This window comes from Bradyrhizobium sp. MI1.3, from assembly GCF_055811695.1.
Genome location: NZ_JBVVPQ010000052.1, coordinates 1 through 52,990, shown reverse-complemented (window position 1 = coordinate 52,990; position 52,990 = coordinate 1). Strand labels below are relative to the sequence as shown.

The 52,990-nt window shown below is 58.9% G+C and carries 54 protein-coding genes and 8 pseudogenes; 30 read left to right on the top strand and 32 right to left on the bottom strand.

The features are described from left to right. Window positions 1–340 precede the first annotated feature (340 nt). The 3 genes from AC0L3A_RS29370 to AC0L3A_RS29360 form a co-directional block, all read right to left on the bottom strand. Window positions 341–625 carry a hypothetical protein gene (locus AC0L3A_RS29370; RefSeq protein WP_473255633.1) on the bottom strand — a complete coding sequence of 95 codons (285 nt, stop codon included), beginning with the start codon at window positions 623–625 and terminating at the stop codon, window positions 341–343. 587 nt (window positions 626–1,212) lie between these two features. Then, window positions 1,213–2,286 (bottom strand): ComEC/Rec2 family competence protein, encoded by a 1,074-nt coding sequence (locus AC0L3A_RS29365; RefSeq protein WP_473255632.1) that lies wholly within the window; start codon window positions 2,284–2,286, stop codon window positions 1,213–1,215. Between the two features lie 336 nt (window positions 2,287–2,622). Continuing rightward, a complete protein-coding gene (locus AC0L3A_RS29360) occupies window positions 2,623–4,170 on the bottom strand; it encodes a Fic family protein (RefSeq protein ID WP_473255631.1) in 1,548 nt (515 codons plus the stop codon). A 356-nt stretch (window positions 4,171–4,526) separates the two neighbouring features. Here AC0L3A_RS29360 and AC0L3A_RS29355 point away from each other — a divergent pair, with 356 nt between their 5' ends. Further along, window positions 4,527–5,576, top strand: a complete 1,050-nt coding sequence (locus tag AC0L3A_RS29355; RefSeq protein WP_317245309.1) for a nucleoid-associated protein — start codon at window positions 4,527–4,529, stop codon at window positions 5,574–5,576. Window positions 5,577–5,637: 61 nt separating this feature from the next. On the opposite strand, the gene AC0L3A_RS29350 is transcribed toward AC0L3A_RS29355, so the two are convergent. Further along, on the bottom strand, window positions 5,638–5,904 hold the full coding sequence (locus tag AC0L3A_RS29350; RefSeq protein ID WP_473255630.1) for a hypothetical protein: 267 nt from the start codon (window positions 5,902–5,904) through the stop codon (window positions 5,638–5,640). Window positions 5,905–5,926: 22 nt separating this feature from the next. Between AC0L3A_RS29350 and AC0L3A_RS29345 the strand changes: the two genes are divergently transcribed. Next, a complete protein-coding gene (locus AC0L3A_RS29345; protein WP_473255629.1) occupies window positions 5,927–6,493 on the top strand; it encodes a hypothetical protein in 567 nt (188 codons plus the stop codon). Window positions 6,494–6,612: 119 nt separating this feature from the next. Here the strand turns inward: AC0L3A_RS29345 and AC0L3A_RS29340 are convergent, their stop codons facing one another. After that, entirely contained in the window at window positions 6,613–6,873 is a 261-nt protein-coding gene (locus tag AC0L3A_RS29340) for a hypothetical protein (protein WP_473255628.1), read from the bottom strand. A 248-nt stretch (window positions 6,874–7,121) separates the two neighbouring features. Between AC0L3A_RS29340 and AC0L3A_RS29335 the strand changes: the two genes are divergently transcribed. After that, window positions 7,122–7,820: an SGNH/GDSL hydrolase family protein gene (locus tag AC0L3A_RS29335; protein ID WP_473255627.1), complete on the top strand. Its 699-nt coding sequence runs from the start codon at window positions 7,122–7,124 to the stop codon at window positions 7,818–7,820. Between the two features lie 42 nt (window positions 7,821–7,862). Further along, entirely contained in the window at window positions 7,863–8,894 is a 1,032-nt protein-coding gene (locus tag AC0L3A_RS29330) for a S1/P1 nuclease (RefSeq protein ID WP_473255626.1), read from the top strand. On the opposite strand, the gene AC0L3A_RS29325 is transcribed toward AC0L3A_RS29330, so the two are convergent. The 8 genes from AC0L3A_RS29325 to AC0L3A_RS29290 form a co-directional block, all read right to left on the bottom strand. Then, window positions 8,891–9,352 carry a hypothetical protein gene (locus AC0L3A_RS29325; RefSeq protein WP_473255625.1) on the bottom strand — a complete coding sequence of 154 codons (462 nt, stop codon included), beginning with the start codon at window positions 9,350–9,352 and terminating at the stop codon, window positions 8,891–8,893. The genes AC0L3A_RS29330 and AC0L3A_RS29325 overlap by 4 nt on opposite strands. Before the next feature lie 10 nt (window positions 9,353–9,362). Continuing rightward, window positions 9,363–9,641 carry a hypothetical protein gene (locus AC0L3A_RS29320; protein ID WP_317245314.1) on the bottom strand — a complete coding sequence of 93 codons (279 nt, stop codon included), beginning with the start codon at window positions 9,639–9,641 and terminating at the stop codon, window positions 9,363–9,365. Window positions 9,642–9,705: 64 nt separating this feature from the next. After that, window positions 9,706–11,484: a phospholipase D-like domain-containing protein gene (locus tag AC0L3A_RS29315; RefSeq protein ID WP_473255624.1), complete on the bottom strand. Its 1,779-nt coding sequence runs from the start codon at window positions 11,482–11,484 to the stop codon at window positions 9,706–9,708. Between the two features lie 39 nt (window positions 11,485–11,523). After that, window positions 11,524–12,624 (bottom strand): SLOG cluster 4 domain-containing protein, encoded by a 1,101-nt coding sequence (locus tag AC0L3A_RS29310; RefSeq protein WP_473255623.1) that lies wholly within the window; start codon window positions 12,622–12,624, stop codon window positions 11,524–11,526. Between the two features lie 641 nt (window positions 12,625–13,265). Then, entirely contained in the window at window positions 13,266–13,466 is a 201-nt protein-coding gene (locus tag AC0L3A_RS29305) for a hypothetical protein (RefSeq protein ID WP_456766196.1), read from the bottom strand. A 476-nt stretch (window positions 13,467–13,942) separates the two neighbouring features. After that, the gene (locus tag AC0L3A_RS29300) at window positions 13,943–14,383 is read right to left on the bottom strand and encodes a hypothetical protein (RefSeq protein ID WP_317245318.1); all 441 of its coding nucleotides are present in this window, start codon (window positions 14,381–14,383) and stop codon (window positions 13,943–13,945) included. Further along, window positions 14,373–15,437: a helix-turn-helix transcriptional regulator gene (locus AC0L3A_RS29295; RefSeq protein WP_473255622.1), complete on the bottom strand. Its 1,065-nt coding sequence runs from the start codon at window positions 15,435–15,437 to the stop codon at window positions 14,373–14,375. The genes AC0L3A_RS29300 and AC0L3A_RS29295 overlap by 11 nt, the downstream gene beginning before the upstream one ends. 69 nt (window positions 15,438–15,506) lie before the next feature. Continuing rightward, window positions 15,507–16,646, bottom strand: a complete 1,140-nt coding sequence (locus AC0L3A_RS29290) for a hypothetical protein (protein WP_473255621.1) — start codon at window positions 16,644–16,646, stop codon at window positions 15,507–15,509. A gap of 828 nt (window positions 16,647–17,474) precedes the next feature. Between AC0L3A_RS29290 and AC0L3A_RS29285 the strand changes: the two genes are divergently transcribed. The 10 genes and pseudogenes from AC0L3A_RS29285 (at window position 17,475) to AC0L3A_RS29240 (ending at window position 24,438) form a co-directional block, all read left to right on the top strand. After that, entirely contained in the window at window positions 17,475–17,972 is a 498-nt protein-coding gene (locus AC0L3A_RS29285) for an esterase/lipase family protein (protein ID WP_473255620.1), read from the top strand. Next, window positions 17,969–19,153 carry a hypothetical protein gene (locus tag AC0L3A_RS29280; protein ID WP_473255619.1) on the top strand — a complete coding sequence of 395 codons (1,185 nt, stop codon included), beginning with the start codon at window positions 17,969–17,971 and terminating at the stop codon, window positions 19,151–19,153. Before AC0L3A_RS29285 ends, AC0L3A_RS29280 begins: the two co-directional genes overlap by 4 nt. Next, on the top strand, window positions 19,150–19,380 hold the full coding sequence (locus AC0L3A_RS29275; RefSeq protein ID WP_456766202.1) for a hypothetical protein: 231 nt from the start codon (window positions 19,150–19,152) through the stop codon (window positions 19,378–19,380). The genes AC0L3A_RS29280 and AC0L3A_RS29275 overlap by 4 nt, the downstream gene beginning before the upstream one ends. 33 nt (window positions 19,381–19,413) lie before the next feature. Next, entirely contained in the window at window positions 19,414–20,715 is a 1,302-nt protein-coding gene (locus AC0L3A_RS29270) for a DUF2235 domain-containing protein (RefSeq protein WP_473255618.1), read from the top strand. Between the two features lie 428 nt (window positions 20,716–21,143). Then, window positions 21,144–21,272, top strand: a pseudogene (locus tag AC0L3A_RS29265) (alanine racemase); the annotation flags it as partial. A 97-nt stretch (window positions 21,273–21,369) separates the two neighbouring features. Then, window positions 21,370–22,618, top strand: a pseudogene (locus tag AC0L3A_RS29260) (D-amino acid dehydrogenase). A gap of 239 nt (window positions 22,619–22,857) precedes the next feature. Continuing rightward, a pseudogene (locus AC0L3A_RS29255) lies at window positions 22,858–22,989 on the top strand (helix-turn-helix domain-containing protein); the annotation flags it as partial. Then, entirely contained in the window at window positions 22,990–23,469 is a 480-nt protein-coding gene (locus AC0L3A_RS29250) for a LysR family transcriptional regulator (protein ID WP_473255637.1), read from the top strand. A 61-nt stretch (window positions 23,470–23,530) separates the two neighbouring features. Next, window positions 23,531–23,866, top strand: coding sequence for a hypothetical protein (locus AC0L3A_RS29245; RefSeq protein WP_473255617.1), 336 nt, complete (start codon window positions 23,531–23,533; stop codon window positions 23,864–23,866). A gap of 326 nt (window positions 23,867–24,192) precedes the next feature. Beyond that, the gene (locus AC0L3A_RS29240) at window positions 24,193–24,438 is read left to right on the top strand and encodes an SMEK domain-containing protein (RefSeq protein ID WP_473255636.1); all 246 of its coding nucleotides are present in this window, start codon (window positions 24,193–24,195) and stop codon (window positions 24,436–24,438) included. On the opposite strand, the gene AC0L3A_RS29235 is transcribed toward AC0L3A_RS29240, so the two are convergent. Beyond that, complete coding sequence (locus AC0L3A_RS29235) at window positions 24,433–24,951, bottom strand: hypothetical protein (protein WP_473255616.1); 519 nt, start codon at window positions 24,949–24,951, stop codon at window positions 24,433–24,435. The genes AC0L3A_RS29240 and AC0L3A_RS29235 overlap by 6 nt on opposite strands. A gap of 1,301 nt (window positions 24,952–26,252) precedes the next feature. Here AC0L3A_RS29235 and AC0L3A_RS29230 point away from each other — a divergent pair. Next, entirely contained in the window at window positions 26,253–27,464 is a 1,212-nt protein-coding gene (locus AC0L3A_RS29230) for a TlpA disulfide reductase family protein (protein WP_473255615.1), read from the top strand. 539 nt (window positions 27,465–28,003) lie between these two features. Continuing rightward, window positions 28,004–29,299 carry a C4-dicarboxylate transporter DctA gene (gene dctA, locus AC0L3A_RS29225; protein ID WP_317246483.1) on the top strand — a complete coding sequence of 432 codons (1,296 nt, stop codon included), beginning with the start codon at window positions 28,004–28,006 and terminating at the stop codon, window positions 29,297–29,299. A 498-nt stretch (window positions 29,300–29,797) separates the two neighbouring features. Here the strand turns inward: dctA and AC0L3A_RS29220 are convergent. Further along, window positions 29,798–30,075, bottom strand: a pseudogene (locus tag AC0L3A_RS29220) (IS256 family transposase); the annotation flags it as partial. 233 nt (window positions 30,076–30,308) lie between these two features. On the opposite strand from AC0L3A_RS29220, the gene AC0L3A_RS29215 reads away from it, so the two are divergent. Together AC0L3A_RS29215 and AC0L3A_RS29210 are read left to right on the top strand one after the other, a co-directional pair. Further along, window positions 30,309–31,523: an IS110 family RNA-guided transposase gene (locus tag AC0L3A_RS29215; protein WP_473255635.1), complete on the top strand. Its 1,215-nt coding sequence runs from the start codon at window positions 30,309–30,311 to the stop codon at window positions 31,521–31,523. 976 nt (window positions 31,524–32,499) lie between these two features. Then, window positions 32,500–33,717 (top strand): annotated as a pseudogene (locus AC0L3A_RS29210) (tyrosine-type recombinase/integrase); the annotation flags it as partial. A 21-nt stretch (window positions 33,718–33,738) separates the two neighbouring features. Here the strand turns inward: AC0L3A_RS29210 and AC0L3A_RS29205 are convergent. After that, window positions 33,739–33,846: pseudogene (locus AC0L3A_RS29205) on the bottom strand (hypothetical protein); the annotation flags it as partial. Between the two features lie 602 nt (window positions 33,847–34,448). On the opposite strand from AC0L3A_RS29205, the gene AC0L3A_RS29200 reads away from it, so the two are divergent. From AC0L3A_RS29200 to AC0L3A_RS29190, 3 genes are read left to right on the top strand one after another with little or no spacing between them, the layout of a single operon-like run. Continuing rightward, window positions 34,449–34,751, top strand: a complete 303-nt coding sequence (locus AC0L3A_RS29200; protein ID WP_317245359.1) for a hypothetical protein — start codon at window positions 34,449–34,451, stop codon at window positions 34,749–34,751. Continuing rightward, a complete protein-coding gene (locus tag AC0L3A_RS29195; RefSeq protein ID WP_317245360.1) occupies window positions 34,748–35,197 on the top strand; it encodes a type II toxin-antitoxin system VapC family toxin in 450 nt (149 codons plus the stop codon). The genes AC0L3A_RS29200 and AC0L3A_RS29195 overlap by 4 nt, the downstream gene beginning before the upstream one ends. Then, window positions 35,194–35,613, top strand: a complete 420-nt coding sequence (locus AC0L3A_RS29190) for a hypothetical protein (protein ID WP_473255614.1) — start codon at window positions 35,194–35,196, stop codon at window positions 35,611–35,613. The genes AC0L3A_RS29195 and AC0L3A_RS29190 overlap by 4 nt, the downstream gene beginning before the upstream one ends. Before the next feature lie 237 nt (window positions 35,614–35,850). Here the strand turns inward: AC0L3A_RS29190 and AC0L3A_RS29185 are convergent, their stop codons facing one another. Continuing rightward, on the bottom strand, window positions 35,851–36,051 hold the full coding sequence (locus tag AC0L3A_RS29185; RefSeq protein WP_473255613.1) for a hypothetical protein: 201 nt from the start codon (window positions 36,049–36,051) through the stop codon (window positions 35,851–35,853). A gap of 1,086 nt (window positions 36,052–37,137) precedes the next feature. Here AC0L3A_RS29185 and AC0L3A_RS29180 point away from each other — a divergent pair. The 3 genes from AC0L3A_RS29180 to AC0L3A_RS29170 all read left to right on the top strand — a co-directional run bounded on the left by AC0L3A_RS29180 (window position 37,138) and on the right by AC0L3A_RS29170 (window position 38,153). Further along, complete coding sequence (locus tag AC0L3A_RS29180) at window positions 37,138–37,608, top strand: DUF3037 domain-containing protein (RefSeq protein ID WP_473255612.1); 471 nt, start codon at window positions 37,138–37,140, stop codon at window positions 37,606–37,608. A gap of 18 nt (window positions 37,609–37,626) precedes the next feature. Further along, complete coding sequence (locus AC0L3A_RS29175) at window positions 37,627–37,950, top strand: hypothetical protein (RefSeq protein WP_473255611.1); 324 nt, start codon at window positions 37,627–37,629, stop codon at window positions 37,948–37,950. 80 nt (window positions 37,951–38,030) lie between these two features. Further along, the gene (locus AC0L3A_RS29170) at window positions 38,031–38,153 is read left to right on the top strand and encodes a hypothetical protein (protein WP_473255610.1); all 123 of its coding nucleotides are present in this window, start codon (window positions 38,031–38,033) and stop codon (window positions 38,151–38,153) included. Here the strand turns inward: AC0L3A_RS29170 and AC0L3A_RS29165 are convergent. From AC0L3A_RS29165 to AC0L3A_RS29155, 3 genes are all read right to left on the bottom strand, one after another. Further along, window positions 38,150–38,404, bottom strand: coding sequence for a hypothetical protein (locus AC0L3A_RS29165; protein WP_473255609.1), 255 nt, complete (start codon window positions 38,402–38,404; stop codon window positions 38,150–38,152). The genes AC0L3A_RS29170 and AC0L3A_RS29165 overlap by 4 nt on opposite strands. A gap of 162 nt (window positions 38,405–38,566) precedes the next feature. Continuing rightward, window positions 38,567–38,785, bottom strand: coding sequence for a hypothetical protein (locus AC0L3A_RS29160; protein WP_473255608.1), 219 nt, complete (start codon window positions 38,783–38,785; stop codon window positions 38,567–38,569). A 105-nt stretch (window positions 38,786–38,890) separates the two neighbouring features. Next, window positions 38,891–39,127 carry a hypothetical protein gene (locus AC0L3A_RS29155; RefSeq protein ID WP_473255607.1) on the bottom strand — a complete coding sequence of 79 codons (237 nt, stop codon included), beginning with the start codon at window positions 39,125–39,127 and terminating at the stop codon, window positions 38,891–38,893. 135 nt (window positions 39,128–39,262) lie between these two features. On the opposite strand from AC0L3A_RS29155, the gene AC0L3A_RS29150 reads away from it, so the two are divergent. After that, window positions 39,263–39,568: a hypothetical protein gene (locus AC0L3A_RS29150; protein ID WP_473255606.1), complete on the top strand. Its 306-nt coding sequence runs from the start codon at window positions 39,263–39,265 to the stop codon at window positions 39,566–39,568. On the opposite strand, the gene AC0L3A_RS29145 is transcribed toward AC0L3A_RS29150, so the two are convergent. Further along, the gene (locus AC0L3A_RS29145) at window positions 39,550–40,155 is read right to left on the bottom strand and encodes a methyltransferase domain-containing protein (protein WP_473255605.1); all 606 of its coding nucleotides are present in this window, start codon (window positions 40,153–40,155) and stop codon (window positions 39,550–39,552) included. The genes AC0L3A_RS29150 and AC0L3A_RS29145 overlap by 19 nt on opposite strands. A gap of 155 nt (window positions 40,156–40,310) precedes the next feature. Between AC0L3A_RS29145 and AC0L3A_RS29140 the strand changes: the two genes are divergently transcribed. The 3 genes from AC0L3A_RS29140 to AC0L3A_RS29130 are packed head-to-tail and all read left to right on the top strand — an operon-like array spanning window position 40,311 to window position 41,563. Then, a complete protein-coding gene (locus AC0L3A_RS29140) occupies window positions 40,311–40,955 on the top strand; it encodes a hypothetical protein (protein ID WP_473255604.1) in 645 nt (214 codons plus the stop codon). Between the two features lie 28 nt (window positions 40,956–40,983). Continuing rightward, a complete protein-coding gene (locus AC0L3A_RS29135; RefSeq protein ID WP_473255603.1) occupies window positions 40,984–41,310 on the top strand; it encodes a hypothetical protein in 327 nt (108 codons plus the stop codon). Between the two features lie 43 nt (window positions 41,311–41,353). After that, window positions 41,354–41,563: a hypothetical protein gene (locus AC0L3A_RS29130; protein WP_473255602.1), complete on the top strand. Its 210-nt coding sequence runs from the start codon at window positions 41,354–41,356 to the stop codon at window positions 41,561–41,563. A 62-nt stretch (window positions 41,564–41,625) separates the two neighbouring features. On the opposite strand, the gene AC0L3A_RS29125 is transcribed toward AC0L3A_RS29130, so the two are convergent. The 11 genes and pseudogenes from AC0L3A_RS29125 to AC0L3A_RS29075 form a co-directional block, all read right to left on the bottom strand. Continuing rightward, window positions 41,626–41,829, bottom strand: a complete 204-nt coding sequence (locus AC0L3A_RS29125) for a cold-shock protein (RefSeq protein WP_317245370.1) — start codon at window positions 41,827–41,829, stop codon at window positions 41,626–41,628. A 109-nt stretch (window positions 41,830–41,938) separates the two neighbouring features. Further along, complete coding sequence (locus AC0L3A_RS29120) at window positions 41,939–42,613, bottom strand: hypothetical protein (RefSeq protein ID WP_473255601.1); 675 nt, start codon at window positions 42,611–42,613, stop codon at window positions 41,939–41,941. A gap of 312 nt (window positions 42,614–42,925) precedes the next feature. After that, the gene (gene istB, locus AC0L3A_RS29115) at window positions 42,926–43,687 is read right to left on the bottom strand and encodes an IS21-like element helper ATPase IstB (protein WP_027515747.1); all 762 of its coding nucleotides are present in this window, start codon (window positions 43,685–43,687) and stop codon (window positions 42,926–42,928) included. A 19-nt stretch (window positions 43,688–43,706) separates the two neighbouring features. Next, on the bottom strand, window positions 43,707–45,248 hold the full coding sequence (istA, locus tag AC0L3A_RS29110) for an IS21 family transposase (RefSeq protein WP_473255634.1): 1,542 nt from the start codon (window positions 45,246–45,248) through the stop codon (window positions 43,707–43,709). Between the two features lie 1,180 nt (window positions 45,249–46,428). Beyond that, window positions 46,429–46,674, bottom strand: coding sequence for a hypothetical protein (locus AC0L3A_RS29105; protein ID WP_473255638.1), 246 nt, complete (start codon window positions 46,672–46,674; stop codon window positions 46,429–46,431). A gap of 67 nt (window positions 46,675–46,741) precedes the next feature. Further along, a pseudogene (locus AC0L3A_RS29100) lies at window positions 46,742–46,789 on the bottom strand (hypothetical protein); the annotation flags it as partial. Window positions 46,790–47,154: 365 nt separating this feature from the next. Further along, on the bottom strand, window positions 47,155–47,688 hold the full coding sequence (locus tag AC0L3A_RS29095; RefSeq protein ID WP_473255600.1) for an alpha/beta hydrolase: 534 nt from the start codon (window positions 47,686–47,688) through the stop codon (window positions 47,155–47,157). Window positions 47,689–47,725: 37 nt separating this feature from the next. Further along, a complete protein-coding gene (locus tag AC0L3A_RS29090; RefSeq protein WP_473255599.1) occupies window positions 47,726–48,229 on the bottom strand; it encodes a hypothetical protein in 504 nt (167 codons plus the stop codon). Window positions 48,230–48,240: 11 nt separating this feature from the next. After that, the gene (locus AC0L3A_RS29085; protein WP_473255598.1) at window positions 48,241–49,362 is read right to left on the bottom strand and encodes a S1 family peptidase; all 1,122 of its coding nucleotides are present in this window, start codon (window positions 49,360–49,362) and stop codon (window positions 48,241–48,243) included. Between the two features lie 53 nt (window positions 49,363–49,415). Continuing rightward, window positions 49,416–50,090: a M12 family metallopeptidase gene (locus AC0L3A_RS29080; RefSeq protein ID WP_473255597.1), complete on the bottom strand. Its 675-nt coding sequence runs from the start codon at window positions 50,088–50,090 to the stop codon at window positions 49,416–49,418. A gap of 4 nt (window positions 50,091–50,094) precedes the next feature. Further along, window positions 50,095–51,177, bottom strand: coding sequence for a hypothetical protein (locus AC0L3A_RS29075; protein WP_473255596.1), 1,083 nt, complete (start codon window positions 51,175–51,177; stop codon window positions 50,095–50,097). Between the two features lie 474 nt (window positions 51,178–51,651). On the opposite strand from AC0L3A_RS29075, the gene AC0L3A_RS29070 reads away from it, so the two are divergent. Together AC0L3A_RS29070 and AC0L3A_RS29065 are read left to right on the top strand one after the other, a co-directional pair. Beyond that, window positions 51,652–52,503 (top strand): hypothetical protein, encoded by an 852-nt coding sequence (locus tag AC0L3A_RS29070; RefSeq protein ID WP_473255595.1) that lies wholly within the window; start codon window positions 51,652–51,654, stop codon window positions 52,501–52,503. A gap of 127 nt (window positions 52,504–52,630) precedes the next feature. Next, a pseudogene (locus AC0L3A_RS29065) lies at window positions 52,631–52,990 on the top strand (transposase); the annotation flags it as partial.

The following is a 52,990-nucleotide window of genomic DNA, read 5'->3' as shown; positions in this document are numbered from 1 at the left end:
AAAGGTGGGCGACATCGTCTCGGAATCCACGGGCGACTTCATATCGGTACGCCTGGGCGACTTCGTCGGAATCCGCAGCACCGCAATCAGCGTTCTAAAGAAACTATGTGAATTGTGACCAAAGTGATTTTCTTGTGCCCTAAATGCGCAGGTGCCTTCGTAGCTGACCAAATCCGCCGGGAAGTCCGAGAGCCTGGTCACTTCAGGTGCGCATTCTGCAAAACCAACGTGCACCGGTGGCGGGACGAATATGATTTTGCGAACTGGCGCTCCGTACCGAGAAGCGATGGCTAAGAACTTCTTGGGAACTACACATATCGCCGCTTCGGTCCTAAGCGGATCATCTCCTTCCCATCTTGGTGTGCAGATCCTCTACGCGGCTAGGCTGGAGATGAATGTCTAAAGCCTTCTCCCCGGAGTGTGGGAAGAAAACGCGGTTCGGCTTCGCGTGCAGACTGCGGACGTAGTAGCCTTGTGCCCGAACGGCTGATTTGATTTCGTCGCTGACCTTGAGAACTCTTGCTCTTCTCTTGCGCCACTTGTGTGCAGAGTAAAGCAGGGGTACGGCAGAGCCTGTACTCAGAACGAGCAAGTCGCGCTTGCTGCTGCGATAGGCATCATACATTTCGCCCCCGCGATCATATTGAAGTACGCATGAAATATATTTTGGTTGGCTCGATGAAGGAGCTTAGTATCTCGAATGGCAGCGCGGGTTGTAAATATGCAACGCGCGCGAGTTTTGGCTCGCTGCCTCCCAAATGATGGCAAACTGAGGTAAGATTGTCGATAAAGACAAGGAGTTCGTCGAAGCCGACCATGCCGTACGCCCGCTTGATCTCGAATTGATTGTCGAGAGAATCAAGACAACCACGTTGGAGCCCGAATTGGAGCAACAGGCCTCGGCTTTGTGGCTCGTCTTGTGATGCAGTCGCAATCAAGCCCCCCAGTTGAGCCGAACAGTCGCCCCACACCTAAAGGGGCTCTCCAGATATGACGTTCGCGCTCTAACGCCGATCGGCGGTGATACTTCTTTTGACCGTTGGTCGGGCCGACACAGGTGAAGCAATGCTGTCTGACCTGGCGTCCATGTTGCTTGCAGAGCGTCCGTCGCAGTGCGGCAAATTACGCGAAATGAACTTCGCCATCGATCACGAGTCATCGAAGTGCCGGCCGCACGGAAAGCTGCAGCGCCAGAACCTTGGCTGTCCAACGTCAATTCACGATGCGATCGCCTCGGTTGGCGACACCTCTTCGCCCTGCGGTGGTCAGACACGTCGTCCAACCCGAGTTTGCGTGCTTAGATAGCGCTTCCGCGTGTGGATGCCGGTAGACGTTGCGATAACCGTAGGAAATCACCAGTTGTCCATGCCTGTTATTCGGCATCGGCACCGACGCCGCGTCCGCATTGAAGCGCGCACCATGATGAGTTGCGACGAGGTGATCTACCTTCGTGGCATTGGCATGCATGAGGTACGCATAGTCCGCGTCTCCGGTCAGCAAGGCCGACCGTCCGCTAGTGAGGGTGGCAAGGATGGTCAATCCGCTATCATTGAGATCGCGGGCCGGGCCTCGACTCCTTACCAATTCACCAAACGGAAAGCGGATTCTTGCGTTGGCGGGGCGTACGAGCAGATTGCCCTTTTGGGCGAGTATTCGCGCCAGTCGCGCCGCGCCAGGCCCCAGCCGCTGATTGGGAACAATCCAGCGACATTCTAGCAGATGGGGGAGGTGGAAGGCACCGTGAAGATGATCCCAATCCCAATGCGACAGAACGATCGGGGGCGCCTCGCTTCGATTGATGTCGAAATTGGAGGGGAATGTATGGCGATTGAAGGAGATCGGAAATCCGACATCGAAGTGCAGAATGGCGCGGCCGCGATCATCGCATAGGGAGACAAAGTTTGCCTGACCGACATCCCTGACCAGGACAGATGCCGCTTGTGGGACCCTTTTGAGAACAGTCGATATTGCGGCGCGCGTTGCCGGCTTCGGCAATGGCGCACAGGCAGTGACGAGCGAACGCGGCAGCCCTAGCCGTGGGGCGGCAGCGGCACCGAGAGTTTGGGGTCTCGATCGCGGCCCTCGGGTCTCGTCCGGTGTATCAAGCTGCCGCGCGTAGGTGAGGACTCCGCGTGCGTGCGCCGAGTAGCCGTTGCCTTCAAGTTGAGCGTGCCATGCCGGCAGGCCGGAGCCATCCCGCTCGATCTCGAGATAAAACCAATCGGCTGGCGCCGGTGTCGCGCCCGCAAAGTGGCCAAATCGGGCTGGTGTCGTCACTACGCGCATGAGCGCGAATGTTCAGCACGAAACCCGTCCAAGAGCCGCGGTCCGGCGCCATCAACATAGTCGGCATCGATGCAATCAAATTCGAAGGATGCACGGCGATGAGGGCTTGTGCTCAATGAATCCACTCGCGAGACGCGCGCGTACAGTCCTCTGCGGGGAAACTCTGGCGGGATGCGGATAAAGAAGAAAAAGAAGATAACCTCCCACGGTCAAAACTCACCGATGCGGCGCGTCTTAGCTGCGACCACGCCGATTGAGGGCGCTATTTTTTATCAAGAGGTCGACCAGCATCTGATCCGACAGGCCCAATTCAATGAAGGTGGCACTCCGACACAGTCAACTCGCCGTTCCAGAGTCTTTCGAGAAAGCCGCTTGATAAAGCTCCTCAATCCTCGTGACTTCATCCGGCGTTAGTTCGGAGAATTCGTTGTCGCGGGCACGCTTTGAGAGTTGTCCTCCATTCTGTTGCAGGAATCCGAAGAGGTTATTGAGCGTCCGCTCCGGCATTTCGATCATGTTCTCGATGCCCGCGCGGAAGGTATCGAAGCTCCGTAAAAATTGCGTTTCCTTTGGAAGATCTTGTTCGATGGTCCTCTGCACGCATTCGTACAGAAACTCGGCGTGGGGCGTCGCGTCGAAGAAACGATAAAAATCACCGGTATCGTTCAAGACCTTGACGTTGCCCTGTGGGGTCGATTCCCATTCAACACATGGAAGCAATCTAGTCGAATAGCTTTCCAACACGGTCTTGTATTCGCTGATCTTGTCGAGAATCGCGGCAGAAACCGGAAAGTGGATCCCGGCGGGATTGAATCCGCGCCGTGCCAGAACATGGTGCATCAGGTATCGGTGAATGCGTCCGTTGCCGTCCTCGAACGGGTGGATATAAACGAACCCGAAGGCGAGCACGGCGGCAGCGACGACAGGATCAAGCTCGTTTTCCGCCGCATGATCGAACGCGATCAGTCCGCGCACGAGGGAGGGGATATCTTCGTGACGCGCGCTGATATGATCCGGGACAGGTCGCTGCGTCTCACGGTCATGCTCGCCGACGAAACCACCTTCGTTACGGAAGCCAAGTTTCACGAAGCGCTCATCGCCGATCACGATGCGCTGCAGGCGTAGAAACTCCGCCTCGTCGAGCGGGGCCCGTCCCGCTTCACCGATGACCCGGCCCCACCGCTGGATACGGTCTTGTGGCGGTCTCTCTCCTTCAATGACGTAGCTTGACCTTGAATCCTTGAGAAGAAGGAAGGCGGCGGTTCGCGCCAGCAGATCCTTTGGAACCTGGCTCACCACGAAACGGGCGCGCTCCTTGAGATCCTGCGCAATAAATTCGCTCAGCGCTGCAGTCTTGAAAACAAGCGGACAAAATTCCGGCGTTCCTGGCAAATTGTTCCGGACGCGGTGTCGTGCCGAATTCTGCCCGGAGGTCGCATGTTGAAGTTCGGTATCGACGGCGTCGACGTAAGAGACTTTATCTGCCGCAGGCAGGTTGAGTTGGCGGCCCAATAGCCATTCATGCAGAAACCAGATACGACGCGTATACAGACCGGTCGGCTTCTGTCTCGCAAGATCCGCAATCTCATCCTCGTTTACAGTGAGGAAAAGCCGTTTCAGGATTGCAAGGTCTAGTCCTTCATTCTTGAGAGCGAAGGTGAGATGCCCCTCAAGCGTCGCGTCCGGCGCATGGCGCGGCGTGTAGATGCGCCACCCCTCCTGCTCAATGATCCGGTGCTTTGTTCCGATTGCGGAAAGCACGCGCGGGACCGGGACGGATAGGCTGTAGGCGTCAACCAGCGCAGCATAGCCAACAGGAGTTGCTATCTCCGGCAGCCGCCGGTCATGAATAACAGACACTGGTCCTGAAAACTTTGTCTGCATTGTCCCAGATCCGTGAAAAACGCTCTCGAATCGTGAATTTCACTCTCAACTTGGCCTTTGAGCCGCAAAACCCTTTTACACCGTGAAAAACACTCACACAACCCGGGAAATGTGAAATGTCTTCGCGAAAACCGTTGGGTTCTCCCTCGCCCCACCCAAGGGAACACTTTTGAGAGGACCAGCAATCCATTTAGCGGCGTGGCGGCTCGTTCACCGTTCAACAGACCGGCGCCCCGCCACACGTTGGGGATGGAATTCTTAACAAGATGCAAGACTCTTAACGGAACACGACGCAAATTTTGGAATAAAACAGCGCCGCGATTGCAATCAGTTCTCTTTTTGTTCTATGGTGATAAATGTCCTTCCTTACTGAGCAGGAACTCGAAAGCCTGCGCATCGATCAGAGCGTTTTTCATATTGTCGGCCCGGGAGAGGAACATTTTCAGCTACTGACTGCGTTCGATGCCGGTCGACACGCAGCTTTTTTCCTGGGCCGCGTCCGATCGGTCAACAGCGGAAACCGATACGAGTTTCTCGCGGACGCGCCGGTGCGGGCGCAACTGGCGCGGATCAGCCGGGATAGGGCAACTTTCCAGGAGCAAAGCGAGAAACTCGCGACAGCGTTCAATGAGGCTCACGGAGGCAGCACGGCTGTCGGTGCCTTCTTGATCTTCTCGCTGTCTTGTTCAGGTGGCCGGTTATATGCACTTCTGAAATTCGAGGACGAAAAGGTTCTCAGCTACGACTACGACGTCAGCCGCGGCCGTTCGGGCAAGCCGAAGCCGACCTTCGGCGAGATTGAGCGGACTTTTGTCCAGAACCGCAATGCCCTGCAGAAGGCCGCGCTGATCAAGCTCGGCAAAGAGCGCGACGAAATCTGCGTTGTCGATCGTCAAAATCCGCAGCGGCCTGCGGCCTATTTCGAACAGTTCTTGCTCGTGCGACGCCAGCGAACGGAAGAGGAGCTGACAAGGACAATCGTCGAGGTCACGCGCAACATTGCGCACAAGCACAAAGACATACTTCCGCAGGACACGATGAAAAATCTGGCGCAACGCCTCTACGACGCCAGCCAATCAGGCGGTTCCGTCGACGGCGAAAGTGCTGAAAATTGGCTGAAGAGCATTTTCGGGCCGCTGCCTGATGATAGCCCCGTGCTGACCGACTTCAAGGCAAAGCTGAAGCGCGAAGGAATGGCGGGCGAATCGTTCGTGCTCCAAAAGAACGCAATTCAGGCTCCCAAGAACCGTCGCGTTGAGACGGCAAGCGGGGTCAAATTGACCTTCCCTGTCGGTTTGATGTCTTCAGTCATTTCGGTGAACCGCGACAGGGGCGAGATTATCATCAGGGACAAGATCACACTCGATGACTTCGAGATCAACACATCTGGTCGAACGCGTACGTGAGCTTGTCGCGAACGGCGCCGTGGCGGACGAACGTATTGACGCCCTCGTGTTGCGAGGCCGGCTACCGTCCGTCGATGCGCAGGTCGCCTGGCTCGGCTTCGTCGACGATGTCCCACCGCCGTTCTCGTCCTTGCAAGTCTATAATCCGGGTCTCGGTGGTGATCTCGTTGGGAGTGATATCTTTGATTCGACCCGCGAGATCGTGATCACGCTCGGAAAGCCAACTGCCGACGGCTGCGCCTTCTTTATCTTCCAGTCCGACATCCCACAATACTTGGCGCAGCGAACTGTCCTTCCGCGCCTCGCGATCGCCGACTTCAAATTCCACTCAGGCATTTCGCGCACGAGGATTGGAGTTCGCTTCATGGGATTTCGCGCAAACGCCACCGCGAGCCGAGCCTTTGCTTGGGTCTATCGACCCCACTCGCTATGTTCGTGACTTTGTCCCCGACCGTGAAATCGTTACCGATCTCAATCCCTGGCTATTATTGGCCGCGCCAGCGGTTTCATCGCCGGCGTATCAAGCTTGGGAAACGGTTTCTGCCCGCAGACTGTTGGGCGGTCTCGTCTCCCGCGCCTGGCTCGAGGATGGCCAGGTCTGGCTGCAAGCGGCGGCGACGCCTCCGATCTATCGCATTAGAGCCGATGATCCTGCCCTGCCCGGCGCTCGTTCTCGATTGACTGAAACCGCCAACTGGGTTTTTCTTTCGGGGACAGATGTCGAGGCACGCCACCTGCTCTTTTCCGGTGAGTTGGCTCGGGCGAGCCGTCCTCAGCAAGATCTCGCCACGACATTGGAGCAGGCGCTTGAGGCGGCCAAAGCTGCCTATGAAGCTCACGTCCAATCATCGAGCCGCGAGACTCTGAAGGCGCTCGCCGATCTCCGCAAGACCGTGATTGATGAAACTCAGAAGTAGCGCAACGGGCGCAGGATCTTGCGGCTACGCTCTGGCGCGACCTGGCCGTCTCGGCTGCGCCTTTTATACTGAAGATCCTGGGAGATGCGGCCAAGACACCGGGTCCTCTCATCTCTTCCTTATTCTACTTTGCGGCCGCCGTATTCATCGGTCTGTCGTTCGCGTTGCAGTGGCGGATCAATGGCGCGTTCTTCCAAAGCCAAGCCACGTCCCGACGGAGCTGGATGCAAAGTCTTTTTAGTTACATCTCCGTTCGCGAGCGGGAAGAAATCGCTGAAACGCCGATCGAACAAGCGATGAAGAACTATCGGGAGACCCGCGGCGTACTGCTTGTGGTCTATGGACTGTTGATCGGAGCTCTCGTTGCCGCCGGTGTCCACACTCTACACGATGTAACGCCGTCACCTTCGAGCCCCGTTACAGGCGTCGCGCCCAGCCCAGTACCAGTTCCGCCGCCTCCGGCAAAGCCGCCGTAAATTTGAGCGGTTAAGATTTCTACTAGCCGCGTATCCGCGATCGAGATCCAACAGGGCTTGATAATAGTCGAATGCAACTGCGATAGCGTAATCGCCCCGTCACATTTCGGCACCAAATTCCGTCGAAACTCTCGAGCGCGTAGCTGAATCTCATGCCCGCAGTCGATCAGACCGCCATTCCAGCCCAACCGAAGCGGTTTCAGCACCATATGCGGTGGTTGTCGGGACGCTTGGCCGGCGTCGGAGCAATCAAGATCGTGGCGATCGGCTCGCCGACCACGGCGGGTGAAGGCGACATCGTGCCCTATCCGCAGCGTCTCGAGCGGGCGCTGCGCGCAAGCTTTCCGGGCAGGAACTTCGATATTCTCAACCGCGGCGTCGGCGGTGAAGAAGCTCCAGACGAGCTACGAAGGATTCAAGGCGACGTACTCGGCGAGCAACCATCGGTCGTGGTCTGGCAGGTTGGTACCAACGCGGTTTGGAAGAACCAGGATCTGGACGCCACCGCCGGCGCGATCCAACGCGGTCTCGCGATGTTCGCAAATGAATTGATGGACATCGTGCTCATGGACCTTCAGTACGTGCCGGCCGTGCTCACTCCGATCATGGAGGAGCGAGCACACCGAATGGTGGCATTGATTGAGACGGCAGCCGGCCGGGCCGGCTTCCCGGTCAACGTGTTCCACCGCTTCGCATTGATGAAGCAGTGGCATGAGGCAGAACGGGTCTCCTTTGACCGGATGGTCGATCCCACCGATCCTGACCGCCTCCACCACAGTGACTGGAGCGCCCGCCGGATGGCAGAGGCGCTCGCCAACACGATCGCGATCGGCGCCACTGGAGGCTCATAAATGAAACGAAGTGTTGAAGTTTTTCCTACGCGAGGATCCGTCATGGCTAGAATTGCTGCCAGCGTCATTGTGCTCTTGAGCCTCTTCTTGGCAAAGCCCGCGTCCGCTTGGGGACCCGACGGACACCGCTTGGTCGGGTCGATTGCTGACCAACTACTGACCCGGAATGCCAAGCAGCAGGTGAAGACCTTGCTGGGCGTCGACCTACGGCAAGCCGGGCCATGGCTCGATTGCGTGAAGAGCGTCCACAGGCAAAACGATGGCAGCCTCGCCTACGTCGTGGATCCCCAGTACGAACCTCCCTGCACCCCCTTCGCGAACGACCGTAACGCCATGGTCGATTACGCCGGCCGAAACTGGATCGATTGCGTCTATCCGGAAGGAGCGAGCGCGACCGCCAATCTTGGCTGTCACAATACGTACCATTTCGACGACGTGGCCGTTCAGCGCGACAAGTTCGATCGAAACTATGCGGGTACCAATGATCATGATTTGGTCGCGACTACCAACGCCGCGATCGCCGTGCTGCTTGGCCGGCCGGCTCCGCCGCCCTTCGACATCAAGGACAAGAAGGAGGCTCTGTTCATACTCGCTCATCTCGTGGGCGACATGGCACAGCCCCTTCATGTCGCTGCGCCGTACCTCGATCCCAACGGAAGCCTGGTCGATCCGGACGTCACGCACACGATCGACCCGTCGACCGAAACCGCGGGCGGCAACTGGATCCACGATAAAGCCGTCACCGTCGGAAACGACACTTTCCATCATGCCTGGGACGACACCCCATCCGATCTGGGAGACACCGCCCCGCTGGCTTTGGTGAACGTCGCAAAGGCCGTTCCGGCCGATACGGACCGCATCGAGAACTGGTCAGCAATTTGGGCCACGGACACGATCGTGGTGGCGAAACAGACGATGTCGAATGTGACTTACACGAAGATAGGTCCCAGGAAATGGACGATCTCCTTCTCGGATCGAGCTGCGTACCTTCAGTCGGCGGATACTATCAAGCGACAGCAGCTTGCCAAGGCGGGAGCCCGTCTCGCCGAGATCGTGAACCACGTTTGGCCCTAGTCAGAAAAGCACTCTCGCGGAAACGATCCGTCAATCTTCGTGCTCGGCAGCCGCGGGCGGCTCTTTGGGGGACAGCCCGGGCGTCGCGTATTCTGTTTCTTGATCCGCATCGCCAGGAGAGTCGCATAAAGATCACGCGGAGAGGCCTTGTCGAGGTCCTGCAGATCACGATAGTTGGCCAAGAAATCCAGGATGCTCGGCCTCAGTGGCCGTGTGTCTGTCGGCGCTCGAGTTTTGAGCTTGCGGTCGAGGTCGAGCTTGGTGAGCTCGATTGCATGCTTACGCCATTCGACCTCTCTATCTTGTCTGTCGCGCGCGCCTACGACAAATTTGGTGATCACCCCGGTAATGACGCCAACGATCACGGCGCCGGTCGCACCTACGACGGCCGTTACGGCCGTCAACGTAGCCGGCTGCAGCTTAGACAGCTCTTGAAAAAACTCTTGAAGCGCGCTCATGGAGAGGATCTCAGGCTGACATGGCTCCGCCCGCCTGACCTTCCGTTTTGCCGACAATGAATTTCCGTTCTAGGACCTTTCCGGTCGAATCCTTGGCGATCACGACCAATTCCGTCCCGCCCGCGCCCTGCGGCATCCGCATCTCTTCGTGACACGGCGGGTCGGGACAATCGCTCTCGTGCACCACCTTCCCGCTCAGCCGGACGGTAATGCGGGTCACGCCGATGCCACCCAGGATCGTGAAACGGAAATTCCTGCCTTCGACGGGCGGCTTTGCATCCAATTCCATTCGTGAAACCATTCGCTAGTGAAAGGATATCGCACCACTCACCGTCGCAGTGCCTTATTGAACGCTACTGTGGACACCATACTGCCAAGTGCTTCTTGCGCGAAGCGGATAGATAGCGGCCCTGCCACGCGGGATCGTCCGACAAGTGCGACCACGGTACCTTGCCCTGATCGAACTGCCGCTTGACGTAGGCACGCCAGGAATAGTGCTCATAGGTGGCAAGACAGGCGACACTGTACGCCTCCGCCAGAGATCGATTGCCGTGCACCACGACAAAATTGTCGTCGTTCTGCTCGCTGGCGGACCCGGAAAAGTTGTGGGATCCGGTGACCACCTTGCAGTCGTCTGAAAAGGGGTCGATCACGATCATCTTTGAGTGCGTGATCGCATGGCCGATGCCCGGGTTCTGGTTGGGAAACAGAAACTGGCTGCGCGTCACTTCCCCAATCCAGTCCGAAAAGGACTTCACGACGCCTTCGGGCTGCACCAGAGCCGTCTCAAACTCATGGGACTCGGTATCGAGACCTCTCAGCGAGAATTTTTCGCGGTTATCCGACGTGACGGTGCTGACGACACCCCTGACGTAGATCTCTGAGGCCCTTGCGACAATATCAGCGAGTGGATCGGGACCGGGCTGGAACATCACATAGAGGATCATGTCCTTGGCGCCCGTCACGAGCTCGATGAGCGCCTCGATGTCGATACCTTTCCGGACATTCTTCTTCGACTTGCTTCGGACCCGGGTGAACCAGACGTCTGTCCCGTTCGCCGGACGCGGCGATTTGGCGTTGTCGCCCACGAGATCCGGCGTGAAGTCGCTGCCAGCATCTCTCAGGCGGCCCCACTGCTCGAAATACAATCCGGCGATCTTTGGGTCGACAAACAGAATTCCATTATTGGCCTGCGTGCAGAGGCCGGTCGGCGCCCAATTCGTGCTTCCGGTCCACACCTTCGTTGCGACGTCGCCTTTGGTGGACACAACGACGGCGAACTTGTTGTGACCCAGGCCCTTTGAGCCGAGGATCCTGTCGTGGACGTCAACGCCGGCCGCCTTCAGCTCCTCGCGGACATCCGCGTTGCCGTCGCCCCCCTTGTCGGAGCCATTCGATAGCACCAGGTGCGCGCGCCGCTTCAAAAGCTTCAGCCGCGCGATCAGTTCCTCATCTGAGAGCTCGTAAATCGCCAGATAAAGCTCCAGCCTGGGATCCCCAATGACTTCATCGAGCAAGCGCAGGAGCGCCAAGCGAAGTTCACCCGAGAGAAATCGCCTCAAAGGCTCTTCGAGGTCGGCTATGTGATCCTTGATGTCGCGCGGCTTCCAGTTCTTCTCACGCGCGATGCGTGCGACGAATTGAGACATGACGAAGCCGCGATTGAAATACGCCTCTATGCCGTTGCCGGCTTGGCCATTCACGTGGATGGCTTCGGTCCAGCCGGAATCCGCCAAGGACAGCAGCGTGTTTTCTCCGACAATGCCCTCCCCGGACGATCCTACCGCATTGATGCGATAGCGGACCGTCTGGCCGTTGTTGGCGCCGTGATCCGTCCATTCGTATCTTTGGAAAGGCCATACATTCGACGGCCTTGAGCTATTTGCGTCATCAGCGCCATCGGCGGGCGGCTGATCGGTAAAGCCCACGCGATTGCGCAGGATCTCCGTGGGCGACCAATTCCCACCCACCTGGCGCTGGCGCTCAATCATGAAGCCCAGGCATCCGGGGATCGGTACGTCCGAAGCAGCACCGCTGGAGACGCGCCAAAAGAGCTGGACATCGTCGCAATCATGATAGGCAGTTGCTCGTATCTGAGTTCCATTGACCGTATTCGAAACCGCACCCGGCATGGCGATGCCTCCTCCCCTCGATGGGCATGTGACCCTTTGTCAGGCTCGGCTCAAGAAGCTGGTCGACACCTTCATCGGCTCGTCGGCCAGCGCAAACATCAAGTTCTGCAGCGCTATGCCAGAATGAAGCCGCAGCACATCGCCTATCTCCTTCGCGTCTACCGTGAATCTGACCTTGAGCAGACAGGCCGCGCCATCTTTCTTGCGAGCTCTCGCCAAGGTGAACAGGTTGCGGACGGTGTCGTCGACCTTGACGCCCTTCTTTGAAGGAATGGGATCACCATTCGCGTCGTATTCGGCATCGCGTTGCCAGTAGCGGTTCTCGTCGAAGAAAATCATTGGCGTGAACGATTTTGCGTCAGGGACGTAGCAGTTTCGCTCGGCGTCTTCGAAGATTTCGCGCATCGTGCCGCCGCTACCCCGGGCGTAGACGATGCCGGTGCGCGAGTTGGTGATGAGTGTCTCCTCGCGAATGCTATTGAGGAAGAACTTGGCGTAATGCGTCGCAAAGGGCGTGGTCGGCTCCTGACCATAGAGCCAGGTGGGCACACCGAGGCTGAGGCTCGGCTTGGCCGGTGCACGCGTCCTGGCGTCCAGAGCGGCGTTGATCCAGCGCCTCGCGTCGTCGAATTGGGTCTCGTGGCCCGGCGCGACCCCTCCGTCGCTGGTCACGAGCTGATCCAGCACAGGAAGCAGGGGCTCCTTCCCGAGGATGAACAGCGCCGCCGAGAAGGCCGCATCGTCGGCGCCCGCGAAAGTTGCGCCGACGTGAGCGGCCTCCATCGCACCGGGGCCGCCGCCCGTAACGATCATAAAGCCCTGTTCGGTCAGTTGACGCGCCAGCCTTGCTAGCGTCGCATAGGCAGGTTCCGCCCTCGACAGCTCGTGCCCACCCATAATGCCGACGAGCTTTGGCGTCTCCTGCGTCAGGAAGCGTCTGAGCGCGTCAGAAATGTTGGCATCGTGGTCGGCCTGCTTCCTCCGCACGTCCAGAGTCGCCGGGTTGTCAGCGCCGTCAGCGACATATTGCCGGAAGACCCGGAAATCCCACGCCTCCGCCAGTCCCATCTTCGAAGTCGGATCGTAGCCGCGTAGAAGATCTTCGGAAGAATACAAATCGGTGGGCAATTCGTAATCCAAGGGATGCTCCTAAAAACTCAGGTCAGATCGAAGGGACGGGGAATCCGCCCAGCGGACGCCGGCCGGCCAACCACGGCAAACATTCTCGGTGCAAGGTCAAATGCCTTAAACTACAGGTAGAGTGTGACATTCACTTCTCAGGTAGGCAAGGCCAAATTCCTTTCGTTCCGCCACGGCCATCCGGAGGGATCTCAGCCACCGCTCGTTTGCTCGCTGAAATCGTCAAGCCCATGCCGGCACTGAGCTCCCTGCAATTGGAAGTGCGGACAACGGCGAGGCTGACGAGAAGCAAACAAAGCTAAGTCGTTGGGTTGTTCGCACCATCCCACTCAAAAGCCAATTGAAGGAGACGCCCCTCGATGAGCTCCTCGCCGAATCCATCGAGCAGGGCAAGAATGAACCCAATCGATGACATCCTCGATATGTTCGAGACTCTGCATGAGCGGCTGGTGCGGGCGGAGGGCATGGTCGCTGACGAGATCCGGCGGCGTACGCGATGACTCCTCATGCCGCAGTCAGCGCGGTTCAGTGCCGTAAAGCCAGCTTGTACCAACGCGAGCACCGCGACCGCGCGCGGCCGACACCCGGACCGGTCGATGAAAACATAGAAAATCGACGACCGGGCCGCGATCCGACTACTCTTAAGCTTCGCCCGAGCCGGAAAACAGCACCGTCGGTGGCGCCGCGCGCGACGGCGGGAGAGTCCGACCGCCCGGGGCTCCCGGTCTGCTCTTGAGATCGTATCGCTGGGCCAGGTCGAGTAGCCGCCGCTTGGTGAATGGGTCCGCGTTTTCCGCCAGATCGCGCGCCCGCTGTGCGAAGCCCCTATAAAATTCTTCCACGACGCCACCCCGCAACATCACTGAAAATCGGATTTCAACGTGAGACGCGCTCCGCGTCAAGCGGCCTGGTACATAAGAACAATTTTCGGCGATTGACTTGGGCTCGCGGCAGGAGGGGAACTAAGCTGCTCCCAGCAGGCAAAAAACATGACTCGGCTCTACCTCAGCCGGAAGCTGTGCCCGAAGTGCGGTAAGCCGATGACGGCCGTACCCGACGACGTCGCGCCCGGCCGGCCGCGCTACGTCTGCGTGGTCTGCGAGGACGATCCGCTGCGATCCCGCCGCCCGGAAACGGGCGGAAGCCGCAGGGCTCTTCCTCGGAGGTCGCGCAAAATGTGCGTGATCCATCAGATCGAGTATGCTGTCGCGCAGAAGCCCGCTGATTAATCCTCATTGTCTAGCAAGGAAGTAGCCTACGACTTGCTGCTCCTCAGACTTTGCGTCCGGAGCGACGGTTCACGAGCCGTCTTCAGCGACTACGCGATCGGCTCCAGCTCAGAAAGGCACTTTTCCAGATTGGCCTTTGCTTGAGAGAGATAGGTCCTCATGGAAGAAAGCTGACCGACATCCGGCTTGGCTCGTCCAGAACTGGCAGCGCCCAAATGCTGACAAACCTTGACCAGGTCGCTTGTCATGTCTTCCAGAACAAACGTCAGGTTCTCAAGCGTCATCAATTGATAGAATAGTGGGCTTGAAATTGCTGCATCTTCCGCAAGCGGTCCATTTAGCCTCACGTCTACCAAAGGGACAAGCACATCGGGCGCGTCCTGACTTACTTTGCCCATGCAAGTGAGCAATGTGGTGTAGGTAGAGGGAACATAGATGACACGATCGACTACCGATTGGCTATAGAGAACGAGCGTTTCCTCGGTGAGGCCCTCGGTCGGCGTTAGATCAGACTGATCCTCAGTCGACATGATTTTCGCTTTCCTCGCTGTAGGCGTGCATTATAAAGTGCGACACTTTTGGCTGCACCGGCTCGACGAGCACGTGCGTTCTTTGCGCTTCCGACTTCTTTTCGTTTGCCGTTACCACCTGGGCACCTCGATAGGAGCGCTTTCCTACTACCTTCACATGATGCGCTTGCGCCGGCACGGGCGCGGGTGGCGCCATCGTCGGCGGCTCATGATTTGCCAGCATTTGCAGCACGTCAAACATGTTTAGTCGGGGAGGTCTATTGAACGGCAAGCCTCCGATCTGCACCAGGTGATCATAATCTGACTTCAATACCGGATCATGAACTGCCTTTCTGAGAATGTTGAGATAGAGTTCTCCGGCGTCCGCAGCGATCTGGGCCGGTGCATGCGGGAGAAGAGGCTGCACATGACGGCCGAACAGCGCCGGACGAGCCGGCTGCACGGCGCGCGGGGGTTGCACAGCGCGAGCGGGTTGCGCAGCGTTAATGGGTCGTGCAGGACGCGCGGCAGAAGCTTCCTTTTTTGAAAGCGCAATCGCGCCATCTCGTGTCATGCAAAAATGAGCTTCTTTCCCATAAGTCGTTCGCTCCACAAGACGGGCATTCGCCATCATGTGCAGTATCCGGCTCAGATTGGCCGGTTTGAGTCCGAGTTTTCGAGCGATCGCGGCCTTTTCCAGAGGCTTCCCGTCAGCGGAGCGAAGAAGCCTTAGTATCGCTAGGACGTGTTGCCGACTGAGAATTTCACTGACGTTCGCGACTTTGGATGTCGCAATCGACATCTCCAATAGATCGTAGAACGCACGCAAACGCTCCGCATAGGCCGCGTTCTTCGTCAAGAGGGCGGCGCTCGAACGGCGAAAGATATCAAACCACTGACGCAACTCGTCGTCGCGGCGCCTTCCGTCAAGCGCCTTCCAGAGCCAAGCGCCAAGCGCAGAATACAGGCGTGCGTAACTTGCCTCGGACCCCTCCTTCAGGAGCGCAGACACGGCAAGCCTAGCTTCCGAAGCCGAAGCGTCGCCTAATTCGATTCTTTCGAGCGCGGCATCCATGACCATGTCCATACATCATAACGGTTAATAACGCTTTAGTACGCTTTACCGTGATTTTGCCTCTTGAATCTAGGTGGCCTGAGGCCAGCGATAAGAGTTCCAAACGGTTTTTTGTCCCAGTTGCTCAACGGGAACCTTATTGGGGCGCTTGGGCATAGGTAATATAGCACCTATGCGCCCGTCTTTGAACTCGGTGTCCGTCATGTGTTGAACGACGAAGGTTCGGGTGCCGAACTTCACTCCCATTTGGGCCGCAGTCGTCTGATGTCCCTCCATGGTTTGATCGTTTCCCATCGAGGGAATGAGCATCAGGTCGATATCCATTTTGGTGAACGGGTTCGTCTCGGCATCTGCGTCGCAGAAGTCCAAACAGATCGCGAAGCCGATAATTGCGGCCTCCGTTGCGAGAACGCACAACTTGGTACCCGGCGTGATGTCTTCCTTGCCCCAGCCCCCACCCGAGAAGGGAGCAATCTTATCGTAAACCAGCCGCTCGATCCCGTAGCCGTCGAAAACGAGCGCGCGATTGACGACCCACTCTTTCGTAGCTTCGTGCCAGGTCCCCGCAACTACGACTTCGGGTGGCAACCGATCATCAGCCACGTCACGATCTTGAAGAAGAGCCTTAATCCGACCGCGTAGCTTTGGAGGTACAGCCAGTTCAGGCCAGACCACGGCAACGCACTCTTCGTCCAAACACTTCGTGATCTGCTCTTCGACGACCGCATCCGCATAGGGAGAATTCGCGCCCTTTACGACAAAGCGTTTCTCTCCGAGGTGTTCGGAGACGTCTGTATCGAGCTTCAACTCCTCGAAAAGGCACGCGCCCATCTTCCAGTTGCTTTTATCCGCCGCAGAACAATGTAGGGTTCGGCCATTGAAAACCTCAACGGCGTACCCATCGATCTCCTCGGGAATGATGCGATGAAAGACCAAGCCACGCCGCTGATATGGTTGCGTTTGCGATAGCGACCTCGCCGTGCTTACGCTGTCTCGCGGGATGACGTAACAGTTATCCACGATCCATTGCGACGGCTCCTTCGGCCATTGAGAGCGGTACTGGCCCAGTGTCCAATCGACCGCTCGGATCAAACCACCGATCGTCTCCGCGATCTCTTCCAGCCCGTCGGGCAGCGTCCAAGCGATCGATCCCGTCGCGAGGGCATCCGTGAATTTCCTCTCCCGGCCCGCGATCCTTCCGTCAGCCATGGCACGATAAGCCTTGAGGACGGGCCCCGTCGACCAGAAACAGTCCATTCAGTTGGACAAGAACGCGCCGAAGGTTCTCGGCGCTGAAATCGTTAACGGTGGCATGCGTTGTCGCAAGCGCGCGTGCACGCTCCTTCCATGCACCGAATTCAACACTATCCTTGGAGTCTTGGCTAAGCGCCACCGTGCGTGACCTGAATCAAACGACAAATATACGATACGACTGTTAGTGGCTTCACTCTCAAATCGCAACCGCTAACGATCGTAATTCGAGCCGGTCAAAGCTTTGAACGCGGCAAGACGACACGGCGACCGCGCATTGAATCACCGTCGGCGGAAATGAGCTGCTGAGCACCAGTGGCGCGAGCTGAGTGCTCGCGGCGAACCGACGCGATTCGCCGCCCCCAGGTCCGTTTGCGCCGTCTAGGCGAGGCAGATAACAAGCCGACCTTAAGGTCTTCCCTAGGTTTCGCATGCGCCAACTCGACGAGGAGCGCTGCTCGATCAACCTTATCGAACGGATCATATGTCCCGTGTATCCAAGCCAGCCCGGGCGGGGGTCCCCGGCCCCCCGCAATTCAGCTGAAAGGTATAAGCTGCTGCGCAAAAAAACCGCAGCCGTGGAGATTTGTGCCGATCATGCCAGCACCGCTACGCCGACGCAGTCACAACACGCGCAGCTCAGGTGCTCATCCATTCTGGCCGCCCCGTCGTGCTGACATCTCCAAACAGGTATGCTATCTAGGATTGATATAATCTAAAGTTATAGCGAGCATACTGTCGCCGACAGCCTGGGTCGGCCGCCTTGTACAGAAAAGGGTTGTGATCATGCCCCTTGAGACAAAGCCTGCCGAGATCATCGGCACCCATATCGTGCAGGATCAGCTCATCTGGTACCCACGCGTAGGGCACGACAACAATACACGATGCGTTATATTCGTCCATGGCGTGACCGGCGATATCGTCAAGACGTGGCAAAGCAAGGAGCTCAAGGCCGGCTTTGTCGAGCTCATCCTCGCCGATGTCGCGCTACAGGACTACGACGTCTATGCCTTCGGATATTACACCAAAAAATACCGCGGGCCGCCGATCGACCACGCCGCCAAGGACCTCGCCAGCGCGGTGTCGAGCCTGCCAAGGCACTACGACAGCATCGTCTTCATTGCGCACAGCATGGGTGGTCTGGTGTGCATGCAATATATCATTGACAGGCTGCAGCGCCCGGACGGGCCTCCTCCGATCAGCGGGCTCCTGTTATACGGAACGCCGACCACGGCAGCGATCTCCTCAAGGTCGCAAGGCTGGTTGGTTATGGAGTCGGCATGAAGATTCCGGTCATCAGTCATGCCATTGACCTGTTCCGGAAAAGCCAGCAACAGTTCGTGGACCTTGAGACCGGGAGCGAGTTTCTCACGCGCCTTTTCGATCAGTGGGCGCTGCGGGTCGTCAATGGCGGTCACGAAGAGGCCGGCGACCAGCGCATGTGGCTTGCCGTTCGCGTCGTGACCGGCAACAACGATATCGCGGTGAGCGAGGCCTCGGGCAAGGGGGTCTATGGTGCGATCGATTGGAAGCCCCTGCAATTCGATCACATCCAACTGGTCAAGCCTGCGGCCGCCAACGATAGGCGATACTTGGAGGCCAAGAGCTTTCTGCAGATCGCGCGCCGAACGGACCCCGACGTGCTGGATCGTGTCTGGAGGGCAAGCCAGGACACCTGGGCCAGTCGATTTGGCCGCGTCAGTAAGGATCTCGTGTTCTTCACGGAGATCGATTTGCGCAAGAGCACGCGGAGGAGCGGTGCGCTGGCAGCCTACGGAACGTGTACCACGATCTGCGAATACCGCTTCATCCTCGGCAGCGACTTCATCGACTTCGGCATCTCGTTTGCCGCCTCCGCCGAGCTCTGGGCCCGCCAGCCGGCGCCGGTCTACATTCACCAGGTCGGACTGGATCTGCTGCCGCAAGCCGAGCAGACTGCGCTCCGGCAATCCATCGACTCCACCCTCAGGAATGAGGACGATGAGGCGGTCTGGTCGACGTTCTTTCCCCGGCTTTCAATCAGCATCGATAACGTCGTGCTGCAAGGAGACGAGTTCAATTGGCCGACGACCACCAGGACATCAGCCCCCTGGCTGCTGCGGAGATTCCGTCTTCCCGCAGGGCTCGCGGCCAAGATCGGCACTATGGTGACGCTGAGAATGCGATACGATTCCGTCGTGCCGTCGTCACTCCCCCACTTTACCTTCTCGGCTCCCTGGATTGTGCACAAGGCTAAAGTCGACGTGGTGGTGAAAGGAGACTTCGAGTATTTCGTGCTGGGTCACAGGCTCGTTCCGGACGGCAAGGTCGAGCGACGGCTGGAGCAGGTTCTCGAGGGCCGCAAGGCGCATTTCTCCCATGAGGAGATCATGCTGCCCGGTTCCGGGATGGACGTCCGCTGGCGGCTGAGGGATCACAATCAAGCAACGCTCTCGTCGCCGGAACATGCAGGAGAAGCCTCATGAACGGATATGGCACCGTCGAGGCGATCTACCGTCAGCTGGGTATTGGGGTCATCAAGAAGGAAAATGGGGAGCGGATCATTTTCACAGCCGGCTCCGTCAAAGGCGGCGATCAGGGCTTCCAGGATCTCGAGGAAGGCGAGGACGTGTACTATCGCGTGTTCAATGACAAGATCGACTCGATCGGCATCGCTCGCGACGTCTGGAAGAAGCACGATGGCGGCAAATAGCGGTTCTGGCGCGAAAGCTGTCCGTGAGGCGACATGAACGGTTACGGCAACAACCTCGTTATCTGCTGTGACGGCACCGGCAACGAGATCTCCGAGAACATTTCCAACGTCCTCAAGGTCTATCGCTGCCTGCGCAAGACGGACAACACCCACCCGACGCAGAAGGTGTTCTACGATCCCGGCGTCGGCACCGTGACGGAGCCGTCGACGTGGAATCGCTGGAAGGCCGACGTCAATTTGGTGCTGGGGCTCGCCACCGGCTTCGGGCTCGATGAGAATGTGCTCTCCGCCTACCGCTTCCTGGTCGAGCATTACAAACCGGGCGACAAAATATATCTGTTCGGCTTCTCGCGCGGCGCCTACTCCGTGCGGATGCTGGCGGGGCTGATCCACAAGATCGGGCTGATCTCGCCGGAGCAGGTCAACCTCGCCGGCTCCGGCCTCGTCGCCTACAAGCAATATTCCGGCACCGGGCGCGGCAACGACATCGAAGACCTCAAGGATATCGCCATCGACGCCGACGGGCCGCTGCCGAAGGACCAGTTCGACCTCGCCGCGCAATTCGCGCGCATCACCTCGACGCGCTGGCCGACCATCCATTTCATCGGCGTCTGGGACACGGTGGCGAGCCTGATCGTGCCGCGGCGTGACAATCTCTTCTATCTGTTCAGCCTGGAGGAGCTCGCCTTCACGCTGCGCAATCCCAGCGTCAACATCTTCCGGCAGGCGATCGCGATCGACGAGCGGCGCTGCATGTTCCGCCTGAAAGCGTATGAGGAGCCGCAGGAGTTCTGGAGCCACCGCTACGTGCCCGACGAAAAAAAGGTGCCGCAGGACATTCTCCAGGTGTGGTTCGCCGGCGTGCATTGCGACGTCGGGGGCGGCTATCCGGAGGCCGAGAGCGGGGACTCGAAATATCCGCTGCTCTGGATGATCGAGGAGGCGACCAAGGCCGGCCTCAATTTCAACCCGCGCACGGTGAATCAGCTCGCCTGGGGCATCCAGCGCAAGAACAGCCCGTTCAGTTACGTCGCGCCTGCCTTCACCGGCAAGACGGGCGAGCTGCACGATTCGATGAGTGCGGCCTGGCGCGTGCTGGAATTTCTGCCGAAGAGCGCGAGCTACAAGGAATGGCCGGACCGGAAGGTGGTGCTCGGCTTCTACATCCCCGATTGCGAACCCCGATTCATTCCCGAAGGCGCGCATGTGCACGAGAGCGTGCTGAAGCGGATGGCGGTGGAGCCGAAATATCGCCCGGTGAATCTGCCGAAGGATTATGTGACAATGCCGATGCCGGTGGGGCCGCTCACGGAGGTCAAGGTGGAAGCGGGGTGAGGTGCGCGTGGGCTCGCGATGAGTGAGGGAGCAACCTGCTCGCTTTAACCCGCGCCGCAGACGTATGATTCGGCGCGTTCAGTCGAAAGTGGCCGATGCGGTGGCAGACACCACGAGCCCGACTTCGCGCCGGCCAATGCGCGCGCGGCCCACACCGGGCAATCAGATCGTGCCGCACACCGTTCCGTAATATTGCTCAACCAATCGAGCGTCGTTTCCTCGTCAACGAAGACCTCACCGAGGAACACGCCGATTTCTTATGCTCGCTCGTTGTTCGACGCAAATTCAATCGATGATCTTCATGTCGATTTGTTCTGGTCGGACATCGTCACCATTCCCGGCATCGGATCGTGTGACAAGGGACCAGATCGAGACGCCGCCTTTGCGCGCTGATCTGATAGGACCGCCGCTCGAAGTCGGCGGGCCTAATGGACAGCATGACCGTCGACATCTCCGATTTGCGGGATGGCGCGCTCGATTTCGGAAGCTTGGTCGAAGTGATCGGTCCTCATCAGACCCTCGAAATGCTGGCGACTGACGCCGGCACGATCTCCTAGGAGATCCTCACCGGCCTCGGTCATCGCTTCCAAAGAAGCTATTGCTGAACTTGTCCCCAGTCAAACAGCATCATCTGGCAGAACATTGGAGCAGATAATGAAAGTCACCGTTTTAGGCGCGGGCGTTATCGGCGTCACAACCGCATTTCAACTTGGAAAGTTCGGGCACGAAGTGGTTGTTCTTGACAGACAGCCGGGTCCAGCGCTGGAAACGAGTTTCGCGAACGCGGGGGAGGTTTCCTTCGGCTACTGTTCGCCCTGGGCTGCCCCCGGAATCCCAACGAAGGCCATCAAGTGGATGCTCATGCGGAATGCACCATTAATCCTTCGGCCAAAGCTTGATGCGGCCATGCTCTCCTGGCTCCTCCGCATGTTGTCCAACTGCACGGCGAGCCGATATGCGCTCAACAAGGGAAGGATGCTGCGCCTAGCCGACTACAGTCGCATGGCGCTCGCCGAGGTGAGAGGGGAGGCCTCTTGAACTATGACGAGCGCATGCAGGGAACCCTGCAGCTGTTCCGAACTCAGCAGCAGCTCGATGCATCAACTAAGGACGTGAAGGCTCTTGCGGCAGACGGCATCCCTTTCCAGGTACTGGATCGCGATGGTTGTGTTCGGGCTGAACCCGCGTTACGCTACGTTCGCGACGGCATAGTGGGAGGACTTCTGACTCCGAAAGACGAGACCGGCGACTGCTTCAAGTTCACCAATGCGCTGGAGCAAAGAGCCTCAGCATTGGGCGTTGACTTCCGTTACGGACATATCATCAATGGACTGGACATCGATGCCGGCCAGGTGCGTGGTGTGATCACCGATCGCGGGACTATTCGCTCGGACGCAGTAGTTGTCGCATTAGGGAGCTATTCACCTCTTCTCCTCAAGAAGATCGGAATCAAGCTGCCAGTCTATCCTGTCAAAGGATACTCGCTGACAATCACAATCACCGACGTTTCCCGTGCCCCCGAATCGACGGTCATGGATGAGACATACAAGATTGCAATTACCCGTCTGGGAGATCGAATTCGTGTCGGCGGGATGGCTGAAATCTCGGGCTACACCAATGACCTCGTCGAAGCGCGTCGACGGACCCTGGAGTGTTCCGTGATGGATCTGTTCCCTGGCGGAGATCCCAAGAGCGCATCCTTCTGGTCAGGCCTTCGACCCATGACCCCAGACGGCACCCCAATCATCGGCGGGACCAGATCAGAAATCTATTCTTGAACACCGGGCATGGCACTCTCGGTTGGACGATGAGCTGCGGTTCCTCTCGGGTCATAGCGGACCTTGTCTCGGGAAGAAAACCCGACATCGAAGCTGAGGATCTCGGACTAGAGCGTTACGAATAGTTCTGCGCCAAAGGAGCGAGCCACGAGAAGGCGAGGCTCCCAACGGACGCATCATCATCGCGTGGACAATTATGCCATCATGGACGAGCGGGGAATCCCAGCAAGCAGCAGGTTTGCCAATTGATCCGCCCCATCGGGGCCATCGGAATAGTATCGCGGACGAGGAGGCGCTGAAGCAGTGCAAGCAAGGCTCCTTTCAAGAGAACCCTTAGTCAGAGGCAACCCCCGTAGCTTTCGACGTGCCAGTGGAATTTCGAGCTCTGCGCTGGGCGATCGTCGCATCCCAGCATCGCAGCCTTCGCCAGGCGGCAGAGACACTCAGAATCAAGCAGCCGACGCTTAGTCGCTCTCTTCGAAATCTCGAGCACGCCTTGGGCAGCAAGATCTTCCAGCGCACGAACGGCGGCACGCAACCAACCATTGAGGGTGAGGAATTCATCGAGGATGCCCGGCGCATCGTAGGCGCAACTGACGCAATGACCGCTCGCCTCAAGATCCGCCCGCGTGGCGAGAGTGGTCGGTTGATCATCGGCATTCACACCTCCCTCTCAGCCGGCAATCTCCGGGCCACTCTCCTCGAGCATCGGCAGCGCTTTCCCCATGTCGAGAGACAATTGGTCGACGGAGCGAGCGACCATCTGATCTCGGATCTCGCCAGTTCCGCTATTGACGTCGCCTTCGCGGCCGAGTCCGCTCCAAGATGGAGCGGCAAGTCATTGTTGCTCTGGAGCGAACGCGTCGTCGCCGCCCTCCCCGCGAACCATCCGCTGACATGTCATGATGTGGTTCACTGGGGTAAACTGAGGCGCGAACCGCTTTTGATTCGCCGACGAGCTGCCAAAATGGCGTGATGATCCCAAGCGGCCGATCGAAACCGCCGAGACATCGCTGACGTCCCGGCTCTGCGCTCATATGAATAGCGCAACGAGGAAGTCTGGTGGATGGGATTTTCTCCAGTTTCGTATCGAGGAGCCTGACGAGATCGTCGGTGGGCGAAAGGTCGACTTGGTTCCGGCCCCCAGCGCAGCGACGATCTGGATCGAAGGCCGCGAATACTCGCAGTATTCGTCTCTCGTTCCTATCGAATGCAAGCGCCTGCCCATCCCCGCCAGCGCAACCCGCGATGACCGCGAGTACCTTTATAGCGCTCATTCCTCGACTGGTGGCGTTCAACGTTTCAAAGCTGCCCATCACGGTGCCGCTCACGCGATCGGCGCCATGATTGGATACATCCAGTCTCTGAATTGACTTCTGGGACGCAGATTTGCGCCTGGCTTCAGGGTTGGTCGCAACTCCGGTCGATGGGTGGAGTCTGAATGATGAGCTCCGCATCACTAAGCGCGATACGGCGGCAAGGTGAGCGCTGCTGGAATCTATGCACCAGCGAAACGGAGGACTTCCAGATATACAACTTCATCACCTCTGGATCGACATGGCTGCCCCGTCAGAGGGCACGACGCACTCGGCACAGCCTGCCCTATCGAGCTGACCGCATGACATTGCTTTCCCTCTTGTGTCGTCCATCGCGATCCGAGCCTGAGAGCGCTAAGCGCTCATATTGATTCACGACGAAGCTGAGATCGAGAGCGGGACTACACAGGCTCACACGGGGGTATTTCATTGGCGAGATCGTAGACGCCCTGAGCGACGTTGCGGGCCAGGTCTCGACCCGCGGTCGCCTTGGCCTAACCGACCTCAACAAGCACGCGGAGGACTTCTTCAAGACGATCCTCAACCATCTTCTTTCTATCTCGCTCGTCAATCTCAACACCGATCGCAGCAATGAACCGGGACTTCTGGTGGTGGCTTCTCGCTCATGATCCCATCACCCGGCCGGAGCCTCGACATCGGGCGGGTTCATATAGGCTCGGAAACCGGCCAGATCCTCGTCGCTCGGATTCTCGGCCTCGGGAATGCACCGGATGGTCTCGGCGATGTCGCGACGCGTGACGTAGCTGATGATCGCGCCACCATTGCTCAGCTTCGTACTCCATCGAGCCGCACCAGCGGTTGGGACGGGCAAGGCCCGGCGCGAACGCAATGGGCTTCTTGTTGCCCTTCTTGCTCACCTCGTGCTTCGCGAGTGCCACCCGGATGAACTCAAGCGTGGTGAAGCCCATCTCCGTCCGCCGCAGGTCGATGCGCATCTGCTCGACAAGTTCGGGCCGCTCCTGGGCATCTCGCAATTGCTGGGCGCGCAGTTCGCGATCGTACTGGCGATATCCCAAGTCTCGGTCGAGATGGGCAGCCTTTAGATCGATTCCCGAATTCTCGGCGAGCTTGATAACCTCTTCGCAGCGCTGACGCCACGTCCGCAATAACGTAGGCGGCATAGATCCACATCGGCGAGAGCGCGCCCAACAGCGCGATCTTCCCACGCGGAGGTTCCCGATGAGTGAGTGGTCGCACCGGGCCAGCAGATACGTTTCAACGGCGCGGCACGCGACCCGTTGTAAGTCCTGTCGCACGTTGGGGTTGTATGCCGGACCTCGGCGAGGCGCGGTGTATTCGGTCGCGCGCATGAGCTGGTGCGCTTAGTATGACGCGCATCACTCCCACAGGAACAACGCCGGTGCGTCCGGTTCGCGCGATCACGGCGCGAGCGCGCCATCTAGATTGCGCCTGCGCCTGTTTTTGGGCCGGCAACTTTGTCGATTTCAAGCAAGGGTGCAGGCACCATCCGCGAAATCGCTCGTCTGCGGCGACCTGACTGTCTAGAGGGGCACGCGACTACGAGAGGTCTGGCGCGGTGAAGTCCGCCGTTTCTTTCGTTCGGTACGCCAGACTGCGACACAGGATGTCCCCGCTGTTGACGCGGCATGCGGTTCTTCGTCCCGTTTGTCATGCGGCATAGCAGGGCCGTTTCGACCGGACATCCCGACCACGCGAGCAAGTGCGGGCGATGTGCAGTCGCAGAGAGAAGCAAGCTGGAGTATGCAGATTAGCAGCGAGCGCCGGAAAACACCGAGCTCAAGTCGGAATGAAGCTGAGGTGGACGCGCAGCTGAGCCCAAGCGAAGCTCAGCGGACCAGAAAGATAACGATTCAACTTTCAGACAGCATTTTCCAGCGACTTGAAGCCGCGACTGACCGCCCGGGGATGCGCGAGAGGGTCGTCGCCCAGGCGGCTCTTGTGCGCTTCCTAGATCGGGCCGCCTAGGGATGCTTTTGTTTACACCGCCATCGATCGGAATGAGCAGGTGCTCAACTTCTGCATTTCGGGTGGGCTTTCCTCGTCCAGTACGGGACGGGGTGAATCTCGAGCAATGGCCGGCAAAGGAAGGACACTATCCCTCAATCCCCCTTGGCTAAAGAGTTAAATTGGAAGTCTCAGATTGCACTCAAGCGCAAGTCGACGGGCCAAAGCAGGTCAGTTCACGTCGCGATCCCGAGCGCCGAAATGGTCATCCTGGAAGCCGATCAGGACGTGGAGTGGTGAACTCGACCTTGCGCTGCCTGACTTCCCGCCTCTCCGACCGACTGATTGCCTGAGAAGCTCCAAGCAGCTGGTCGGATATGCGACATGCGTCGCAAGCACGACAGGAATGATACAAACAAAGCGTAATTGCAATGAGCGCTGGCTGGCATGCGACTTGCTATTTTCTCCGCAGAGCCAGGTAAAGCGAATTTGAGCAATGACCAGTCTGACTGAGAGCGCAAGTCAAGTCGGTGCGGCGAACCTGCTGAGCGTCGGTTCGCGGGCCCCCTCGATCAAAGTGGAGAACTGGCTACGCGGCCAGCCCGTTAGAAAGTTCGAACGTGGGAAAGTATATATCCTCGAATTTTGGGCGACGTGGTGCGGGCCATGTATCGCCTCGATGCTAAATCTGGTGGTCCTGCAAGATAAGTACAGGAACAACGGAGTTGAGGTGGTGGGCATCGCGGCTCACGAACTAGCTTCGACGGAAAATGAAGCGCGAGCCAGCTTGGACGCCTGGTTGACAAAGAGCTTGTCAAATCTGAACTACGCGATTGCATTCGACTACGCCGGCGAAATGAACAAGCTTTGGCTGGATCCAAGCTTTTCTGTCGGGATTCCCACGTCATTCGTCGTTGACCGTGACCGCCGCATCGCCTTTATTGGCCATCCGACGCAGCTCGATCATGCCTTCCCCAAAGTTCTGAACGGATCCTGGGCAATGAGCGATGACGCCAAAGCGCTGGATGCGGAAAGGATAAACACGGGCCGACGCAGAAAGCGTGAACTATCGCAGAAGAGAGCTCTGGTGGAGCCGATCCTTGCCAGACTTGAGCCCGCCATGAAGAGAAAGGATTGGCCGGCAGCCCTTTCAGCTATCGAGGAGGCCCTCGCGGCGGTGCCGGACGAGGTCACCTTCCGTGGGCTTCACGCGGAATTGTTGCTTCACAAGATACGCGACCTGGGGGCTGGCCTACCGGTGTTGCGCCAATTAGTTCGCGACGCGATCGAGAAGAAGTCCGTGGTTTGGATGAGCGTCGCGATTCGCCAACTGTTCGACCCCGCGAAAGACTACTCCGATTTTCCACATGCGGAGCGGTTTGCCATGGGCAAGGAGCTCTCCGAACACATCCTGGCTGCGAATCCGCCCCGAGGCAGCGAGGGCGCGAAGTTCCTGTCGTACGGGGCGGTCGCTCAGTACTATTACGAGATCGGTAAGAGGGACCGCGCGGTCGAATTGGTCGAGCTGGCGCTGAAGTGGCTGGATGCAGCGCCTGCCTCGGATCTAGCGAAACGGGACGTCGTGCAGTGCTCTGTCCAGGCGTTGGCGAGCTACAGGCGTGAGAAGCTCTCTCAGGAGTGCTGTTCAGGCCCGCAAAACACGGCTCTCGAAAAACCGGAACCGAGATCGCCAAGGGAGGCAGCGTGAGCAATGCTGCTTGGCATGTCTTTTCGGCCTCGTGGTTTTGCGATCGAAATCGAAGCCTCTTGGGAATGTCGGGGCATTCACATGAAGTGAGGACAGGAGGCGCGAGCCGGTGGACGCAGGCGAGGCCGCACCACCATGAGTTCTTATGGCGAGTGTTTCCTCAAGGTTGATCGCTCCGACGCGATAGCGGCGAGAGTGCCTGCTAAAGTGAAGAGTGGTCGGCGGCTGCTAAGATTGGCGTCCTAGAGGATGCTGGATGGCATCTTCGAATAAAGAAAAAGATAGAAAAGGGTGGTGACGCTGATGCTTTCCAGCTCTCAAGGAAGCTTTCTCAACGTTCTATCGCTGCTCTCGGAAGCGGTTCAGAACTTCGTTCCGCGTGGACGGCAAGCCGATTCGGGAGAGGCGCCAGTCCGTGGCTCTGGACTGTGCTGTTCGGAGCCGTCAGATTCCCCTGCGCCCGCCCGTGAAGGAACACTGAGCGAAGTTGTACCTTCATTGAGCGCCCTCTTTGCGAGCACGGCGCCGGGGCGAGCATGATGTACAATCAGCGCCAGCGCCGCTCTGTCAAACCGGCCGCCCTGTTCCGGCAATCTGGGCCCTGGTACAAAGTTCTTTATGTCCAGGTGCTCATAGCGATCCTGATTGGCATTCTCGTTGGCTGGCTATGGCCCGCTGTCGGGACGAGTAGCTGGGTCAAAGCGCTTGGTGATGGCTTCATCAAGCTGATCAAGATGGTGATCGCGCCGATCATCTTCTGCACTGTTGTGTCCGGAATTTCGCATGTTCAGGATGCACGAAAGGTCGGCCGAGTCGGCGTCAAGGCGCTACTTTATTTCGAGATCGTGTCAACCTTCGCGCTCATCCTGGGTCTTTTGATGGGCAATCTCGCTCAGGTCGGTCGTGGGCTCGCTCCCAAGGGGGATGCCGCGGCCGTAGCCACCTACGTCAAGACGGCGGAAGCGCAGAAGACGGTCGATTTCCTCCTCAATATCATTCCGGATAGTGTAGTTGGCGCCTTGGCCCGAGGTGACGTGCTCCAGGTGCTACTGTTTGCCGTCCTATTCGGGTTCTCGCTGATGGCGCTTGGGGAGGGGGGTGAGCGGATGCGCGGTCTGGTTGACGATGCCGCACAAGCGGTGTTTGGAGTCATTAGGATCGTAATGAAGGCAGCGCCAATCGGAGCGTTCGGCGCCATGGCCTACACTATCGGCGAATTCGGACCGTCCGCGCTCGGTAAACTCCTCGGATTGGTTGCCCTGTTTTATGTGACAGCCGGGCTCTTCGTGATCATTGTGCTTGGCCTGATCGCGCGCTTGGTAGGCTTTTCTATTCTAAAGTTCATCAGGTACATCAAGGATGAGCTGCTGATCGTGCTCGGAACATCGTCGTCCGAAAGCGCGCTGCCGCAGTTGATGGAAAAACTGGAACGGCTCGGCTGTTCGAAGGCGGTCGTTGGCCTGGTGGTGCCGACAGGATATTCTTTCAATTTGGACGGGACGAACATTTACATGACGTTGGCGACCTTGTTCATCGCGCAAGCGCTCGGGATCGATCTCAATTTCGGCCAGCAGCTCACGATACTCATTGTGGCGATGCTCACCTCGAAAGGCGCAAGCGGTGTTACCGGTGCCGGCTTTGTCACCCTGGCCGCGACCTTGACTGTGGTCAGTCCTGAACTTGTCCCTGGCATTGCGATCGTATTCTCGATCGATAAGTTCATGAGCGAGGTGCGTGCGCTGACCAACGTCATCGGGAACGGTATTGCCGCGGTGTTTGTGTCCTGGTGGGAAGGCGAACTCGATAATGTTTCGCTACACGCGCAGTTAAAATAAATGTGCGAGCTCAGCCTAAATCGCTGACGAATGCCGCGGGCCAACAAAGCCGTACCGTTCAATCCTGATTGGGAGCAGGCGACCATCCGGTTGAGACATTTGTTTTATTCGAAAGTGCCACACAGATCAATGATTCCCCTTAAGCTGTCGATTTCGAAGCGAGCCGGCTTGACGTTCCCTTATGAGCATCATTTAGATCACGCATGATTCAGGCGTAGTAGCCAGGATCGCCCGATCGGGGTGATGGTCATTCATGGCGAACTCTCGTGACTAAAACCCCAGGATCAGGCCGCGGGATAACCCTGTAGCGAAGATCACAGTCCATCAGTTTACGAACTACGACATCGGTTCCGATCACATGGTTAGGTCGAGACGTTGCAGCGCGCGTGGGCTATCGTTGTCATCAAAGCAAACGTCCTTGAGAACACCGCTGTAGAGGTCGACGACGCTGTGCTTGGGAGAGAGCTATCGCCAAATTTCGGTGACGGCCTGAGCCGGTTAGGCGGCGGCGGTTGTGGGCTGACGGTCGGTGACTTGTCGATGACCTCGATCCCGTCGTTGAATGTCACACCGAGAACGGGTTCTGAGAACTGATCATGACCGTCGAGGCGGCGCCAGCTTCTCTGCGCGCCCGCGACCAGTTTGAAGACCATCGCAAGCGCGGTCTTGTTGGCTAGGCAGCCCTTCGATCGGATGGTGCGGTGGCACATAGTGGAGAAGGTACTTTCGATGGGGTTGGTAACCGGTATGAGAGTTTCTCGGTGCCGATGTTCCGCTGCGATATTCAGGATCGTAGCGTATGGTGCGACCATCGGGACAGAGGCACCGGGAGCACGAAAGGTGCGGGCAGGCCGATGCATTCGATGAGCCGCGAGCTCGAGTTAGTAGCTGGCCGCCTCTGCGACTCGCCCGGTTGCGCTGAGAGCGCGAATCCTTAGTTGTCGTGTCGCCCGTAGCTCCCGTTCTGTGGTCTGATTGGCAGGAGGTGCGAATGCGACGGGTGATTGGCATCGACGTCCACCGAACTTTCGGGGAGGTGGTGGTTTGGGAGGATGGCAGGCTCCGACATGCGGGCCGCATTGATATGACGCGGACTGCATTGGAAGGATTTGGCAAGACCCTGCTGGCCAGTGATGAGGTGGTGGTCGAAGCGACCGGCAACAGCATGGCGGTATCCCGGGTTCTGGCTCCGTTCGTGGCACGGGTGATTATCGCCAATCCGCTGCAGGTGAAGGCGATTGCCCAGGCTCACGTCAAGACCGACAAGATTGATGCCGGCACGCTCGCCAGTCTGCAGGCGGCCGGGTACCTGCCGCAGATCTGGACGCCTGACGCGGAGACGGAACGCAAGCGTCGGCTGGTGGCGCGGCGCTACCAGGTCGTGCGGCATCGCACGCGGCTCAAAAACGAGGTGCATTCGATCCTGCACGCGCACCTGATCCCGAAGTGCCCGCATGCCGATCTTTTCAACGGCCGCGGCCGGACGTGGTTGGCCGCCCAACCGTTGCCGGACGATGAGCGCGCAGCGATCGATCGGCACGTGCGCGAGCTTGACCGGCTGGCGGAAGATCTGGCCCTGCTCGACCGCGAGATCGCGCAGGACGCCATCGACGATTCCGCGGTCAACAGATTGATTACGATCACCGGCGTCAACTTGGCGGTCGCTGCCGGCATCATGGCGGCGATCGGCGACATCAGCCGGTTCAACAGCCCGCAGAAGCTGGTGAGCTATTTTGAGCTGAACCCGCGGGTGCGGCAATCCGGACTGGGCGCCGCTCATCACGGCCGCATCAGCAAGATCGGCCGCAGTCACGCGCGCGCCATGCTGGTCGAGGCGGCCTGGGCAGCGGCCAAGGCGCCCGGTCCGCTGCATGCGTTTTTCGTGCGCATCCGAGCCCGGCGCGGCCATCAGATCGCCGCGGTGGCCGTGGCCCGGAAGCTCACCGTGCTTTGCTGGCATTTGTTGACGAAGCGCGAGGATTACCTGTGGGCGCGCCCGGCACTGGTCGCCATCAAGACCCGCGCGATGCAGCTTCAAGCCGGACATCCGCAACAGAAAGGCAGCCGGCGTGGGCAAGCGTATGCCTACAACATCAAGGCATTGCGCGACCGCGAGATGTTGATTGCCGCACAGGCGGAGCAAAGCTACGAGCGCTTGGTGACGCAATGGAAACCACGGCCAAAAACCGGCGCGCGGGCGCCTCAGGTCGGCAAGACAAAATAGGGCAGCCTGGTCGCGCTTGCAGCCGATGCGCCACGCTTCGCCACGAGGTCGCCCGCGCCCGCCGAGGGTAATCCCGTCTGACGGCAAGTGCCAGCCAGGAATGTATTCCCGTTCCACGCCAGCATGCCGCCGTGCTCGGGCCGGTCAAGGCCAAGCCTTGCGGTGGCCGCAAACGCGGCCAGCCTTGACCGCCCCTGCGCGCGGCGGCTGCGAGATCGATGGCCGGGACGGAAGAATGGCCGCGGCGCAGCCGAACAAAAGAATGGACGTACGCGATTTCTGCAATCGTCATCTCGGTCATGAACAAACGCTTGTCCATCTCATCCGTCGTGCGTAGGTGTTTCCAATGCTCGGCCAGGAGGTCGTAGAAAGCCAGCAGCGTGTCCCCATCCTTGCGCAGGCAGTCGGCGGTTTCCTGCAGCGGACGAACCGATTGGCCGATCAAGGCCGAGCTCCTCGGGCGTCTCTGTGAGCATTATGCGGCTGAGGGGCCTTAGTGGTTTTGTCGCACTTGGCCAGATCAGATAGTCACGCACTGCATCTGTTCGATAGAGTGGCCGGCCATCGACGTAGCGCCATTTCAGCGGTTGGTTCGGGTCGCGCCGGCTCGAGTGCACCGGGCGTGCGCCGGATGACCGTGGCCGCCTCTAATGCGGTCAAGTTGGAGCTGCCCGGCAGCTTATCGATGTTGAATGTCGCGGGCGGCGGCATGCCACGGCTCTTGCGATGGCGCTTCGTGGCGCGCGGCATTTTCCTACTACCTGGCGATCCAAATGCCTCGATTTAAGTCTTTTCTTCCTTGCTGCCCATGGCCTCGGCCCCGAACCGTGATCGGTCTGAGGCAATAAGATCGTAGGCATCCCCAGCAAGAACCACAATCCGTAGACCCTAGCTAACCAATTCCAGCCATAGTTGAGATCGAGGGCTGATCGCCCTTCTTGCGTGGCACACCGGGCGCAGAGAGAGTGAAGGAATCATGACGGAGCCGGCCAACCAGCTGACACTCACCGATACGGTGATCCGCAACGCAACGCTGCCGCCGGGTAAGGCGCAGCATTATCTCCACGACGACAAGCTGCCCGGCCTCGCCTTACGCATGCGCGCCACCGGCGGCCGGACCTGGGTCTACCTCTTCACCAAGCCGGGGGTGAGGGGGACCCAGCGCAAGACCCTCGGCGCATGGCCCAAATATAATGAAAAGGCCGCGCGCAAGGCCGCCACCATCGCCGCAGGCGAGGTCTTCAAGGGCGTGGATCCGAACGACGCCAAGCGCGAGGCGAGACGGCAACAAGCAGCCGAGAAGCAGCGCACCACGCTTGCGACCCTCATTGTTGAAGATGGTCCCTACCAGACGTCCTTGACCGAACGTCAAGTCGTCAACTGGAAGCCAGCAATGTCGGCGCTCCGGCGCGGGCTGAAGGATCACGCCGAGAGCGGCGTGGGGGACCTGACGCGACGGCAGATTATGGCTGCGGTCGACAAGATCGCCAAGACCGGCAAGCGCGGCGCAGCCAAGGACTTGCGCAAGCACGTGCATACCTTGCTAGAATGGTGCGTCGGCGAGGGCTATGTCGAGCACAACGTACTCGCTGGCTATCGCGCGCCCAAGGAAACGCGCGCGCAAAGGGTCGGACGCCGAACGAAGGGTCGCGCGCTGACCGATGAGGAAATCATCAAGGTTTGGGATGCATCCGGCAAGCTCGGGACTTTCGGGCTCCTGGCACGCATGTGCCTACTCGGTGGCCCGCGTCGCAGCGAACCAACCATGATCGAGTGGCAAAAGCACATCATGGATGATCGCATCACCTTCGATGCGGCATGGACCAAAATGGGCCTACACCACGACGTGCCGCGCACCCATCTTGTTGACGAGGTGCTTACCGCCGCGAAACACTTCGAGCGGGCAACCTCGGACTATGTCTTCCCGTCACCAAAGACAGGCGGCCAGATGTCCGGCTTCACCAAGATGGTCGACCGACTGGTCAAGGAAGCGAGCGTCGCCAAGTTCACCATGCATGACTTAAGGCGCAGCTTGCGCACCATCATGTCACGCTGCGGCTACGACAACGAAATTCAGCGGCTGTGTGTTGGGCAAAAACCAAGGGGAATCGATCAGGTCTACAATCATGACGGACAGTGGATCATCCGCAAGATGGCGTTCGAAGCGGCTCACGACTACATTGCGCAGCTGGTCACCGATCAGCTCTTGAATACCGGGGCGCAAGAGCGACGCGCCGGAGATCGCCCGGTCGGTACAGCTGTCAACGACAGTCCAGCCTTGCTTCTCGGCATGCAGGCGGCAGAGCCGCAACTGATCCTCCATCGAGGCGTCTCGTTGATTGTCCGATGAGTAGCGGGCATAGAGCGCGACCTTCATGAGGCGACCTCCTTACTCCGAGAGGCGGTCTCGCGTCCGGCTGTCTGCTTCGGCTTGAACGAAGTCCCGCGCGGCCTGTGGCGCCAGCAGTCGGACCAGATTGGCCGAGGCGTGGATCGGGCTTCGATGACGCAAGCACAGGCGGTTCGTGGGACGCATCGGCGACCACACGAAGCTTTTCGGCTGTTGTACGTCTCGGTCGCGCCACGATCGCGTCCTTGTCCTCGTGCGGAACACTCCGCTTCGTGACAATGATGCCAACTGATAGCGCGTTGGCAAGATAGAAAGATCTGGCAAATCAATGACTTGAATGGAAACGGAGCGAATGCTGGAGGGTGGCAGCGTAGCGGCGAGGCACGGGTCGACCGTCCGTCGTAGCGATCATATTTTGTGATCGCCTCCCTTCAAAGGGGGACGTCTTGCTATGATGGCACTCCCCAGCACCTTGGAGAGGCCGTCTTCATTTGCCGGCACCGATAACAATTCCACCAGCCTTGCACTCCAAGGAAAACGTGGCTATATATCTGGATATAGCACGGAGGCAGGCGATGAGCAACAGTGCGCAGAAGAGAGCCCTCGAGAATTATCGGTCTCGTCTGACTGAGCGCGGCATCGCGCGGTTCGAGATCCAGGCGCTCGACGCCGACCGCGATCTACTCCGATCCCTTGCCCGGAAATTGACGGAGGAAGGTCCGGAAGCCGGGCAGCTTCGCCGCACCATACAGCAGGCAGTGGCGGGCGAGCCTGCGAAAGCGGGCGGCATTCTCGCCGCTTTGCGTCGCTCACCTCTGGTTGGCGCGGATCTCGACCTCGGCCGGCCGCGAGAAGAGGGACGTAAGGTCGATCTGTGACCCGCTATCTCCTTGACACAAATATCATCAGCAACGTCATAAAGCCGGAGCCGTCGGGCTCGCTGCTGGCTTGGATGGGCGCGCAGAAGGACAACGACCTCTTCATTGCTTCGCTTACCGTCGCCGAAATCTGTCGAGGTATCTTGGAGAAGCCGAAGGGCAAGAAGCGGAGCAGCCTTGAAACTTGGTTCGCCGGCCCCGAAGGCCCGCAAGCCCTGTTCGCCGGCCGCGTCCTATCGTTCGACGAGAAAGCTGGCCTCGTCTGGGCGCGGCTGATGGTCAATGGCAAAGCCAAAGGCCGTTCGCGAAGCGTCCTAGACACAATCATTGCCGCCGTAGCCGAAGCTAACGACTGCGTTGTCGTGACCGACAATGAAAAGGATTTCGAGGGCGTTCAGATCATCAACCCGCTCCGTAGCTTTGGAGGCCAGGAGGCAGGCAGGTGACGATAGCTCGAACGGTCCGGCCGATTCATTTCAAGGATTTCGGCGGCAGCGAGTTCGAGCGCCTTGTGTTCGCCTACCACCTTTGCGACGGCTGGACTGATCTTGCTTGGTTCGGCCAGACGGGAAGCGACCAAGGGCGCGACATCATCGGTGCACGTCCGTTCGACGACCAACCGGGCGAGCGCACAGTGATTCAATGCGTCAATCGAGGCAGCCTGACCCAAGCGAAGGCTGAGAAGGATATGGCAGCGGTCAACGCCGCGACGGGCAAACCTAACAGGCCATCGACGACACAATCCGGGTGCTCAGCACGGGGATATGGCAAACGCGAGAGGGTGCCGAATCCACCGACTTCCCTCGCTTCACCACATCCGCGATGCCGGCATCCGCAGCGCCCTGGAACTAACGGTCCGTGAACTGGATCAGCTCCGACGCCGGTTCAAGGCGCTACTTTCCTCTGGCGAAATCCGGCCTTGCGGCTGCGGCGATCCCGCTTGCCCAACCTTCATGCTTACCGACGCGGCGGCTCGTGAAATGGACCGAGCGCCTAGGCATTCAGGCGAGCCAGCTTTGCCTCGTCGATAACACGCTGAACGCCCTGGAGCAGGAGGTCATGCGCCATCAGTTCGATGACGGCCCTCGCGACCTTGAGATCAACCCGCACCATGTCGCGCCTCGAACTCCGCTAGCTGTTTGTCGAGATCATCTAGGCCTGACGCCGTGCCGGCCGGCTGTATGACGATCCTTCCGCTCTTGTCGATCATGACGGAGCCGATCTGCATGCCGGCCGCCGTTGCCGCCACGATCGCTCGCTTGACGTCGTTCTTTCTGAACGTGCTCGGGGCGCGAGGCATCAAAAGTCCCTTTCCGCTGCATTTGCTCGGAACATGCCTGCGGAGGCGCGGGCAGTCATAGGAATTCTTCGGGGGCGAACTTTTACCTACAGTTAGAGATGGGACTTAAGGCGCTTCCAGACCGAGTCCTCGCCAAGCCCAAATTGGCCTGCAACGATGGAGCAGGCGCTGGCAGGACCTCCCTTGGCTCGCACCGCCGCCCCACGTGTCGACTTAAGGCTGAAGGGCGGTTTACAGAGCGCGTCCACAAGGGCGACAATGGCGATATCGCGGAAGAGATAGGTCTGCTGGCTATCGCCGGCTTTTGCGGCGCGGGGGCGCAATCGAAATCTGAGCGGCGTGCTTCGTCAGCAGCTCGCCTGCTTTCCATCTCTCGCCAGAGCTCCAGCAAAGCGTCCTGGGCGAGCCCATCGCCCTCCATGGCGGCCGTCATCATTACAAGGCGGTGGTCGACGTGAGCCGCTGCGAAACGCTTCATTTGCTCTTTCGCAAAGCGCCGTCCGCCGCCTTCACTCGCGAAGCCGATGCTCACGCCGAAAATGTCGACCTTGTTCGATCGAGCCCACGCAAGCCAGTCCACGACGTGTTGGACTGCCTGTTCTTCATCAATCGTTGCCGGCAGGGTCATCGGTTCTCCCTTATTGGGAGGTGCCGCCGGTTCGTCACCGGCGGGCAGTGCTTTATGCGAGGCGAGCGACGGTCTCCGCAAGCGGCTTGCCCAGGATCGTCACACCCCAATTCTTGTTGTCGGAGTGGCTCTCCGTGCCAACATAGGCACATAGGACACGTGCCAACACGGCCGCACCGGCCAAGGATGCGCGATCCCGGGCCTTGACCCGCTAATTCTTCTCAACTCTGCCACGCGAGTGTGGTTTAAGACTGTCGTTGCCCCATTCAGACAAGACGTGGCATCTGCCGCGGAAACAGTTGATCGTCTGGCAAAGCTACCGGTCGCCGAAATTGAGGCCATATTAACCTCGATACCGCTGGATTGGCAGTCACCAGCCGATCGAGACGGAATCGTTGTCTGATGGCGAGATGGTGGTCGTGACGCGCGGGCTAAGTTGCTTTTGCAGGGCTTGAAAAATGGCACATACATTTGACTTTGCCGTTCTCCGCCTCGTCCCGGATATCGCGCGCGGCGAGAGTGTCAACTTGGGTGTGGTCGTATTTCGAGATGGCGAGATAGACGTTCGCCTGGGGGAAGTTCTCACCCGAGCCCGTATGCTGTTTCCAGAGATCACCGACACTGATCTTGAAAGCGCGGTGGGAATTCTAAGCCGGTTGGGTAGTGTTGCCCTCTCGTCTCGGGAGCGACACAGCGCGCTCTCAAGCGTTGGAGCATTCACCCTTGGGGATCTCGGATCGTTTACCGTCAATGACGAAAAGCCCGAGAGCTACCAATCCCAAATGGACATGCTGTTGGCAACGTTCGTTGTTGCACCGCGCTCGGCGATTGTAAGAGCAAAAGGCCCGTCACGCTTGGCGACGGAAGTTCGAAAGTTTCCGCAACGAGAAGGTGCTCGCCGCTATCCGCGACGTTGGAGCCATCTCTGAGCATAAGATCCCTCCGGAATGGCCCATACCGAGCCGCCCAGCATTCGAGCTGATTTGGCGCTCCGCAATAGTGTGATGCGCGTCTGTGAACTGGTCGACCTCGACTTGATCGAGGATGGACCGCCCCCTCCGGCACTCTTCGAGGGGGTTATAACACTCGACGTCGCGCAGCAGGAAATACAGGCAGAGCAGCGAGTTTTCGCATACCGGGCAAAGGGACCCAAGGCGAGAATCGATGAGGCCTTGGCGATCGCTCGCATGCATGCTTCGGAGATCGTCGACTGGAACAAACCTGATCAGCGCGAAGGTTTTATCCATCAGTGGGTGATGGCAGCCCGCTAGTTCATAGCTCGCTAACCTGCTGGTGCTCTTAACCAGTTCGGGCTGATATTTCGTCAGCTCAGCGTGGTAAGGTGCGAAGCATGTCCGACAAGGGAAAAGCAATCGTCGAGATCAATCGACAGCTGGCGGCTGGTAGATGGCCGGTTGCTATGCTGGAGTTGCCGAAGGTGCTAGAAAAGCGAGAGCGAGAGTTCGGCTTCTAAGATTGTCCGCGCTTTCGACCCTTCAAAGGGATCACATGTCCAGGTCCCATTTGTCGACCCACAAACGGCGGATCCGGCTGCTCGGTGAAGTGTGGATCAAAAGCTATCCAGTCCTCCTCACGATAGCCGTAAACCCCATCCCACCAGCCTTCAGACAACTCTGCAGATACCCAAGGGATCTGCTCAGCTTCTTTCCCCTCATCCTCATTGCCGCGTTTCAGCGGAAGGGCGGTGGCCGGACTTGTCCACATGATGCCGCCTGAGGGCAGCTCCAGGTATTCGCAATAAGGAACGTCGGTGCACTCGTCGACCGCCTCGGCGAGCTCCTCTAAGTCGGCGACGAGAAGAAACCGACGATATCCTGATTCTTTATTAGGCGGACGAGGTAGGCTGGCATGGATCTCAGATGCTTTCTACAGAACGATTTTCTTTTTGACCTTTGGTCTCTTAGATGACGGACGAGCCTTCTCCTCCCGACGGCGCTTTTCAAGCTGTGCTTCGCGCACCTGTTGGTATTCGCGAAGTCCGTCGTGAAATTCGCGGCTGCCGGCAGCCTTCTGCGTGCTTTGTCCGATCATTTCGGACGTTATGAGCTGCAGCGCTCCGCAAAACATTGTGTGTTCAGCTGCCATCCTATCGAAAGTACCGTCTTCGTGCCAACGATCGACTGAGTCTTGATCGAGGGCGCCTTCTCGAGCTTTGCTAAACCATTCGCGGCCTCGTCCTCGATCCGGAGATCATTCACAATGACCTCCTGCGGCCAATAGCCGTGGACCTCCTAAAACTTTGCTGAGCGCCATCTGCATCTGTCTCATGAGCTCGTAAGGCTTTCCTGCGCCCCGGATGATACGAAGCATGTTGGCAGCACAATCTCGGATCGCCCACGAAAATTCGTCGCGGGAAAACTGCTGATCCTGCTTACGATCGCTCTCTTCCCTGCCCGGCCCGTCGCCGTCGATAACCTTGAATGACACTTATACCTCCCGCCACCCGGTAGGGGACTAGACTGCACCCTCACGGCCACACCGCCAAGCTCATATTGTTGCGCTGCCTCTTGCGCTATCGCCCTGGTTGCGCTTAGCTCAAGGAAAGGCTGGGGGGAACTACTCATGGCAATGACAATCCACGATGCAAAAATCGCGATCGGGATGTTGGCCCGCGGAGATAATCAACACGACGTAGCAGCTTGGTTCGGAGAAAACCAAGCGCGCATTGTCGAGGCATCTCAAGGAAAGTTCGGCACGAACGAAGCGGCGCCAGCTGCCGAATTGCCACCTAAAGGTCCACCCGGCATCAAGGGGCGCCGCCTGCACGCCTTTGTCGAAAAGGCAATAAAAGCACTTGAGGCGAGCGATAATGCTTCCGCTCTCCAGAGCCTGAAAGACGGTATGGATCGCTACGATCGATCAGAATAGTCGCTGTCGCGCTCAAGAGCCTTGCGGCAAGGTGGGATCCAGACGAGCGCCGGATTTTCACGCTGCATTTCTTTCGACCAGACAAGCCATGCGTAGCCGGTTGCGGTGGAAGCCAACCGGTCCACTCTGCCCTTAATCATCGGCACGCGTTCCGAGAATTGCGCAAATCTGCAGGGCGGATGTTGGACAAAGAGATTACGATAGCGGCCGACGCTCTCGATGAATACCGTCCTTGCAAGGATCGCTACCCCCTTCCTTGCCACGATTAGCGACCGCAGGACGAACTCCTCCGCAAGCCGAAACGGTGGATTTGTTATGACCCAATCTACTGCGTTCGCTTCATATGGGACCGCTAAATAGTCCCGCACCGCCCCGAACCCATAGGCATGAATGTCCGAGGCTAATACCTGCCCGAAGCTTTCAGCCAACGGTCGCGCCATGTAGCCAACTCCGCACGCGGGCTCCAAAACAGACTGCTGGTTAAAGGGCCCGAAGTCTTTCAGCACATGAGCAAGGAGCGCCCGCGTTGCCCACGGCGGGGTCGGAAAATCGTCCCGACTATCAGAGGCTTCGGTACGCTGCGCCATGACAGCGTGAGATCTGTTCTGTGCCATCACATGACCATACGCGATTTGTGGAGGAAGGGAATCCCTCGATTTGAGCCCGGGTCAAGCCGACGCACTGCGGCTTGCGTTCGCGCTCCGGTTGCGATTGAATTCGGGCCGGTGATGGGGGAATCAGAATGAGGTCGATAATTGCAGCCGGCGTGATGGCACTCTTGCTATTGGCTAGTTCGGCGCCGACGGCTGAAGCTCAGTTCGAACTGTTGGCATTCGCCGTCTGCAAGAAGATCCCGGGCGACGCAGACAGATTGAAGTGCTTCGATGCCATCGGGAAAAAAGGCGAGGATGAAGACTCAAGCACCGAGCCCACTCCGGTCAGAGGTAAGTGGACGTTCCGAGAGAGCAAATCCCCGATCGATGACAGCGATCAGCTCGTCGCAATGCTCCAGGGCGAAGCCGGTGAATCGTTGCTGATCCTCAGATGCTGGGAGAACAAATCGGAGGCCGTCTTTATCCCGCCCGATCTCGTTATTTCTGGCACCGCAAACCGCTACGACCTTCTAATCCGGATCAACGGAGATTCACCCGCAAGAGTGGCTGGTATCGGCAGCACGAACGGAAGGGCGATTTTTATTCCCGGCGCTCGAGACTTTATGAATTTGCTCCCGGACCAAGGCAAGCTGTTCATCAGAGCAACTGGCTTTCAAGGCAGCTTCAGCGACGGCACTTTCCTCTTGAATGATGTCACAGCCGCACGGAATCGGATCGCAGTGACCTGCCGCTGGACGACATCTAAGTCGAGCTCAATGAAGCCGAGCAAATGAGCTTGTTGACGCATTTTGGGGCGACATCATGAAAGCATGGCTATCTGTTCTGGCTGCGATCGTTGCGCTGATCATCGGCGCACAATTCATATCGATCTTTGTCATTCAACCGATCGGCGCCCTACCGGAAGGCCGCACGGTCATTTTGATGCGCAAACCCTGGACCAGCGCAAAAGGGCTGGCATTCATCGATAGCCCAGACGCGTTCTGCGCACGAAACAGCGGAGGTGTTACGCTGCTGTGCCGCGGCATCACAGCAGGAGCGATAGCGAAGAACGCGACAATTCTGGCTCGACTTCCTTACTCAGCGACACTTTATGGCATTAGCACTGGCGGCCGGACCTACGACCGGTAAGGGTTCGTCCGGTACCCGTCCATCTTGACTAGAGAGAACGCTAATGGACGAATTCGCAATGCTTCTCGCGGAGTTGGACCGGTGCAAGGCAGAATTCGAGCACCTGCAGAAGGACCTCAGTCTCGCGACCGGCACCGGGCGGACCGATGTAGCTGCGCTTCAAGATACGGCACGCCGGATGAGCGGCATCGCAGCCCGTCTTGAGGCTGTGACGCGTGCGATCTCAAAAGGCACGGCCACCGGAGTACATTGAGCACTCGCGCTCCTTGCCTGCCGAAACGCTTTAAGTCCGCGCTGGACCGGATCTCGGGCGCCTCACCCGACTCGCAGATTTTCCGCCGAGTCTTTTCCGCGGTTGTTCACGACATCGAAGCTAACCTTAGCTCCCTCTGCCAAGGAGGTGTAACCAGCCTTCTCAACCGCTGAGATATGGACGAAGACGTCCTTGCCGCCGCTGTCAGGTTGAATGAACCCGTAACCCTTCGTCGGGTTGAACCACTTCACAGTCCCCATAGCCACTTCAACTTCTCCATTTTGCAGAAACGAAAACTAGTACCGGAACTCAGACAAAAGCAAGGCTATCGTCTGGACGCGCGCACTCCCTCGGCTCGGCCCCTGCGGGCGAGTTTCACGCTGCCAACTTCGCCGGGACAACATCATCGTTGCAACGATGGATGATGCGCGTGGCAATAGTCTCTGCCGAAATGGTAGTGATCTGAGCGAAGCCGCCCACCCAACATGGCGTCCGGCCCTCAGCGTAGTCTCGGCTAGCGATGTCACGCTGTGTTTTCAGCGCCGCAATTGCGTGCGCTTCCAGCGTTGCCGGCGCCTTCTCTATTGCCGCACGGATCTCTCGCTCGTCCGCCTCGCTGATGCACGGACATGGGTTGAAGCCCCGCGGAAAATCGATCACGCGCCATGGTTCGAGGTGCTCGCCGCCGGCCTGCAGCGTCGTCATCCGGAAACCGGCCGGGCCGTGCTGTTCTGAGATTCCTGCGACCGAAACTTCAAGTGGACCCGCAGCACCCATTGCGGCCATCCTGGCATTCAGCTCCATAAGCGTGGGACCGATTGCCTGCTTGAAGTCGTCAAAGCCGCTAGCCGCCATCGTCGACAAAGCGAGCGACACGGCCTGGAAAACAACAAATTGCTCAGCGCGGACCGTTGCGGCTGCTTTGAACTGGGGCAACAGGACAGCCTTGTTGCAAATCGCAGTGATTGCTTGATCTGCTGTGTTCCAGACAAGCCCGTCCGAGACGAGATGCGCGCCATCAGAGGCGACGATAAGGTTAGCTGCCGACACTATAAAAATCCTTGAACTGAAAATTGACAGTCCGTAATTGCGAGGCCCAATCGACCGGCGAACGCCGCCACCGCAACAAGCGCCACGAAGCCTATAACCTACTTGGCTGTGTTGCCACCGCCCCACCGAGCGGATAGGAGACAAACCGCACATTGTTTTTGGCATCAATGCGGCGACGTCGCCATTCTCGGTGCGGATTCCGGGGATTGCGGCCAGAGATTCCGATTGAACGCGACCATGCATTCCGATCGAAGGCGGCCACCCGTTCCGACGAAGGCGGCCGGGGTGTCGTTGCCGGCATGAGGAGTTGGGTCAGGTTTTCTTCGCGGCGTCAAGATTGGCGCGTTGGGCAGTTATTTTCCGCATGCTGTCTCCTTTGAGGATGAGGCGGTGAGCGTTGTGGACGAGGCGGTCGAGGACGGCGTCGGCGATGGTCGGGTCGGCGATGATCTCATGCCAATTTTCGATCGGTACCTGGCTGGTGATGATGGTCGATCCGCGCTGGTGACGATCGTCGACGACTTCGAGGAGATCGCGACGCTGCTCGCCGGTAATCGGAGCGAGGCCCCAGTCGTCGAGGATGAGCAAATCGACCCTCGATAACGTCTTGAGGAGCCGCGCATAGCGTCCGTCGCCGCGGGCGAGCGCAAGAGCTTCGAACAGCCTTGGCAGGCGATGGTATAAGACCGATCGATTATCGCGGCATGCCTTGTGACCGAGCGCGCAGGCGATCCAGCTCTTGCCGACGCCGGTCGGCCCGGTGATGAGCAAATTTTGCTTGCGGCCGATCCAATCGCCATCGACGAGCTTGGCAAAGAAGGCGCGGTCGATGCCGCGCGGAGCGCGCAGATCGACATCTTCGACGATTGCGGCCTGCCGTAGCGAGGCAAACTTCAGGCGTACGATGAGCCTTTTGTTCTCTCGCTCAGTTGCTTCGCGATCGATCATCAGGCCGAGGCGCTGCTCGAAGGTCAGCGCGGTGACGTCCGGTTGGCGTTGCTGATCATCGAAGGCCTTGGCCATTCCGGCGAGCCCGAGAGCGGCGAGACGTTCGTGGGTATGATTGCTGAGCATAATGCCTCCTTGTTGCTGGTCAGTGGTAGTAGCCGCGGCCACGGATGTTACCGTGCTGGATGGGATCGGCGTCGGGGGTGGTGTCGGGAAGGAAGGACTTGTCCAGGCCGGTCTTGAGGATCGAGGCAATCGACCGATAGCTCGCTGAGCCGATGCTGATCCCGCGGCGGCAAGCGGCTTCGAGACGTCGCGTCCCATAGGTCTTTTCCAACCGCAGGATGCCGAGACAGGATCGGAAGCCCTGCTCGGGATGCGGCTTTGTCCGCATGATCGCCTCGCACAGCGCGATTGTGGACGGACCGACTTTCTCAGCGGCGGCCAGCAGACGCGCCGGCGTCCAGAAGGCGTATCGGCGATGCGCGCTCGGCATGTGCTCGGGGATCGTGGTGTGGCGGCGCTTCACCCCCGAGCGTGCATGGCTGGCGATGCGGGTGCCGCGATGGAACACCTCGATGGTGGCTTCGGTGGCCCGAACCTCGACAACCTGGCGGATCATGCGGGATGGCACCGAGTAGAAGTGTCCCTGAACTTCGACATGGTAATCCGGCGCCACACGGGCACGACGCCATTCGGCGTACTGATAGGCCTCGGCCGGCAGCGGCATCAGGGCCGAACGATCGATGGTGTCGAAGAACTCGCGGCGGCTGGCACCGAGCTTGCGCATCAGGCGGGCGTTGAGTTGGTCGACCAGGATGCGGATCGCAACATTCAACTCGGCGAGCGAGAAGAAGCGCCGGTTGCGCAGCCGCGCCAAAATCCATCGCTGGACGATAAGAACCGCCGCCTCCACCTTGGCCTTGTCGCGCGGCTTGCGGGGCCGCGCCGGCATAATGGTGGTGCCGTAATGGGCGGCAAGATCTTGGTAGGTCCGGTTGACGCCTGGCTCGTAGCGGCTCACCACCGTCACCCCGGCCTTCAGATTGTCGCAGACGAGCGCCTTCGGCACCCCGCCCAGGAAGGTGAGCGCATCCACATGGGCGCCGATCCAGTCGGGCAGCGCCTCGCTGAACCGGGCTTGGGCAAAGGTGTAATTCGACGCTCCCATGACCGCGACGAAGATCTTGGCGGCGCGCACCTCCCCGGTGAGCCCGTCGAACACCGGCATGGTATCGCCGGCGAAGTCCACGAACAGCTTTTCGCCGGCCGCGTGGGTCTGCCGCATGGTCGCCGTGATGCCGTGGCGCCATTCGACGTAGAGGTCGCAGAATCGGCTGTAGCCGTAGCCGTCGGGATGATGGCCGCGGTATTCCTCCCACAGCAGTGCCAGCGTTACGCGGCGGCGGCGCAACTCGGCATGGACATGCCCCCAATCCGGAAGCGGCTTCGATCGTGGCGGGTTGTAGCCGGCCGGCGCAAACAGCTTGCGCTCCAGGGCTGTGTCGTCGAGCTCCTCCGGGATCGGCCAGGTGATGCCGATCACCGCGGCCCGGCGGACATACTCCGCGATCGCCGTGCGACCGATCCCGACCGATCGGGAGATCACCCGATCGCTCACCCCACAGGCATACTTCAGGCGTAGAACTTCTCGAATCTTCCGCATCGGCAATCTCTCGGCGGGCATCGGACCTCCCATTGCGTCAACCGCAAAAGGAGGGACCTTGCCCCGTTCAGATTGCCGACAACGCCACCGTCTCACCCTATCAACAGGGTGGCCGCATTCGTTCGGATCGGGTGGCCGCTTTCGATCGGAATCGGTGGCCGCCTTCCGTCGGAATCGGTGGCCGCTTTGCCCCGGATTCCGCATTCTCGGCGCAGGATGGCCTTGCCGAACGCTCAGTTCATCGCCGAGCAGCTTCCTTTCTTGATCTGTGCTCTTCGTGGGGCCCCCCGTTTTCACCGGTTTGGACCCTATCCGGCTGGCTGATGCCGGCGCGCTGGATCCAGTCCGCCACTCGCGGGAGACGATCTCGACAATATTCGGAAGGTTCTTTCGGCCTGGTCGCGGTCGCTCTGAAATCCGGATTAATCCTAGCCGTCGCGCTTCGTGGAAGGCGGTCTGCACAGTGGTGCGACAAACACCTGACAATGCGGCAAGCTTGTCGATCGGGAGGTCGCAGAAGCCATGGCGCTTGATCTCGCCCGCGAGAATGCACAAGACGGACCGCTGCCCCTCGGTGAAGTGGTGCCGCAGGTTCTCCGGCAGCGCGCTGGAGCCACCGAGCATTCGCCGTCGCTCGCGCGATGCCTTGCGATCCGGAGACCGCTGCGGGCGTCGGGGCAAGAACCGGCTTAGGCGCCGTTGACCGCCAGCACCGACTGGCTTCGCCGCGGAGAACCGTCGGTGCGGCCTGCGGCCCTCGATGCAGGCGGCAGGGTGCGATGCTTCGCGGTCGGAGAGCTTGCCGGCGCCATACCGCTCCCAGATCAGCCGGGCGTTGGCGTCTAGCTGTTTCGCACTCTCGCATGATGCGAATTGAGCATAGAGGCCAGAAGCCTCGACACCCAGCGTTTCGACCGCTGCTTGCGGGAGATCAGCAGCAGATGTAGAATTGTTGGTCGTGGAACTGCTCTGCGAAGATTTGGCCTCGTCATCTGCCAGGATGGCGGGGCTTCGCATTTCGTAGGGGTCGGGTGGCCCATCATCGTTTTGTTTTGTGGCCGCAACCCATTGATGCCGCTCATGGCAGTTAAGGGCAGTTTTGCGCGTAAGAGATTGATTTAGCTCGATACCGTCAAGCTTCCCAAGCTGAGTACTGGCTTATGGCTGTCCATAAGGACTGCTGCGCGCCAATTGGACTAATTCAACAAGGCGGCCCTCGCCGGAGGGAGACCCGGGGCTCGATGAAATCGGGATAGCGGTTGGCCGCGATGATCTGGACGTCGAGCTTAGGGTAGAGCTTGCGAAATGCGGGCAGCATCGGCGCCATGTAGATCATCGCAAACGACAGCGAACTCGTAACGCGCAGCATGCGCTTGGGCGACGGCGTGCGGTCCCTCACGCCATCCTCGGCTTTGGCGTCGTTCAGGAGCGGGCTGCAACGCTGCAACAAAATCCTGCCCTGCCTCGGTCAGCCATTGCCGGCGCATGTTGCGCTCGATCAGCCGCACCGCGAACCGCTCCTCAAGTCCGCTCAGGTGTCGGCTCGCGGCCGCGTTCGACATCCGCCGAATGTCCGCAGCCCTTGGACAGGCTGCCGAGCTCGGCCGTCTTGGCGAAAATCTCTAGCTGGAGCAGCCGATCCAGTTTTGGCACATATCGGAACAGAGACCTACGAGTTTGGTTGCCGCTTTCCGCAAGGCAAATTATTCGACACGCCGAACTCAGACGTGACTCGAGCCAATGGCGCGCCAGTAACTGCCGCCCGTTATTTTGATGGGCGTACCAGACTCGAACCTGGGACCCGCTGATTGAGAAACCACATCCGCCCTCAAGTTTTCGCCTCCGTGCGTTCTAATTTTCGCGTTGAACGCGCACACATCCGCCAGGTTTGTGGCCCACAACTCTGCAAACAGCCGAAGAGCGATTCTTAATATGGATACATCCAATAAGTCGTATTCGAATCGTCGGGCATCGATCGCAGGGTCGGGGTCCGCTGCGGGGGTTTAAGATGCGTCGAAGACGAGATGATCCGGCCTATGTCATCGAGAACCGCGCGGCTGGTTGAGTACGTACTGTGATTTAGAGCAAACATTTCGCTTCCCACAGCAGAAACATCGACCGTTTCGATACCGGGCACGAGAGTTGGCCCGCTCTTGGTTACGAACCCCATTCGCGACGTGGATTGCGCTTTCTCCATGGAGGCGAGCAACGCGAGATCCGTCGAGGACGCGTATAACGTCACCGCGCCCGCCGCTGCCTTGATTTGGCTCGCGCGCTGAAGATAAATGTCGCGATCCACGTCCGGGGCCGCAAAAATCAATTCAGTAATCCCGAGCGCCGTCTGGCTCAGCGCGGCTTGCTGCAAGGCGCCCAAAACAACCTCGCTGCCCAGACTATGGGCAATCACGATAATCCGTGAGACTTTGCCCGCCGATTTAATGAGCTGGAGGAGATCGAACAAGCTATCCGGAGCGTACAAAGCACTCTCCCGATCGTAGTCATAGTCCTTCACTCCGAACGATGGGAATGCTAACCGTCACGCGGCCAAATGTGTTGGTGGCCGCACGACTATAGGAGATCTGGGTCAATTCCAGACCGGACCCACCCGTCACCACGCGATTGGTGGCGAAGTAGACGGGGACCAACCCCTTAATCACCGGTCTATTGACCACCACCTCGGCTCCGGTGCTGCGTTTGTCGGGAGGCGCTTCCTCGCTCGCCTCACCGGTTGTCTGCCGCAAAGGGAGGTAGGCATGATAGTGCCGGACATGGTGGTAGTACCCGGGGCCATAGCGATAGCCGTATTTTTTGAACGCGCTCTCATGTTTCTGGGGCGCCTTCTGTATATGCCGGTTGGCCTGCTGCGAGGCCGGACCCTGGTGGGCGCAACCGGTCGCGAGCGCGCAAAACAAGACAATGAGCACTGTTCGAAGCTGCTGGAAGGCCTGGCCGAGCCGATGCAACCCGTTCGAACCTCGAATTGGCAAGACGAGCATGACCATCGATCAGCTACCTACTTTACAAGGGTTTGGGAAACGTTGACCGTAGCGCCCAGCCATCCGCGATACCTGTCGACAGCAGGTCCGCTGGTAAGCCTGTAGGTGAAGCGAACCTCCGCCCCGCCGCCGTTGATCGCGCAACCGATATTGCTGGCACCATTGGCGGTCTCAACGTGCCACGTGCACCCTGTGATGCGGTAGCCGGGCTCAGCCGGGAAAGTCTCGGCATAGTCCGCCGAATGCTCCGCAAATACGACCGGGTGATCGTCCTTGGTTTTGTCCACCGTATACGCCCGCTCGATCAGCTTCGGGTCGACGAGCTGCGACACCGGGACGTTCACGATGAGGCGGCGGTCTTCGGGCAGAAGCGTCTGGATCGCTCCGGAGAGGATTTCGGGGATCTTCACACCGGCATTGGCTTGCGTCTGCACATGCGTGGAATTCAGTTTCGTCCAGTTCTCAAACGAGATCGTTGTCTCGACCCACTTGGTCCAGCAAACAGAAGGCTTTGGAATGGCCGCGATCATGCTGTACAGAGGGCTTGCAGCAATCACGGTGGCGGGAATGATGAAGTTGACGCCAACAACATCCGCCTCGTTCCACTTGACGATGCCGCCAACTGCGATCCCCAGCAGGGCGCCGAACTCGTTGAATGCGGGGCCGCCGCTGTTGCCGACGTTCATGACCGTGTTCGTTTGCCAGCGACCGTTCGGGCTAGTCTGGTTGCTTATCAGACCGCTCGATATGCTCAGATCCAGATCGAGCGGATAACCGAGCAGATAAAGCTGAGTCCCCATCGGGGCTTGCTGGTTGTCATCGATCACGGGCATCGGACAACGAGAGGCGCCTCCGCTGTTTCCGGCGGGCTGCGACAGCTCGAGAAGAGCCAAGTCTCTGGCATCGTCGCGATGAACCGCAGTGACCTTGATCGGGTTCGCATTGCGCGACCCGAGACGGGCATTGACTTCGAAGCTCTTATAGTTCTCCTCGCGTCCGATCACATGACTGTTGGTCAGCACGAGGCTGTCGCCGATGAGCAGCCCGGAGCCGCCGCCGACTTCCTGCTTGTCGTTGTACATCACGCCAACGAACTGGACGTGAACCGTCCTGACGTTGTAACGCGCAGCAATTTGCACTGCCGCGCGATCCGCCTGCGCGGGAGCGCTCGTGGATACCAAAAGACCGAGTGTCAGGACGGATAGAATGTCCTGACAGCGGCGATATCGAGAGGGCTGAGCTGTCCGTTTCCGTTCCATGCTGGATTACAATAGTTCATTATGGAATTGGGGTCGTACTTGGTGACTTTATAATCGCCGACCGAGCCAGAAGCTTTCTCGTTGCGGCACTGCTCCGGCGCATCGTCGCGGTTCTGTTCATGCGTGAAACCAAGAGCATGTCCGAACTCGTGGACTGCAACCGCACGGATGCAGAACTCGCGTCTATGCCGACAGCCTTTGCTCCAATGATCGAAACTGAAATTGAGAGTCATGCCCGATGGCTTGCCGTCGAGATACTTGCCGATGATGTCGGTGTGGGCGCCTTCATCAGCGACCCGCACGTGCACACCTGCCGCGCCGCCCGTACAGGACGGCCAAGTCTTCGCAAACCACACGCCACCTTGCGCCGCAGTCTCCCACGTTTCCGCAACCGCTTTTCGAACAAGATCGGCATACTTTTGATCCTTCGGCTGCAGGTTTTCCCAGCAGACCGGTATCTCTTTGATGTCCCATTTCGAGCCGCGGATGACCGTGCCGTACAATTCCATTTCGGAGACGCCCGAAGGAAGCGCAGGTTGAGCGTTCGCCGCCCAGCAGAACAAGAGAACGAGCAACAGAACGAATCTGGGCAGCCACAGGCGAAACATTTTCCTACTGCGTCGCTGTAGGGGTCGGCGGGAACACAGGAACTGGCGCCACAATGAAACCATTTGTCCGAGGCCCAGCGCCCGTACGGCGCCCGGTGGACCCCGCTCCTCCTTGGAATTCCTGCGACTTTTCTCCTCCCGGCGAGGGTGCCGTGTAAATTGGATTGTCCTTTGATCCAAGCGGCGGCGTTTTGTCCGCATAGCCGGCGGACCCGGATTTGGCTCCGTTAGCAAGGACGGCATTCGGACCGTTGATGTAGATTCCGAGATTACTGAACTGCTGAGCGGAGGCCGACGCCTGGACTGAGGCAGGCGTCCAGCGCGAAGAAGTGAGAGAGTATTTTGCCTCGACGCCGCCAGTAACCTGGACTGAAAACGTGTACGTCATTTGCGCCGGCTCCGCGCTCTCCGAAGGCATGGCCGGCGTGAGATTGTTGGCGGCTATGAGGATCGCGTTGTCCCGTAACCAAGCTGCGAGCGGCTTGGATGCATCGACAATGATACGCTTGTAGGCGGCGCGCTCCGGATATTTATGCTCGGCGAGGCCCTCGAGTTCGATCAAGTCCGCAGGCGCTCCTCGATAGCAGCCACGCTCATACCTTGCTGGATCCGCCGGCGCCGGCGCCGTATCGGAAGCTAGCTGGGCGTTCTGCTTCATCAGAAATGACCAGATCAGGTCATAGGTATCCTGGGCTGAAGCAGTGGGGCCCACATGGGTCACGTCATTACTGCTCACGCTCAGAATCCTTTTGTAGTCGAATGCCGTACCGGATCCGAGCCCGCCGGTATCGGTCACCTTCAACTCCAGAAAGAATGTGCCGTACAGGAAGGGGTCGATGTCAAAATGAGCGTACCTATCGAACGCCTCTTCAGGCCGCCTCTTGTAGATCTTCAGGTATTCCTTTCGCCTCTCGCGTTCGAGCTGGTAGAAAGTCACGACCTCACACCTGATCGACTTGAGAAAGTACGGCAGCTCACCCGCCGTGATCACACCTGTCTGCGGGTCATGAATATGATACAGGCTGGTGCACCCGCTCACGGCAAGGCAGATGCCAATGCCAGCCGCGGCTCGGCTGAATATCCCCATATGAACGCCCCCGTCCGCGTGCCTGAGCACCGCGGATCTCCCGTGCACATTGAAAAACAGTCCGCATGGGTTCGTCAATAGCATCGTGACAACAATGCAGCTTTTCGTTGTCCCCGCAGGATTTTGCGCAGGTTTTCACTGCGGCCGTACACTTCTGCGAAAGCGGCTCGGTTGTGGCGGCTCGGCACCGGCGATGAAGTGTGAGCAACTGGTCGGGCCAATTGCAAATTGGTCGGCGCACGCCTATCGATGGAATATATTGGTGGTGGTGATTGGGACGAAAATTTTGCCTGGGCGCGTGGACAACCGAGCCGAAACGTCAGTTTTTGATGCCTGGAAGAATTTTTTGATGCCTGGAAGAAAGAGGCGCGGGAGCTTGCCGAACGACAGGAGCTAATCACGAATGCCAGTCGGGATGATCTCAGGAAAGCTCTGATTGAGCTCGACGCGCTGTTTCGGAATGCTCCCGGAAGCGTGCACAAGGCCTACCGAAATCTTACAGAAAAGCGAATCGAGGACGCACGAGAGAGCTTCACCGGCTCAATAGGAGTTGGCCATCTCTCGTGGTCGCTATCCTATGAGACGGCTGAACTGGCAGCCGTAAGAATGGGCGGCCTGATACGGGAACTTGATCGTGCGCTTGCTGATCGGCGGTCTCATTGGCCGATCGTGCCGAGTGAGTGGCACGTCAAGCAGCTTAGATGCTGGTTCATTCCGCGGCAGGGCGTGAGCGCATTGCGTCCGGCTCGAAGGCTGCAAGCCTACTCGAAACGGGGCCTGCTCTTTCATCGGATCCTGCCCTCAGTGATAAAGGGCTACCCGGTGCAGGTCGTGGATACTCGCACATTGCATAGTACCGCACCGGATGCGAGTGAATGGAAGGTGGGCGCTTGCCTGTTCAAGGCACTAGAGCTCCAGCCGGAGTTCTGTTCAACAGAGTGCGATAAGCGCTTCATCATCTCTGGCACTAACGCACCGTCAGCTGAGGACACCATTTCTCAGCAGATCGATCAGGCTCTGAAGGAGAACTGCATCGCGATTGTGTGGCCCGAGTTAACCGTCTCGCCGGAATTGCGCGAGCACATCCTCAAGCTCGTTCGAGATCGCGACATTACGGACGAGCTGGAAGCTCCCGAAATTCTGATTCCAGGGACCTGGCACGAGACAACCGACCATGGGATCGTGAACCGAGCCCGGACCTACAACGGCTATGGAGAGGAGCGCCTGATCTACGACAAGATCGCCCCTACGCGCACGATGGTTGGGGAACGGAAAACATCACTGCGGGTGACCGTGTATGTGTCCTGGCCACCGAAGGTGCTTTGATGGGGGTCGCCATTTGCCTGGATTTCTGTGACGTCTGCGAAAAGAGCCGGCTCCGCAAATTTGAACAAGACGATAAGTGGAGTTTCCGCCTGAAACGCGGCGATAATCGCCGTGAACAGGAGAGACCATGAACAGACGATCGCGCCGGAACCACACACCGGCGTTCAAGGCGAAGGTGGCGCTTGCCGCTGTCAAGGGCGACCGGACGATAGCTCAGCTTGCCGAGCAGTTCGACGTCCACCCCAATCAGATTACGGCGTGGAAGGCGCAGTTGGAGGGTGGCGCTTCCGGGGTCTTCGGCTCTGGGAGCATGTCGCCTGCCGCGGCTGCTATCGACGTGAAGTCGCTGCACGCCAAGATCGGAGAGCTGACGCTGGAGAACGATTTTTTAGAAGAAGCGCTCACCAAGGCGGGATTGCTGAGCGCAAAGCGATGATCGACCGTGAGCACGATCTGTCGATCACCAAGCAGGCGGAGATTCTGCAGA

Coding starts and splice junctions, on each gene's coding strand:
- AC0L3A_RS29370 (WP_473255633.1), bottom strand. CDS start 625: ATGTATGATGCCTATCGCAGCAGCAAGCGCGACTTGCTCGTTCTGAGT.
- AC0L3A_RS29365 (WP_473255632.1), bottom strand. CDS start 2,286: ATGCGCGTAGTGACGACACCAGCCCGATTTGGCCACTTTGCGGGCGCG.
- AC0L3A_RS29360 (WP_473255631.1), bottom strand. CDS start 4,170: ATGCAGACAAAGTTTTCAGGACCAGTGTCTGTTATTCATGACCGGCGG.
- AC0L3A_RS29355 (WP_317245309.1), top strand. CDS start 4,527: ATGTCCTTCCTTACTGAGCAGGAACTCGAAAGCCTGCGCATCGATCAG.
- AC0L3A_RS29335 (WP_473255627.1), top strand. CDS start 7,122: ATGCCCGCAGTCGATCAGACCGCCATTCCAGCCCAACCGAAGCGGTTT.
- AC0L3A_RS29330 (WP_473255626.1), top strand. CDS start 7,863: ATGGCTAGAATTGCTGCCAGCGTCATTGTGCTCTTGAGCCTCTTCTTG.
- AC0L3A_RS29325 (WP_473255625.1), bottom strand. CDS start 9,352: ATGAGCGCGCTTCAAGAGTTTTTTCAAGAGCTGTCTAAGCTGCAGCCG.
- AC0L3A_RS29320 (WP_317245314.1), bottom strand. CDS start 9,641: ATGGAATTGGATGCAAAGCCGCCCGTCGAAGGCAGGAATTTCCGTTTC.
- AC0L3A_RS29315 (WP_473255624.1), bottom strand. CDS start 11,484: ATGCCGGGTGCGGTTTCGAATACGGTCAATGGAACTCAGATACGAGCA.
- AC0L3A_RS29300 (WP_317245318.1), bottom strand. CDS start 14,383: ATGTCGACTGAGGATCAGTCTGATCTAACGCCGACCGAGGGCCTCACC.
- AC0L3A_RS29295 (WP_473255622.1), bottom strand. CDS start 15,437: ATGGATGCCGCGCTCGAAAGAATCGAATTAGGCGACGCTTCGGCTTCG.
- AC0L3A_RS29290 (WP_473255621.1), bottom strand. CDS start 16,646: ATGGCTGACGGAAGGATCGCGGGCCGGGAGAGGAAATTCACGGATGCC.
- AC0L3A_RS29285 (WP_473255620.1), top strand. CDS start 17,475: ATGCCCCTTGAGACAAAGCCTGCCGAGATCATCGGCACCCATATCGTG.
- AC0L3A_RS29280 (WP_473255619.1), top strand. CDS start 17,969: ATGAAGATTCCGGTCATCAGTCATGCCATTGACCTGTTCCGGAAAAGC.
- AC0L3A_RS29275 (WP_456766202.1), top strand. CDS start 19,150: ATGAACGGATATGGCACCGTCGAGGCGATCTACCGTCAGCTGGGTATT.
- AC0L3A_RS29270 (WP_473255618.1), top strand. CDS start 19,414: ATGAACGGTTACGGCAACAACCTCGTTATCTGCTGTGACGGCACCGGC.
- AC0L3A_RS29245 (WP_473255617.1), top strand. CDS start 23,531: ATGAATAGCGCAACGAGGAAGTCTGGTGGATGGGATTTTCTCCAGTTT.
- AC0L3A_RS29235 (WP_473255616.1), bottom strand. CDS start 24,951: ATGCCGCCTACGTTATTGCGGACGTGGCGTCAGCGCTGCGAAGAGGTT.
- AC0L3A_RS29230 (WP_473255615.1), top strand. CDS start 26,253: ATGACCAGTCTGACTGAGAGCGCAAGTCAAGTCGGTGCGGCGAACCTG.
- dctA (WP_317246483.1), top strand. CDS start 28,004: ATGTACAATCAGCGCCAGCGCCGCTCTGTCAAACCGGCCGCCCTGTTC.
- AC0L3A_RS29200 (WP_317245359.1), top strand. CDS start 34,449: ATGAGCAACAGTGCGCAGAAGAGAGCCCTCGAGAATTATCGGTCTCGT.
- AC0L3A_RS29185 (WP_473255613.1), bottom strand. CDS start 36,051: ATGCCTCGCGCCCCGAGCACGTTCAGAAAGAACGACGTCAAGCGAGCG.
- AC0L3A_RS29180 (WP_473255612.1), top strand. CDS start 37,138: ATGGCACATACATTTGACTTTGCCGTTCTCCGCCTCGTCCCGGATATC.
- AC0L3A_RS29175 (WP_473255611.1), top strand. CDS start 37,627: ATGGCCCATACCGAGCCGCCCAGCATTCGAGCTGATTTGGCGCTCCGC.
- AC0L3A_RS29170 (WP_473255610.1), top strand. CDS start 38,031: ATGTCCGACAAGGGAAAAGCAATCGTCGAGATCAATCGACAGCTGGCG.
- AC0L3A_RS29165 (WP_473255609.1), bottom strand. CDS start 38,404: ATGTGGACAAGTCCGGCCACCGCCCTTCCGCTGAAACGCGGCAATGAG.
- AC0L3A_RS29160 (WP_473255608.1), bottom strand. CDS start 38,785: ATGGCAGCTGAACACACAATGTTTTGCGGAGCGCTGCAGCTCATAACG.
- AC0L3A_RS29150 (WP_473255606.1), top strand. CDS start 39,263: ATGGCAATGACAATCCACGATGCAAAAATCGCGATCGGGATGTTGGCC.
- AC0L3A_RS29145 (WP_473255605.1), bottom strand. CDS start 40,155: ATGGCGCAGCGTACCGAAGCCTCTGATAGTCGGGACGATTTTCCGACC.
- AC0L3A_RS29140 (WP_473255604.1), top strand. CDS start 40,311: ATGAGGTCGATAATTGCAGCCGGCGTGATGGCACTCTTGCTATTGGCT.
- AC0L3A_RS29135 (WP_473255603.1), top strand. CDS start 40,984: ATGAAAGCATGGCTATCTGTTCTGGCTGCGATCGTTGCGCTGATCATC.
- AC0L3A_RS29130 (WP_473255602.1), top strand. CDS start 41,354: ATGGACGAATTCGCAATGCTTCTCGCGGAGTTGGACCGGTGCAAGGCA.
- istB (WP_027515747.1), bottom strand. CDS start 43,687: ATGCTCAGCAATCATACCCACGAACGTCTCGCCGCTCTCGGGCTCGCC.
- istA (WP_473255634.1), bottom strand. CDS start 45,248: ATGCCCGCCGAGAGATTGCCGATGCGGAAGATTCGAGAAGTTCTACGC.
- AC0L3A_RS29090 (WP_473255599.1), bottom strand. CDS start 48,229: ATGGTCATGCTCGTCTTGCCAATTCGAGGTTCGAACGGGTTGCATCGG.
- AC0L3A_RS29080 (WP_473255597.1), bottom strand. CDS start 50,090: ATGTTTCGCCTGTGGCTGCCCAGATTCGTTCTGTTGCTCGTTCTCTTG.
- AC0L3A_RS29075 (WP_473255596.1), bottom strand. CDS start 51,177: ATGGGGATATTCAGCCGAGCCGCGGCTGGCATTGGCATCTGCCTTGCC.